This is a genomic window from Streptomyces sp. NBC_00400, assembly GCF_036048035.1.
GTDB lineage: Bacteria > Actinomycetota > Actinomycetes > Streptomycetales > Streptomycetaceae > Streptomyces.
On record NZ_CP107940.1, the window covers coordinates 4,101,106 to 4,156,680 of the forward strand.

Genomic DNA, 55,575 nt, shown 5'->3' on the forward strand with positions numbered 1-55,575 from the left:
CGGGTGTGCGTAGGTCCGGACCGTAGTGGCGAAGGGAGATCTCCTATGTGCGGAACCGCGGGCATGTTCGTGGGCTGTGCGGCGCTGACCCAGTGCCCCAGGCAGCTGCTGCTGCACCGGGTGGCCGCCGACGACGCCCCCGAGCCGCCCCCGGCTCCCGGCGACTACCGCAGCCCGTTCCGCAACTGGCACGAGCGCGCCGCCGTGCGGCAGTCACCGCGCCGGACCCTGCGCGAGGACGAGTCCGGCCGCCACTACTTCCCGCCGGAGCTCGTCCCCCTCACCCAGCACCCGCTGGTGAAGGAGCTGCCCGCGGCGGTGCACGAGGAATTACTCGTCCAACACCTCTACCGCTACCTGGACTTCACGGCACGGCTGGAGTCCCTGGTGGTCAACCGGACGGTGCTGTCCATCGCGCAGGGCTCCGTCGGCGTGGAACTCCCGGACGAGATGCGGTTCGACGCGTACAAGATCTACTGCGACGAGGCGTACCACACGCTGTTCTCCGTCGACCTGGCGCGACAGGTGGAGCAGCGGACCCGGATCGCGCCGCGGCTGCCGCGGCAGCCGTTCTTCCTGGACCGGCTGCACCGGCTGCTCGATGAACTCCCGCCCGCGGACGGCGCGCTGGCCGAGATCCTTTTCGTGGTGGTGTCGGAGACCCTGATCTCCGCGAGCCTCGCCGAGATCCCCGACAGCTCCGAGGTGGTGGCCGCGGTCTCCGGGACCGTACGCGACCACGCCGGTGACGAGGGGCGCCACCACGCGTACTTCGCCATCTTCCTGCGGCACATGTGGGGTCAGCTCTCGCCGGCGGAGCGGCGTGCCGCGGCACGGCTGGTGCCCCGGCTCATCACGACGTTCCTCCACCCGGACCTGCCCGCGATCCGGGAGGAACTGATCCGCTACGGGCTGGGCGAGGACGACGCGCACCGCGTCGTGGCGGAGACCTACCCGCCGGAGATCCTCAGCCAGCACCTTGCCGCCATGTCCCGGCAGACCGTGCGCTACTTCGAGTCCCTGGGCGCATTCGACGACGCGCGGGCGCTCGAGGAACTGCACGTCCACGGGATCAGGAAATGAAAGAGAGATTTCACAGCCCATGAATGAGACGCCAGCCCTCCCGGTCGAGGTGCACTGCCACGGTTTCGGCGAGGTGGACTTCTCGGAGTTCTCCCAGTTGGATCTCGCCCTGCTCGACCGCAGATCCGCCGAGGAAGGCGTGGTGTGCATCCCCACGCTCTATCTCCACCGGTCCGCGCTCGAGCAATTCGAGTGGTTCATGCAGCGGTACGCCGACCTGCGCCGTCACGGCAAGCTGCCGCACATCCCCGGCATCGCGCTGGAGGGGCCGCTGCTCGCCAGCCACGGCGGCACCCCCGAGGCGACCGTCTGGGCCCCCACCCGCCACGAGTGGGAGCGTCTGGCCAGGCTCGGCGACCTCGGGCTGGTCTACACCGTGATGTCGCCCGACGCGTTCACCACCGCCTCGGGCCTGTACGACAACCTCGACGACCGGCACCCGCGGCTCGACTGGATCGTCCCGCAGCTGCTGGCCCACGGGGTGCGGCCCGCGCTGGGGCACTTCACCCGGCAGGATCCCGTCGCCGGCGCCGAACTCGTCCGGGACATCGTCGACCTCGCCTGGCAGAGCGAGTGGACGGGCAGCGGTGCGCGGGTGATCACCGACCACCTGTTCAACGACATGCCGCTGACCATCAAGCACGCCTTCCGCACCTCGGCCGCGCGGGCCAGGCGGGAGAGCACTCTGACCGCGTACGACCTGCCGAACTGGACGCTGGCCGATATGGATCAGATCGCCGGTCCGGTGCCTGCCGCGATCATGAACGAGGCGGCCGCCGGACGGATCGCGGCCTGCATCAACTTCGACGGCGAGCATGTCGACCTGGCCATCGCCGCCCGCGCCGCCGAGCTGATGGGCCACGCCAACACCATGCTGATGACCGACCGCTGCGACTCCGCGCGGATCGGCGGCCAGGCCCTGCACCAGACCGACGACAACGGGCTCTGGTACCAGGACGGCGGCATCGTCGCGGCCGGCTCGCAGCCCCTGGCCCGGCAGACCCGCAACGCCCAGGGGCAGGGAGTGGCCGCCGATCCGCTGTGGCAGCTGGTCGGCGGCACGGCGCACCGCGCCTTCGGGACCCAGGCGGACGGACCGGGGCTGCGGCCCGCCGCCCTGTCCGCGCAGCAGTGAGCGCACTGCCCGCCCGGGCGCCGGCGCTCCCTCGGCACAGCACCCTCACGGCGAACACAGGAGAAAGCGATGCTTGATGAACTGGACCGGCTGACCGTCGACTGGTCGGACCTGCACAAGGCGCGGGCCCAGACGAACGAGATCCTCACGGCCCTCGCCGAGGACAAGCAGACCATGACGCATCTGCTGGAGCGCGCCCGTGAGGAGGAGGACCTTTTCGACAAGTGCGAACACCACAAGCTGCTGGACAAGCTGGTGGTCTACGACGCACTGGACCGTGGGTTCCGTATCCGGGTGCATGTCTCGACGGAGGATCACCGGGACCGTCCGCACGACCACCGTTTCACCTTCACCTCCCTCATCCTGCGTGGTCACTACCGTCACGTGCGCCATCAGTTGGTGGGGCGTCCGGAGGGGGTCCCGGAGGACGCCCAGGACGACTTCGACGCCCAGGACTCCGATCTGCGGGTGATCCCCCGGTTTGTGACCAATGAGGTCGCCGGCAACTGCTACACGCTGCATCACTCGGAGATCCACACCACCTACACCACCCCCAACACCGTCTCCCTCTTCCTGCGCGGTCCCGCGGAGAAGGAGCGCTCGCTGATCACCGAGCGGGAGACCGGCCGGGTGTGGTGGCGGTTCGGTGAGGACAAGGAGAAGGCGGCCCGTAAGGGCAGCAAGCGCATCAGCAAGGCGTATTTCGACGAACTCACCGCGCGGTTGCGGGGAATGGAGGTCCTGTGATGACCAGCGCGACGGCCGACCGCACCCAGGCCGCGGTGTCCTTGATGGAGTCCCTGCCGACGGTGCGCTGGGACGACATCGAGTCCGCGGCGGAGGTCACCGAGCGGATCGCCCGCCGCCTCGGTGACGACCCCGAGCTGCTGGGCACCCTCGTCGAGCGGGTCCGGCGCACTCCGGAGCTGCGGGAGAAGTGTGAGTGCCACGCCCTGGACGACAAGATCGTGCTGTGGGACGACCAGGAGAAGGGCCTGCGGATCAGGCTGCGGCTGGCCAACACCGACCAGTACGAGCGGGTGCACAATCACCGCTACAGCTTCACCGCCTACATCCTGCGCGGCGCCTACCGGCACACCCTCTACGCCACCGACCAGCCGCTGGACGAGAGGGCCGACGTCAACCGTTTCTGGCCGTACTTCGTGCGGGAGGAGGCCGAGGGCCGCTGCATCACGCTCGATCATGAGCAGCTGCACACCACCATCACCGAGCCCGAGACGATCTCGCTGATGATCCAGAGCCCCGCGCGCAAGGACCGGGCCTTCATGATCCGCCGGTCGGACGGTCAGGTGTGGTACCGGCTGGGGGCGGCCGAGGAGAGTGCGGAGCGGCGCCGCGAGGTCCGCATGTCGGATGAGCGGTTCGAGCACTGGGCCGGGCGCCTGCGGGCGATGGGCGTCCTGTGACCGTCCAGGAAGGCGTGCTGCGCTACGGCGACTCGCCGTGGCAGCGGATCGATCTGTACACCCCCGTGCAGGGCCCGGTGCGCAGCGCGGCCGTGATCTTCCACGGCGGGTTCTGGCGGCACGACCGTATCGCCCGCGACCTGGAGCCGCTGGCGGTGGCGCTGGTGCGGCGCGGGTGCGCCACCGCTGCGGTGGAGTACCGCCCGGCCTGGGACGGCGGGCAGTGGCCGGCGGCCGCCGAGGACGCCACCGAGGCGCTGGAGCGGCTGGACGCCGCCGGTGCGCCCTGGCGGGACGCCACGCTGGTCGGGCACTCCGCCGGGGCGCACCTGGCGCTGTCCGCCGTCGCCGGGCGGGGCACCGGCCGGCGCGCGGTCCTGCTGGCACCCGTCGTCGACCTGGCGCACACCGTCGCGACCGGAACCGGCGGGCCGGCCGTCGGGCACTTCCTCGCCGGACACCTGGCGGCCGGCGGCACCGCCGACGAGGCGACACCCCGGCCCTCGCGGGCCGATCTGGCGTCGCTGACCGTCGTCGAGGCGGCCTGCGACCAGGCGGTGCCCGCCGGGCTGACGGAGTACCAGCTCAAGGGGTGGCGCCACGGCGGGCTGGCCGTGGACCACCACACCGTTCCCGGCGCCCGCCATATGCACCTGGTCAATCCGGAACGGGAGGGCTGCGCGGCGGTGCTGGCGCTGCTGGCCGGTGACCCGGCGGCCGCCGAGGGGAGCGCGTCATGACCGAGGCGGCGCGCCGGGCACGGGTGCTCGGCCCGTCCGGGCCCGGGCGCCCGCTGCGGATCGGCGTGCTGGCCTCGGCGACCGGCGGGAACCTGCGCACGCTGCTGTCCTTGCAGCACACCGCGCCGGACCGTTTCCAGGTCTGCCTGGTCGCCTCCCACGGAGCGCGGGTCGCGGCGCTGGACGTGGCGCGCGAGGCCGGCGTGGAGGCGTGGACCGGCGACTTCGATGCGCACTGCGGCTCGGCGTCGCAGGCGGCCGCCGACGGCCCGGACGCCTTACGCCGCTACCGCGAGCGGGCCCGTTCCTGGCACGACGGGCTGCACTCCCGTATGGCGTCCTGGGAAGCGGACAACGGCCCGTTGGACCTGGTGGTCCTGGCCTACCACCGCTGGATCGAGGGGGCGCTGCTGGACCGCTACGCCCACCGGATGATCAACCAGCATCCGGGCGACCTGAGCGTGCTGACGGACGGCGGCAGCCGGGCGCTGACCGGCAAGGACCCGGTCCGGCTCGCCATGAGCCGGGGACACCGCGCGACCCGGACGTCCTGCTTCCTCGTCGACGGGACCCACGACGGCGGCGCCGTGCTGTGCATGGGACCCCCGGTGCCGGCCGGCGGCCGCCGCCCCACCGCCGAGGGCGCCTGGCAGCAGGAACTGCTCCAGAAGGAACGGAGCGACCGCCCCTGCCTGGAGTGGACGGTGCGCGCCTTCGCCGACGGGCGCCTGGCCGTGGACGACGCATGCCACGCCGACGGCAGCCGGGTGGTGCTGGTCGACGGGGAGGTCACCCCGCTCGGAGGAAAGAGACTCGATGACACAGACGACTGACGCGGTATGCCGCTCGGCGGTCGCGGCCGGCGCGCTCGGCGCACTGACGGCCGACCCCGACAAGCGCGAGCTGTACCGCTACGACACCTACGCCCGCGAGGGACTGGACTCCTTCGCCGCCATGGGGGCGCTGGAACGCACCCGGGGCGTGACGTTCGTGGCGCTCAAGCCCGACGCGGTCGCCGGGCGGCGCTGCCGGCAGCTCCTGGACGTGCTCCACGAGGAGGGCTGGTTCCCGCTGGCGGCGACCACGGTGCGCTTTGCGCCGCTGCTGACCCGGGAGCTGTGGCGCTACCAGTTCAACGCCGCCTCGCGGCAGCGCATCGCGGTCGTCGACCACCTGCTCGGCTCGGGCCCCTCGCTCCTGGTGCTGCTGGGCGACGCCCGGCGCCCCGCGTGGATGCCCGCCAGCGTCCGGCTGACGGCCGCCAAGGGCAGCGCGGACCCCGAGGCCGCGCACGGCCGGGATCTGCGGACCCGGATCGGCCGGGTGAACGGCCTGTTCAACTTCATGCACACCGCGGACGACCCGGCCGACGTCGTCCGCGAGCTGCAGCTGTTCTCCTACCAGACCGGCTGGCAGTGGTGCCGCGAGGCGCTGACCTCGCAGGGCCCCGCGCAGCCGCCCGCGCCCGGCAGCGGCCCCGCGCACGACCTGCTGCCCCAGCTGGAGGCCGCCATCCCCCGGCACGACCTGGACCTGGCCCGGTCCCTGCGCCGCCTGGAGCGCGGCACCGGCGCCTGGGCCCAACTGGCCACCACCGCCGCCGCACCCGAGCACATCGGCACCTGGCTGGCGGAACTGGCCCGTACCCCGCTCCCGCACGGCAGCGCCCGCTGGGACGTGCTGTCGGTGCTCACCGGCTGGATCGACTGCAACGAACCGGGTGTGACACCCCTGCTGCCCACGTCGTCGGCCGCCGCCTGGGAGCCCGCCGCACCCGATGAGAACCCGACCGAGAAGGAGGCCGAACGGTGCCTGTCCTGAACACCGGCGCGCAGCGCACGCAAATACCGCCCTTCGCGGGCGCGGGCAACCTGATCTACCGCTCCGCGCAGGTCCCCCGCTTCGTCGGCGGCCAGGGCTGTTTCCTCCGAGCGGCCGACGGGCGACGGTATCTGGACGCCGAGGCCGCCAACGGAACCCTCTCCTGGGGATACGACAGCGAGCTGCTGCGCGAGGCGCTGAACCGCTGCATGGAGCTGCCGGCCCTCCCGTCGTTCTGCGAGTCGGAGCTGCGCCTGGCCGTCCTGGAGCGCATCGAGCGGCTGTGCTCCGAGGCCGTGGGGGTGCCCGGCCGGGTCGAGCTGGACCTGGGCGGCGCACAGGGCATGGAGACCGCGCTGCGCATCGCCTTCAGCAACAACGGGCCCGGCACGGTCGTGGTCTTCGAGGGCGCCTTCCACGGCCGCTCCGGGGTGACCAGCATGCTCAGCAGCAGCCCGCGCTACCGCGAACTGCTGGCCGCCTGGGGCCTGGAGGTCGTACGGCTGCCCAGCCCCGACTGCCTGCGCTGCCCGCACGCCCGGCCCGCCGGCGGCTGCTCCGGCGGGTGCACGCAGGCCGTCGCCCGCTGGGGCTCGGAGCTGAGCGGGGTCGGCGGCCGCCACCACGGCCGCAAGGTCTCCGCCTTCGTCTTCGAATCCGTGCAGAACGTGGGCGGCATGGTGACGCCCGACTCCGCCCTGCTGCGCGCGGCCGTCGACCACGCCCGTGCCCAGGGCGCCGTGGTCATCGCCGACGAGATCTTCACGGGCATGCACCGGGTGGGCCCCCGCTGGGGATTCCAGCGCGCGGGCGTCAGGCCGGACGTCATCGTGACGAGCAAGGCGCTCACCAACGGCGCGGCCGCGCTGAGCGCCGTGTGGGCCCGCGAACCGCTGGCCGACCCCGAGCACTACCCGCCGGGCAGCCACTCCTCCACCTTCGTCGGGATCCCGCACGCGCTCGCCGTGACGGAGACCGTGCTGGACCGCTGGGAGGCGTGGAAGGACGTGGACAAGGACGTCCTCGCCCTGGAGGACGGTCTGCGCACCCGGCTGCGGCAGCTCGCGGACCGGCACCCCCGGCTCATCAGCCGGACCGATGCCATGGGAGCCACCGCGCGGATCGTGATGAGCGGACACCACGCCGCCCGTATCCGGGAGTTGGGCGCTCACGTCCACCCCGACTGCGGCCTGCTCGTGGCCTCGACCGGGATGGCACCGGACGTCCTCAACATCCACCCGCCGCTGGTGACCGGCGAGGCCGAGCTCGACCTGCTCGCCGAAATCCTCGACCTGGCCTTCGGCGCGCTGGACCGGGAGACCGCGGACGGCCCGGGGAACGGCACGCCATGACCGACGACTTCGACCCCCTGATCTGTATGTGCGCCCATGTCAGGGAGAGCGAGATCCTCGCCGCGGCCGGCCGCGGCTGCCGCGACCTGGCGGCCGTGCGCGAGGAGACCTCGGCCAACACCGGCTGCGGCGACTGCGCCGAGGACGTCGAGGAACTTCTGGCGTACGCCGCGCCGTGACCCGCACCCCGACGGCACGCGGTCGGCATGCATGTGTACCCGTCCGCGAAGGAATCCTCTTCAGCAGTGGAGACCCCGACGTTCCCCCTCAGGAGGCAGAAGGAATGAGAGCGAACGAGGCCGGCGAACCGCGCCGCACGGCCCCCGCTACCCAAGCGGGTATCCGATGACGGCGCAGCACGAGGACGCCGGGACGGACGCGGCAGCCCCGTCCGCGCCCACCGGCGCGCCCGCCTCCACCGGCGCGCCCGCCTCCCGCCGCAGGGGCCTGTCCGTCTTCTGGCGCTACTGGACCGCGTCCACGGTCAGCCAGGCCGGTGACGCGGTCACCACCGTCGCCCTGCCGCTGCTGGCCGTGGGGGCGCTGCAGGCCTCGGCGTTCGAGGTGAGCCTGCTGCCGGCCGCCCAGTACGCCGCCTGGATCGCGATCGGCCTGCCGGCCGGCGTCATCGTGCAGCGCCTCCCGCTGCGCGGCACCCAGGTGGTGATGGACCTCCTCAGGGCGGCCGCCATCGTCTCGGTGCCGGTGGCCTACGCGCTGGGCGTCCTGCACCTGGCACAGCTCGTCGTCGTCGCGCTGGTCATCGGCCTGGCGACGGTGGTCTTCGACGTCGGCAACTCGACGTTCCTCCCCACGATCGTCAGCAAGGACGAGCTGACCGCGCGCAACAGCCTCTCCTCCGCCTCCACTTCGGCGACCCAGCTCGGCGGTCCCTCGCTCGGCGGCGTGCTCGTGCAGTTCTGCGGCGCGGCCCTGAGCCTCGTCGTCGACGCCGTCAGCTACCTGGTCTCGGCCCTGCTCCTGTGGAGCCTGCCCAGGGCCGCCCCTCCGGCGGCGCCGGCGGAGCGCGAGTCGACCGTGGCGCTGATCAAGGAGGGCTGGCGTTTCGTGGCCCACCACACGGTGATCCGTCCCTGTGCGGCGGCCGCGACCCTGACCAATTTCATCCTCGGCGGCCTCATGGCGCTGACGCCCGTCTTCCTTGTGCGGACGCTGCACGCCCCCGCGAGCCTCGTCGGCCTCCTGATCGCCGCCGAGGGCCTGGGCAGCCTGATCGGGGCGACGCTCACCACCCGCCTCGTGAACCGGCTGGGCAGCGCCCGCACCCTGGTGTACGGCACGTTCGCCGGGGCGGCGTGCGCCCTCCTGATGCCGCTGGCGCAGGCGGGCCGGGGACTGCTCCTCTTCGCCCTGGGCAGTATGGGATTCGGGGCCGCGGCGGTGGTGATGAGCATCCTCACCCGTACCCACCGGCAGACCGTGACCCCCATCGAACTGCTGCCCCGTGTCATGGCCACCGTGCGCTTCATCTCCTGGGGAGCCATCCCCGTCGGCGCGCTGGTGGCCGGTGCCGCGGCCACGGCACTGGGCAACCGGGGCGCCGTCTGGGTGATGTGCGCGCTGGCCTTCCTGGCGCCGCTGGCCTTGTGGAGCAGCCCCATCCGGCGGATGCGCGACCTGGCCTGACGGCGTCGGCCGGGGCCGGGCACCCCGTGCACGGTGTACGCCAACGGGCCGTGTCCGCCGCCTCGTACGGGGCGGGACACGGCCCGGTGCGGTGCCCGTGGCCGGTGGTCAGGCCGTGGTGCCGCCGCCGTGTTCGTCGGCCTCGGACTGCTTGGCCTGGATCTCCGGGTCGAGCGAGGCGCCCTCGCTGCCGTCGACCGAGCTCAGCCGCTCGCGGTCGCTGACCTCGGTGGGTGCCGGCGGCTCGACCAGCCAGTCCGGGTTGGCCTGCTTGTCCCACCACTTCCAGGCGGCGACCGCGCCGCCGGCCAGGATGCCCAGCACGGCAAGGCGCTTGGCGAGCTTGCCGCACTTGGCCCGCCGGCTGTGCTTCTTCTGGAGCTTGGCGATCTCGGCGGCCGTGACCTGGCCGCGGAGGGCGGCGAGCGCGGCGGTACCACGGGCGAGGGCTTCGTCGCGTACCGGTTCGGCCGCGGCGCGCGCGTGGGTCACGGCGTTCTCCAGCCGCGGCGCCGTGTAATCGGCCGCCTGGCGGGCCGCCTTGCGGGTCCGGCAGGCCGCCCGGGTCGCCGCCGCGTCCACCTTGGGCGGCAGGGTGCCACGGGCGTGCTCGATACGCGGGTGCAGATGGGTGTCGTACTGCGTACGTGCCTGGTGGGCGGCCTCGGCCACCTTGGGAGCCGCTCGCGTCCGGGCCTCGTGAGCGAAGTGCACGGCGGCGTCCTTGGCCGTACCGGCATAAGGAGCTACCACCTCCGCGGCGTGCCGCACGCTGTCCTTGGCCGTACCGGTCGCGGCGCGCACGCTGTCCTTGCGGGTCACGGGATCCTCCTCCTCGGTGGCGTATCCGGGGCTTGGGGGCTGGTCCCCCGTGTCTGCTGTATCGCCTGTCCACCCGTTTGAAGATCATGCCCGCTCATGCGTCGTACGGCATGTGCGAGCGGGCATCCGGGTCATTGCAGACGTTCCGGAGCCTTGTGGACGACAATGCCACGATTTTCCGCTCCGGGCGGTGGAAATCCGTACGAAGAGCGTCAGCGGCGGCGGCCGGACGGTGCGTACGACGCGGCGCGAGGGGCGTGAAGGGGGCGTGGCCGGGCGTGGGCGAAACGCGGCGCGCAGCTGGGCGAGGGGCCGCGGTCGGGCCCTGGGAGGGCCGGTCCGTGCGAGGATCGGGAACCGTCAGCGAAGACTTATGGAAGGTAGATCGTGGCTGAGCAGCTCTACGCCACCCTGAAGACCAACCAGGGCGACATCGAGATTCGGCTCCTGCCGAACCATGCCCCCAAAACGGTCAAGAACTTCGTCGAGCTCGCCAAGGGCGAGCGGGAGTGGACCCACCCGGCGACCGGCAAGAAGTCCACGGACCGGCTGTACGACGGCACCGTCTTCCACCGGGTGATCAGCGGTTTCATGATCCAGGGCGGCGACCCGCTGGGCAACGGCACCGGTGGCCCCGGTTACGAGTTCGGGGACGAGTTCCACCCCGACCTGGCCTTCAACAAGCCGTACCTGCTGGCCATGGCCAACGCCGGTCCCGGCACCAACGGCTCGCAGTTCTTCATCACCGTCGGCGCGACGGCGTGGCTGACCGGCAAGCACACCATCTTCGGTGAGGTCGGCAACGAGGCGAGCAAGAAGGTCGTCGACGCCATCGCCGGCACCCAGACCAACCCGAGCACCGACCGTCCCGTCAAGGACGTCGTCATCGAGTCGGTGGTCGTCGAGACCCGCTGAGCCGCGTCGCGCCCCGGCCGGATCCGGGGAACCATTGCGCCCCGCCCGGTCGTACATCAGGCGGGGCGCGAGGCTCGTCCGGGACGGGCCGGTCAGGGTGACGCGTGGATGCGCCCGGACGGAGAAGAGGACGAGGGACGGATGACCCAGGTGCCAGGCAGCCCGCACACGCCGCAGGACGCGCAGGGCGACGGCGGCCTGCCCGGCTGCTCTCGCCACCCGGACCGCCCGACCGGAGTCCGCTGCACCCGCTGTGAGCAGCCGATATGCCCGGAGTGCATGGTCAGCGCCTCGGTCGGCTTCCAGTGCCCGGCCTGTGTCCGTAGCGGCAGCGGCACCGGCCACCCGCCGGGGGCGACGGCTCCGCGCACCCTCGCGGGCAGCACCCTCGCAGCCGATCCGCGGCTGATCACCAAGATCCTGCTGGGCCTGAACGCCGCGGTCTTCATCGCCGTCTATCTGAGCGGCGGCGAAACGGGCTGGCTGCTCGGCCGTCTCGACCTGGTGGGGCTCGCCGCCGACCCGGGGCAGTTCCGGCTGGTCGGGGTCGCGGAAGGCCAGTGGTACCGCCTGCTGACCGCGATGTTCCTGCACGCGCAGATCGCCCACTTCGCGTTCAACATGCTCTCGCTGTGGTGGCTGGGACCTCCGCTGGAGGCGGCGCTCGGCCGGCTGCGGTTCACCGCGCTCTATCTGCTCGCCGGCCTGGGCGGCAGCGCCCTGTCGTATCTCCTCGCCGCGCAGAACCAGCCCTCGCTGGGTGCGTCCGGCGCGATCTTCGGGCTGCTCGGTGCGACCGCGGTGCTGCTGCGGCGGCTGAATTACGACATGAAGCCGGTGCTGATCCTGCTCGGCCTCAACCTGGTCTTCACGTTCCTGTGGCCGAACATCTCCTGGCAGGCCCATGTCGGCGGCCTGGTGGTGGGCGCCGCGGTGGCGTTCGGGATGGTGCATGCGCCGCGGGACCGCCGGACCCTGGTGCACACCGCGACCTGTGTGGCCGCCCTGCTCGTGATCGTCGCGGTGGTGTGGGTACGGACCCTTCAGCTGCTGGGCTGAGGGGCCCGTACCGTCACGTTGTCCACAGTGCGTGGCCGATCTTGTGCATGCTGTGCGAAACCTCTGTTCCGGCCCGCCTGGCCTGCGTTTCCCCAGTAAGGATGCGGGGAGACGCCGGCCGGGGGAGGGTGCCGCCGATCACACCGGCGTCAACCTCCGGAAGGTTATCCACAGATCTTCTGAAGTTTTCCCCGGCTGTGGATAACCGTGTGGATGGCCTTGGGCAGGGCTTGTGCTACTTCCACTGTGTGGATACGCCGAAGCCCACCGCGATGAAGCCGAAGCCGCACACGATGTTCCAGTTGCCCATGGCGCCGATCGGCAGATCGCCCTCGGACACGTAGAACATCACGATCCACACCAGCCCGATGAGGAACATCGCCAGCATCAGTGGCGCCACCCAACCGCGCCCTGAGTTCATCTTCAGGTTGGTGGTCTTCGCCGGCGGCGGCGAGAAGTCGTCCTTCTTCTTGCGGATCCGTGACTTCGGCACGAGGAACTCTCCTGTCGATGCGCTGCTCCCCCGCTCTCTGCTTGGCGCCGGCGGGCGGTGCCCCCATCCGCGGGGGAGGGTACGAGGGGTGCGCCGGGGCACGGACGCGGTGGGGAGCGGATTCCTTTTCCCGGGCGTCCGTTAGCGTAGTGCTTCCGCGGCGCCGTAAGGAGTAAGGGTACGTTGAGCAATTCCGCTGACTCGCCCCACCGCCCCTCTCTCCCTCGCCTGCGGCCCGTGCGGTTCCTCACCCTCATGGTGTTCGCACTCGCCGGGCTGCTGTTCTGGCTGAGCTTCGACACCGCACGCGGCACCAACCTGCGCTCGGACGACTCGATGCTGCGGCTGTCCGACCTCATCCAGGAGCGCAGCCACAAGAACGGCGCCCAGGACGACCGCAACGCCACCCTGCGTGCGGAGGTCGACGCCCTCGCGCGGCGCGACAACGGCAACTCCAAGGCCGAGGAAGCCAAGGTCAGGGCGCTGGAGAAGAACGCCGGCACCAAGCCGCTGAAGGGCCAGGGCGTGACGGTCACCCTGACCGACGCCCCGCCGAACGCCACCGCCAAGATCCCCGGGGTGCCCCAGCCGCAGCCCAACGACCTGGTCATCCACCAGCAGGACCTGCAGGCCGTGGTGAATGCCCTGTGGCAGGGCGGCGCCAAGGGCATCAGGGTCATGGACCAGCGGCTGATCTCCACCAGCGCGGTGCGCTGCGTCGGCAACACCCTGATCCTCCAGGGCCGGGTCTACTCCCCGCCGTACAAGGTCACCGCCGTCGGCGACCGTGAGGCCCTGACCAACGCGCTGACCGCCTCCCCCGCCATCCAGAACTACCTCCAGTACGTGAACGCCTACGGCCTGGGCTGGAAAGTCGACCAGCACGAAGCGGTGACTCTTCCCGGCTACTCCGGCACAGTGGATCTGCACTACGCACAGCCTGTGAAGCCGTAGCCCGCACGCCGCGGGGCGGCGGGAGGGGCGGGGGCCGGATGACGCTGCGGAGCCGGACGGCGGTGCGGTGGATCGTGCGGACGCTCAGCGAAATCTGCGTCACCGCCGGCGCGCTGATCGTGCTGTTCGTGGTCTATATCCTCTTCTGGACCGGCGTACGGGCCGACAGCGCCATGGACGGCGAGATCGGCAAGCTCCGGCACCAGTGGTCCACGGACCCGGTCACCGGCCCCGGCGGCACACCGGCCCCCGACGGGAAGCCGGCCCCCGGCGGCACGCCCGCCCCCGACGCGGGGGCCCGCCGCTACGCACCGGGCGCTTCCTTCGCCGTGATGTACATCCCGCGCCTGGGCGCCGACTGGGCCAAGCCCGTGCTCGAAGGCACCGCGACCGACGTCCTCCAGCGCGGCCTGGGCCATTACGACCGCACCGCGCACCTCGGGCAGACCGGCAACTTCGCCGTCGCCGGCCACCGCCGCACGTACGGCGACCCCTTCAAGGACTTCCCACGGCTGCGCCCCGGCGACGCCGTGGTGCTGACCGACGGCGCGACCTGGTACACCTACCGCATCGACCGCCGGCCCTATACGACGCTGCCCGGCGACATCGGGGTGATCGACCCCGTACCGCCGAAGTCCGGATTCCACGGCCCCGGCCGCTATCTCACGCTCACGACCTGCGAGCCGGAATGGGGCCACAGCCACCGGCTGATCGCCTGGGGACACCTCGATTCCACCCAACCCGTGGCACAGGGAAGGCCATCGGCTTTGACCGGCTGACCCACCTGTGCCCGCCCTCGCCCCTTACTCTGGTGTCGCAATCGTCATCGGCATCGGCATCGGCAAGGGGACAGCGACAGCATGTACGGCTGGATCTGGCGGCATCTGCCGGGCAACACCTGGGTGAAGGCACTGATTTCCCTGGTGCTCGCGCTGGCGGTCGTTTTCGTACTCTTCCAGTACGTCTTTCCGTGGGCGGAGCCGCTGCTCCCCTTCAATGACGTCACTGTCGACCAAGGGATGGCAGCCGTCCGATGACCGCACGGATTCTCGTCGTCGACAACTACGACAGCTTCGTCTTCAACCTCGTCCAGTACCTCTACCAACTGGGTGCCGAATGCGAGGTGCTGCGCAACGACGAGGTCGAGCCGCGGCATGCGCGGGACGGCTTCGACGGCGTGCTGCTGTCCCCCGGTCCCGGTACCCCCGAGCAGGCCGGCGTCTGCGTCGACATGGTCAAGCACTGCGCGGACACCGGCGTCCCGGTCTTCGGTGTGTGCCTGGGCATGCAGTCGATGGCGGTCGCATACGGCGGCGTGGTGGACCGGGCGCCCGAGCTGCTGCACGGCAAGACCTCGCCCGTCCTCCATGAGGGCGCCGGGGTCTTCGCCGGCCTGCCCTCCCCGTTCACCGCCACCCGCTACCACTCCCTCGCCGTCGAGCCCGATACCGTCCCCGATGAACTGCTCGTCACCTCCTGGACGGAGGCCGAGGAGGTCCCCGGCGGGCGGATCGTGATGGGGCTGCGGCACCGCGAACTCCCGGTCGAGGGTGTGCAGTTCCACCCCGAGTCGGTGCTGACGGAGTGGGGGCACCGGATGCTGGCCAACTGGCTCGTCGAATGCGGCGACGAGGGAGCGGTGGAGCGCTCCACGGGGCTGGCCCCGGTGGTCGGCAAGGCCGGCGCGTGACCGACCTGCGCCCCGGGCGTGAAGGGAGATCCTACGAGCCGGACGGTTCGCAGCGGTCGTACGGGCCGCAGCAGTCGTACGGGCCGGAGGAACCGCAGGGATCACAGGATCCGTACGGGTACCCCGATGCGTTCGAGGCGGCGGTGGAGCAGCTCGACGACCCGCTGAACGATCCGCTGCCGGGCCAGGCGGCCCCACCGGGACCCGCGCCCGCTCCGTACGGGCAGCCGGGCCGGGGGCGACGGCGGGGCAAGGCGGCTCAGGAGGGCGGGAGCCAGGGCTCACCGTGGTTCCGCCCGCATCTGGAGCCGGAGAGGCCGTCCCGGCCGGACGGGCAGGCCCACGGCGCCGAGACGGCCCCCTACGGCCAGGGATCCGGCCCCGGCTACTCCCCCCGCCCCGCGGCGACCGACTCGATATCCCGGCCGTATGCCACACCGGAGACACCGGCACCGCCCGCTCCCGCGCCCGCCGTGCACCCCGATCCTGCCGTCGGCTCCACGCCTGCCGCGCGCCCTGCTCCGGCCGCCGCCACACCATGGCAGGGCGACAACGAGACCATGGCGCTGCGTCAGGCGGAGCAGCCCGACGATGAGGCCGTTTCACGTGAAACGGACACCTCGGTTTCACGTGAAACCGAGACATCGGCATCCACCGCGGCATCCACTTCGGCTTCCGGCGGCCGGGCGGCCCGGCGGAAGGCCGCTCAGGAGGCCGCCAAGCGCGGAGGGCGGCGCGGGCGCCACAGCGGCGCGGCCGCCGCCACAGCAGCGGCTGCGACCGCCTCTGAAGCGACGCCCGCCCCCATGTCCCGGCTGGAGGCCCGGCAGGCCGCGCGCGCCGCCAAGGACAGCCCCAGCCTGATCGCCAGCCGCGCGCTGGGCGAAGTGTTCATCACCCTCGGCGTGCTGATGCTGCTGTTCGTCACCTATCAGCTCTGGTGGACGAATGTGAGGGCCGAAGAGGAGGCGGGCGGCGCTGCCACCAATCTGCAGCACGAGTGGGACAAGGGCGGCGGCGAGAAGAAGAATCTCGTGGACGGTGAGCGCTTCGGGATCATGTACATCCCGAAGCTGGATGTGAAGGCCCCGATAGCCGAGGGCATCGACAAGCACCGTGTGCTGGACCACGGCATGGTCGGTCACTACGACAAGAACAGCGGGATCAAGACGGCGATGCCCTGGGACAAGAAGGGCAACTTCGCAGTGGCGGCGCATCGCAATACGCACGGCGAGCCGTTCCGCTACGTCAACAAACTGACCAAGGGCGACAAGATCGTCGTCGAGACGAAGAGCTCGTACTACACCTACGAGATGGAGAGCATCCTCCCGCAGACGTCTCCGAGCAACACCAGCGTGATCGGCCCCGTGCCGCCCGGTTCGGGATTCACCGGACCCGGCCGCTACATCACCCTGACGACCTGTACCCCGGAGTTCACCAGTACCTATCGGATGATCGTCTGGGGCAAGATGGTCGACGAGCGGCCGCGGAGCAAGGGCAAACCGGATGCGCTCGCCGGCTGAGTGAACACAAGAGGGGTGCTGCGCGGTGACTGCAACCGGAACCGACGAGGAATGCGACCGGTCCGCGCCGCCGCCGCCCGAGCCGCGCCGGGTGCGCAGGGCCATCGCCGCCGCCATCAGCGTCATCGGTGAGCTGCTGATCACGGCCGGAGTGATCCTGGGCCTGTTCGTCGCCTACTCGCTGTGGTGGACCAACGTCCTGGCCGACCGCGCCGCGCACCAGCAGGGCGACCAGGTCCGCAAGCACTGGGCGAGCAACGGCCCCAAGGGCCCGGGGAAGCTGGACACCAAGGACGGCATCGGCTTTCTGCACGTACCGGCGATGGACAACGGCGAGGTCCTGGTCAAGAAGGGCACCGACTCCGAGATCCTGAACGAGGGCGTGGCCGGTTACTACACCAAGCCGGTCAAGTCGGAGCTGCCGGAGGACAAGAAGGGCAACTTCACCCTCGCCGCGCACCGTGACGGCCACGGCGCGAAGTTCCACAACATCGACAAGCTCAAGGACGGCGACCCGATCGTCTTCGAGACGAAGGACACCTGGTACGTCTACAAGGTGTTCGCGACGCTGCCCGAGACCTCGAAGTACAACGTGGACGTCCTCGACGACATCCCGAAGGAATCCGGCAAGCACAAGGCGGGCCGCTTCATCACCCTCACGACCTGCACCCCGGTCTACACCTCGAACTACCGCTTCATCGTCTGGGGCGAGCTGGAACGCACCGAGAAGGTCGACGCGGACCGCACACCCCCGAAGGAACTCCGCTAGCCGGCCCCGGACCGGACCGGACCGGACCGCGCGCCCAAGAACCTGCCCGACGCCCGCGCGGCACCCTGTGTGCGGTGCGGACAACGAAGAAGCCCCGGCACCCTTCCCAGGGTGCCGGGGCTCCGTGCTTCCTCGTCGCGGGGACCGCTAGTGGTTGCCCCCGAAGGCTCCGCCGAAGATGCCGCCACCGCCGTCATTGCCGCCGTTGCCGTTGCCGCCACCGCCGATGGTGGTCAGCGTCACGGTGGTGGTCTTGGGATCGGACGGCGTGTTGGGCTGCGGGTCCTGGCTGATGACGTGGGCGTTGTCGTCCTGCTGACTGCCGCCGGCGAGCTGGATGTTGGTGAAGCCGGCCTGCTGAAGCGCCTTCTTCGCATCCTTCAGGGACTGGCCGACCACACCCGGAACCGGTGTCTGAGCGCCTGCCTTGCCGACCGTGAGGGTCACGGTGGAGTTCACCTTGGCCTCGGTGTTGCCCGTCGGGCTCTGGTCGAGCACCTTGCCGACCTGGTTGGGGTCGGGGGTTTCCTGCTCGCTCTTGGAGACCTGGAAGCCCAGGTCCTGCAGCTGCTTCTGAGCCGCGGCGAAGTCCTGGCCCTTGACGTCAGGGACCGGCTTCTTCGGGCTCGCCGTGGCGATGGACAGCGTGATCTTCGCGTCCTTGGTCCGCTGCGAGTTCGCCTTCGGGTCCTGCTCCGCGACGGTGCCGGGGTCCCGGTCGGAGATCATGGGCTTGCTCTCGACGTTGGTGAAGCCCTTTTCCTTCAGGTCCGAGCGCGCCTGGTCCTCGGTCAGCCCCGTGACACTGGGCACCGAGACCTTCTCCTGGCCAGTGCACAGCGTGACCTTGATGGGGGAGTTCTTGTCGATCTCCCCGCCGGGCTTCGGGTCCTGCTCGGTGACCTGGCCCTTCTTGACGTTGTCACAGGCCTTGCGGCCCGCCTCGGTGACCTTGAAGCTGCCGTTCCTGCCGAACGACTTGGCGTCCTTGAGGGTCTTGCCGACGAGGTTGGGCACCGGCGTCTTGCCGCCCGCATTGCCGCCGGTGAACATCGCCTTGCCGATGAAGATCGCACCGACCAGGACGAGGACGGCAGCCAGCACCAGGAGGATCGTCGAGGTGTTGCTCTTCTTCTGGCCGCCGCCACGGCGCCGGTCGCCGCGGTCGTCGTAGCCGTAGCCCCCGTCGTCCGGGTTCATCGGCGGCAGCATGGAGGTCTGGCCGGCCGGGTCCTGCGGCCGCAGCATGGTGGTCGGCTGGTCCTGGTCGTAGCCGCCCGCGCCCATGCCGGAGCTCGCCGCCACCGGCTGTCCGTCCAGCGCCGCCTCGATGTCGGCCCGCATCTCGTCGGCCGACTGGTAGCGGTAGTCGGGGTCTTTGACCAGCGCCTTCAGGACGATGGCGTCCATCTCCGGCGTGATCTCGGGGTCGAAGTTGCTGGGCTTCTGGGGCTCCTCGCGGACATGCTGATAGGCCACCGCGACCGGTGAGTCACCGACGAACGGCGGCCGGACGGTCAGCAGCTCGTAGAGCAGACAGCCGGTGGAGTACAGGTCGGAGCGGGCATCGACCTGCTCGCCCTTGGCCTGCTCGGGAGAGAGGTACTGCGCCGTGCCGATGACCGCCGCGGTCTGCGTCATCGTCATACCGGCATCACCCATCGCGCGGGCGATGCCGAAGTCCATGACCTTGACCTGGCCGGTGCGCGTCAGCATGACGTTGGCCGGCTTGATGTCGCGGTGGACGATGCCGGCCCGGTGGGAGTACTCCAGCGCCTGGAGGACACCGGTGGTCATCTCCAGCGACCGCTCGGGCAGCAGCTTTCTTCCGGAGTGCAGAAGCTCACGCAGCGTGGAGCCGTCGACGTACTCCATGACGATGTACGGGATCGAGACACCGTCGACGTAGTCCTCGCCGGTGTCGTAGACCGCGACGATCGACGGATGGTTCAGCGAGGCGGCCGACTGGGCCTCACGGCGGAACCGGGCCTGGAAGGACGGGTCACGGGCGAGGTCCACCCGCAGCGTCTTCACAGCTACGGTGCGGCCCAGGCGGGAGTCATGCGCGAGGTACACCTCGGCCATGCCACCGCGGCCGAGCACCGAGCCCAGCTCGTACCGGCCGCCGAGGCGACGCGGCTCTTCCATAAGCTTCTCCAGCCCTCTCCGTCAGTCCCGACCGCACCGGTGTGTGGTCCGGCGGTGTGCTGTCCGGGCATACCGTACCCGGCACGCCCTACCGGACCGGGCCGGAGCCGCAACCTGATACGTGACCGGTATTGGCATGACCCGGGTCACTTCTCGCCTTCGAGTACCGCCTGCATGACGCGCTTCGCGACCGGAGCTGCAAGCTTTCCGCCGGCGATGTCGTCGCGAAGAGTGTCGGATCCCTCAATGACGACCGCGACCGCGACAGGGGTGCCCTTGTCGGTTTTCGCGTAGGAGATGAACCAGGCGTACGGATTGTCCTTGTTGTTCTCGCCGTGCTGCGCGGTACCGGTCTTTCCGCCGACTGTGACGCCGGGGATCTGGGCGTTGGTTCCCGTGCCCTGCTTGACCACGGTCTCCATGATGCTCTGGACCTTCTGGGCGTTCTCCGCGCTGAGCGGCTGGCTCATCTCCTGCGGCGTGTGCTTCTGGATCACATTGAGGTTCGGCGCGACCAGCTGGTCGACCATGTACGGCTTCATCAGCTTGCCGCCGTTGGCGACCGCCGAGGCGACCATGGCCATCTGCAGCGGCGTGGCGCGGTTGGAGGCCTGGCCGATGCCCGCCATGGCGTTCTGCGGCCGGTTGTCCTCGGGGTAGATGCTCTCCGAGGCGCGGACCGGGGTGTTGATCCCCGGGTCGTTGAAGCCGAACTTCTCCGCCTCGGCCTTCATCTTCTTGTTGCCGAGGTCCGCGCTGATCTTGCCGAACACCGTGTTGCAGGACCAGCGCAGCGCCTCACGCAGGGTGGCGTTCTCGCAGGGGATGTTGCCCTCGTTCTTCAGCTCGATGCCCGAGGTGTCGGGGAGCGTGTAGGGCAGCGGCGACCTGGTCTTGGTGTCGACGTCCGTGTAGAGGCCGTTCTGCAGCGCCGCCGAGGCCGTGACGACCTTGAAGGTGGAGCCGGGCGGGTAGGTCTGGCGCAGCGCCCGGTTGAGCATCGGCTCGTCGGCGTCGCTCTTCTTCTGCAGCGCGCCGTACGCCTCGGCGTCCTTGTTGCTCATCCCCGCGAAGGTGGACGGGTCGTACGACGGGGTGCTGGCCAGCGCCAGGATCGCGCCGGTCTCCGGGTTGATCGCGGCGACCGCGCCCTTCTGCTTGCCCAGGCCGTCGTAGGCGGCCTTCTGGGCCTTGGCGTCGAGGGTGGTCACCACGTTGCCGCCCTTCTGCTTGCTGCCGGTGAACATGTCCACCGTGCGGCTGAAGAAGAGCCTGTCGTCGGTGCCGCTGAGGATGCCGTCGTTCAGCTTCTCGAGCTGGTTGGCGTCGAAGGCCTGCGAGGCGTAGCCGGTGACCGGCGCCCACATCTTGCCGTTCTTGTACGTGCGCTTGTACTTGAAGTCGCCGCTGTCGGTGGTCGTGGAGCCGGTGATGGCCTTGCCGTCGACGATGATGTTGCCGCGCGGTGTGCTGTAGCGCTCGATGGCGACCCGGCGGTTGTGCGGGTCGTTCTTGAGCGCGTCACCCTGGACGAACTGCACCCAGTTGACACGGACGAGCAGCGCGAGGACGAGCAGGCCGCAGAAGATCGCGACCCGGCGCAGGGGCTTGTTCACGGGCGGACCACCTGGGTCATCTCGGCGTCGGTGGACGGGGCGGGAGCCGGCGCCGGACGGCGCGCGGTGTCGCTGATCCGGAGCAGGATCGCGACCAGTGCCCAGTTGGCGATCACGGACGAGCCACCCTGGGCGAGGAACGGCATCGTCATACCCGTCAGGGGGATCAGACCCGTCACACCGCCGGCGACGACGAAGACCTGCAGCGCGAAGGCGCCGGACAGGCCGATCGACAGCAGCTTGCCGAACGGGTCGCGGGCGGCCAGCGCCGTGCGGATACCGCGCTCGATCAGCAGGCCGTACAGCAGCAGGATGGCCATCAGCCCGGCGAGCCCGACCTCTTCGCCGACCGTGGCGAGAATGTAGTCACTCTTCGGCGCGATACCCAGGATGAGGCGGGAGTAGCCCTGTCCCAGACCGGAGCCGAGGATGCCGCCGGAGCCGAAGGAGTACATCGCCTGGGCGGTTTCGGTGACACCGCCGTTGGCCAGCTCCAGCGGGTTGAGCCAGTTGTGGACACGCGTCTGGACGTGCGACTCGAACGTCGCCACCGCGACCGCGCCGCCGGCGCTGAGCAGCAGACCGAACACGATCCAGCTGGTGCGCTCGGTGGCCACGTACAGCATCACGACGAACAGGCCGAAGAACAGCAGCGAGGTACCCAGGTCGGTCTCGAAGACCAGGATCATCAGGCTGAGCGCCCAGATGACGAGAATGGGGCCGAGGTCACGGCCGCGGGGGAGGTAGAGCCCCATGAAGCGGCGGCTGGCCAGCGCCAGCGCATCCCGCTTCACCATCAGGTAGCCGGCGAAGAAGATCGCAATGATGATCTTCGCGAACTCACCGGGCTGCAGCGAGCCGAGACCGGGAATCGTGATCCAGATCTTCGCGCCGTTCACACCGGGGAAGAACACCGGCGCGACCAGCAGGACCAGCGCCACCACCATCGAGATGTAGGTGTAGCGCTGCAGGACGCGGTGGTCCTTGAGGAAGATCAGGATGGCGAGGAAGAAAGCGACGCCGAGGGTCGACCACATCAGCTGGTTGGGGGCCATCGCCTTGCCGAGCGAGGGCTCCTGGTCCAGCCGCCAGATGAAGATCAGTCCCAGCCCGTTGAGCAGGGTGCCGATGGGCAGCATCAGCGGGTCCGCGTACGGGGCCCACTTGCGGACGACGAGATGCGCGACGCCGGCCAGCAGGCCCAGGCCCAGGCTGTAGCCCAGCACGCCGGCCGGCACCGAACCGTCCTTCGCCAGTCCGACGTTGATGTACGCGAACACCGGAATCAGCACCGCAAAGACGAGCATCGCCAGCTCGGTGTTGCGGCGGCTCGGGGCTCCGATGGTGCCGATGGTGGTGGTGTTGGTGGTGCTGCTGCTCATGAGATCTACGGCCCCCTAGGCCCTCACTGCTGGGTGCTGCAATTTTTTTCCAGCTGCTTCTGCTCCTCGGAGGGGGCGGCCTGGCTGGTGCTGGGTCCGGGTTTCGGAGTGACGGTCGCCGCCAGCGTGCCGGCCGTGCCGGTGCCGCTGTCGTTGCCCGCCTTGCCGGTGGAACCGGGCTTGGTGCTCGGCGAACCGGACGGGGAAGGCGTACCGGGCTTCGACGGTGTGCCGGCCCGGCCCTTCTTGCCCGGGTGCCGTGCCGCCTCGCGTTCGGCCGCCTCCCGCTGCTCCTTGGTACGGCAGGCATTGGCCTGGTTGTTCAGTTCGGTGACTTTTTCGCCGGCCTGCGTGCGGCTGTCGACCGCGATCGTCTCCTTGACCTGGTTGCGCTGGTACAGCGGCAGGTACTTGAGTTCGATCTCGGGATGGTCCTCGTCCACGTCGTTGAGCTTTATCCACGCGAGGTCCTGGCTGATGCCCCGGTAGAGCGCGACGTGGTCGTCCTTGGCGCCCACGAAGTACTGGGTCTGCGTCCAGTTGTAGCCCGCGTAGCATCCGCCGCCCACGACGGCCAGCGCCAGCGCGATGAACAGCGACCGCTTCAGCCACCGCCCACGCCGGCGCGGCTTGACGAAGTCCTCGTCCATGAACGCGCCGAACGAGCCCTGCGGCGGTCCGCCGACCTCGTGCTCACCGCTGCCGGGCGGCCCGAAGGCACCGCCGGGCGCGGACGGCTGCCCGCCCGGCCGGCCGAGCTCGGCGGCCCGCGCCGCGGGGGTCTGCAGCGTGCTCGGGTCGCTGAGCTGGTGCTGGTTCTCCGCGACGGCGCCGACGATGACCGGGGTGTCGTTGAGCTGGCCGGCCATCGCGTCGTTGCCGTCCACGTCCAGGACGTCGGCGACGATGCAGGTGATGTTGTCGGGTCCGCCACCGCGCAGGGCGAGCTGGATCAGCTCCTGCACGGTCTCGTGCGGCCCGTGGTAGCTGGCGAGCGTCTCTTCCAGCGTCTGGTGGCTGACCACCCCGGACAGTCCGTCCGAGCAGATCAGATACCGGTCGCCGGCCCGCACCTCGCGGATCGACAGATCGGGCTCGACATGATCGCCGCTGCCCAGCGCCCGCATCAGCAGCGACCGCTGCGGATGCGTGGTGGCTTCCTCTTCGGTGATCCGGCCCTCGTCGACCAGCCGCTGCACCCAGGTGTGGTCCTGGGTGATCTGGGTCAGCACGCCGTCGCGCAGCAGATACGCCCGCGAGTCACCGACGTGGACGAGGCCGAGCCGCTGTCCGGTCCACAGCAGGGCGGTCAGGGTCGTGCCCATGCCCTCCAGCTGGGGGTCCTCCTCGACCATCACCCGCAGCTGGTCATTGGCGCGCGTGACGGCCGTGCCCAGCGAGGTGAGGAGGTCGGAGCCGGGGACGTCGTCGTCGAGCTGGACGAGCGTGGAGATCACCTCGGAGGAGGCGACCTCACCGGCGGCCTGGCCGCCCATGCCGTCGGCGATGGCGAGCAGCCGTGGCCCGGCATAGCCGGAGTCCTCGTTGCCCTCGCGGATCATGCCCTTGTGCGATCCGGCGGCGAAGCGCAGTGACAAGCTCATGTGCACCTCACCCGTCGGCTCGGGGTACAGCCGGTCTCGTCGAGCCACACTGCCCACCCTCCGGTCGGGAGCACGCCCGGGTCCGCCGAGTGGACCGTCGCGGCTCGCTCGCTCCGCTCGCTCATTGTCGTACTACTTCCGCAGCTCGATGACGGTCTTGCCGATGCGGATCGGGGCTCCCAGCGGAATCGGTGTCGGGGTCGTCAGTCGGGTCCGGTCCAGGTACGTGCCGTTGGTGGAACCGAGATCCTCGACGATCCACTGGCCGTCACGGTCCGGGTAGATCCTGGCATGCCTGCTGGACGCGTAGTCGTCGTCCAGCACGATCGTGGAGTCGTGCGCACGGCCCAGGGAGATGGTCTGGCCTTGGAGGGCGACGGTGGTGCCGGTCAGCGAGCCCTCGGAGACCACCAGCTTGGTGGGTGCTCCGCGGCGCTGACGGTTGTTGCCGCGACCGCCTTCCTGGCGGCGCTGCTGCTGCGGTGGCGCAGCCTGCCGCTGCGTACGCGCTTCCTGCCCGCCGCGCCGGGCGGCACCGCGCTGTGTGACGCGCGTGCCGAACAAATCACTGCGGATGACCTGAACGGCCACGATGACGAACAGCCACAGTACGGCGAGGAAACCCAACCGCATGACCGTGAGGGTCAGCTCTGACATGCTCCCCGCTTCACCCTTCGGCTTGCCGGTAAACGATGGTGGTACTGCCCACGACAATCCGCGAGCCGTCGCGGAGATTAGCGTGAGTGGTGTGCTGCCCGTCTACCACGATGCCGTTCGTGGAGCCCAGATCCTGGATCGTGGGGGGCGTTCCGACCCGGATCTCACAATGACGCCGGGAGACACCCGGGTCGTCGATCCGTACGTCAGCGTCGGTGCTGCGGCCCAGCACGAGCGTCGGGCGCGAGATCTGGTGGCGGGTGCCGTTGATCTCGATCCAGCGCCTGGTCTGCGCGTGGGGCTGCGGTCCTGCACCGGGCGGTGCCGTACGAGGTACGGGCTGTGCGCCGCCGGGAGGCGGGGACGAAGGCATGGGGGGCGGGCTCACGTGGCCGCCGCCGGGACGGCCGCCGCGGGGCGCCGCGGGGCGCTGCGCGGCCGCCGGGCCCGGCTGGTCCTGGGACGAGCTGGAGGCGAGCGTACGGCTGCGGACGCGGTACAGGCCGGTGTCGAGATCGTCGGCCTTCTCCAGATGGACCTTGATCGAGCCCATGAAGGTGTAGCGCTGCTGCTTGGCGTAGTCGCGGACCATGCTGGAGAGCTCGTCGCCGAGCTGCCCGCTGTAGGGGCTCAGTCGCTCGTAGTCCGGGGTGCTCAGCTCGACGATGAAGTCGTTGGGGACGACCGTGCGGTCGCGGTTCCAGATGGTGGCGTTGTTGTCGCACTCGCGCTGCAGCGCGCCGGCGATCTCAACGGGCTGCACCTCGGACTTGAACACCTTGGCGAAGGTGCCGTTGACGAGACCTTCGAGACGCTGCTCGAAACGCTTCAGTACTCCCACGGGGCACCTCCTTCCTCAGTCTTCGTCGGGGTCGTCCTGATCGAGTCGTCCTGATACTGCTTACTGATCGTATCCACGCGTAGGGAAATCGGCTGGTTCCCCTTTCCCGCCTTGAGGACGAGTGTCGCCCCTCACAGGGTTGCCCGGTGCTTGCTTGCTCCTTGCCCACTGCTCGTGCACTGCGATCGTAGATGTGCCCCGCGGACAGTGTCCCGCAACCGCCGGGCACTGCTGCCGGGCGGGTGCCGGAGTCGGACATGACGCATGCGCCGGCCCTGTCCCGGCCGGCCCGGAGGCGGGCCGGGTGGCCCCGCTCCTGTTGCGGCTACCGCGAGTGTGAACCCTTGGGGCAGTGCTCGGCGAATGTCCGAGGCACGGAGGGGTGCGGCCCGGGTGCTGCCGCAGGGCGGGGACCGGGGAAAAGGCCTGTGAAGGCACCCCTGGCAGCGTGCTAGTGTTCTGGATGTCGGAAGGCGCTCGCACAAGACCCGGACGGAACAGCCCGGATCATGTGAGAACATCAAACGGCAACACCCATGCGCGGGTGGCGGAATAGGCAGACGCGCTGGATTCAGGTTCCAGTGCCCGAAAGGGCGTGGGGGTTCAACTCCCCCCTCGCGCACAGATGAGACCCCCGGTCTCCGGAGAAATCCGGAGACCGGGGGTCTTTCGTTGTGTTCGTCACGTTGTTGGGTATGTCACGGCGGCCTGGCGGCTTGAGGGGTGCGTCACATGCGGGGCTGGTGGGGCCCTCGGGGTTTGGTTCCGTGGCCCTTTGTGGTGCCGGTGTCACGTTGCGTGGTGGGTTGCCCGGGCTGTGCCTTGGGGCGCCGCCGGCGCCGGCCCTCTTCTTCCTCTCCCCGGCCTCAGGTCCTCGTCCTCCGGTCCGTGACGCCCGGTTGTGGCCTTCGGTGTGGTCGTACGGGAAGTACGGGCCAACGAGCCGCACAGGCTGGGGAGTCGGGGAGTCGGGGAGTCGGGCCGGCGTGCGTCGCGTGGTCGGGGCCGGCGTGCGCCGCGTGGTGGGCGCCGTGGTGCGGGCGCCCGCCGCGAAGGGGCTCTTGGAAGGTCTCAGGCGGCGAAGCGGGCGACGAGGGCCTTGGCCTTGGCCGCCGCGTCCTCGTGAGCCTTGTCGCGGGAGGTCTCGTACAGCGGGATGAGCTCGGCCATCGCCGGGTTGCTGGGGGCCATGGTCAGCTCGGGGACGATGAAGTCGACTTCGAGTCCCAGCCCGCCGCCCAGTACGGCCTCCAGGTAGTTCTGGACGTACTCGAAGGGCTCGCGGGGCGTGCCCGGCGCGTACGAACCACCGCGGCTGGCGACGACGGTGACCGGGGTGCCCTTGGCGGACGGCTGCTCGCCCGCGGTGCGGCCCATGAGGATCACCTGGTCGAGCCACGCCTTGAGCGTGGAAGGAATCGTGAAGTTGTACATCGGAGCGCCGATGACGATCGCGTCGGCCTGCTCCAGCTCCTCGGCCAGCTTCACGCGCAGCGCGAAGGCCGTCTGCTGCTCGGGGGTGTGGCCGGCCGGGTCGGAGAAGCCTGCGGAGGCGCCGATGCCGTCGAGGTGCGGCAGCGGGTCGGCGGCCAGGTCGCGGTGGATCACGATGCCGTCGGGGTGCTGTTCCTCCCAGGCCTTGCGGAAGGCCGCGGTGACCGAGCGGGAGGCGGAGCCGCCCTCGGGGGACAGGGAGGAGTCGATGAGCAGAAGCGTGGCCATGGGGATCGGTCCTTCGCTACGTGGCCGGGCGGTGCGCGACCACTGGTTGAATTCCGTACGTAACTATTAATAGCACAGTAGCTTACTTTTCTGCAGTAGCAAACGGGAGGACGGTACCCTGGCTGTATGGCGGATCACGGCGAGGCGGTGTGCAGGCAGGTCGACGACGGTGTGACGCGCGTCTTCGAGCTGTTGGGGAAGCGCTGGACGGGGCTGATCGTCGCCACCCTGATGCCGGCGCCGGTGCACTTCGCCGATCTGCGGCGGGCCATCCCCGGCATCAGTGAGCGCATGCTCTCCGACCGCCTCGTGGAGCTGGCGGCGGCCGGCCTGCTCGTACGCGAGGTGGATCCGGGCCCGCCGCTGCGCGTCTCCTACCGGCTGACGGAGGCCGGTCTCGCAATGGAGCCCGCGCTCAAGGAGCTGGGGCGCTGGGCGGAGACCTATCTCGCCGATGGCGGGCAGTGTCCGGAGCGGTTCCGGAGGTGAGCGGGTCCGGGGGTGAGCGGGTCCGGAGGCGAGCGGGTCCGGGAGTGAGCGGGTCTGCGGGTGGGTGCTTCCGGGTAGGGCTGGAGTGGGGCGCGGGTGGTCGCGTCCGTAGTTGCCCCGCCTCCTTGCCCCGTCCTCTTGTCCCGTCCCGGCCGCTCGTGCCCCGTCCCGGCCGCTGGTCCCCCTATCCCAGTCGTTCCTGGGCGGCGTTGTAGCGCAGCAGGTAGGTGGCGAAGCGGTCGAGGTCGTCCTCGTCCCAGTCGGCCAGGCGCTCCCGGAAGGCCTTGCGGCGGCTGGCGGTGACGTTGGCGAGAACCTGGGCGCCCTTTTCGGTGGGGTGCAGCACCTGGACCCGGTGGTCCTCCGGGTCGACGCGGCGCTCGACGAAGTCGAGCTTCTCCAGTGCGGCGATCTGGCGACTGACCGTGGACTTGTCCAGGAGATAGTGCGCGGCGAGGTCCGTGGCGCGGCATCCGTGCTGGTCATCGAGGTGTGCCAGCAGGGTGTAGGAGACCAGTGACAGCTCGGGGTGCATCCGGGCGGCGGTCGCGCGGGCCCGGCGGGCGAACGCGGTCATCTCCTGCTGGATGGTCTCGACGGAGTCGTCGCGGTGGGTCACGAGTTGCCTTTCGCAGAGGTAGTTGTATAGTACAACGCGTATTGAGAGTTGCATTTACCAACTACTGCTTCCGGTCAGTAGTGGCGACAGCTGATCCGACGAGCTGAGAAGGGCTGCCCATGAGTACGGTCCGGCCTCCCGACCATCGAAGCGAGCAGCACGGCAGCCACCGTTCCGCGCGCTCCTCCCACTCCGCCGGGCTGCGTCATGTCCTGACGCACCTGATCACCCCGCTGCTGATGTGCATCGGGATGGGTCTGGCGTACCTGGGCGCCTTTGCGAACCCCGCACCGCATCACCTTCCCGTCGCGGTCGTCGGATCGGGCCGGAGCGCACAGCTGCTCGCCCAGTCGATCAACGACAAGGCGGACGGTGACCTGGAGGTGCGGACCGTCGCTGACCGGGCTGCGGCGGTCGACGGGCTCAAGCACCAGGAAATCTTCGGTGCGTATGTGATCCATGCGCAGGGTGCGCCGAAGGCTTCGGTGAAGGGCGCGACGAAGCCTTCAGCGAAGGGAGTGGAGAAGGCTTCCGCGAAGGGAGCGAAGGATGGGGCCGGGGCCGGGGCCGGTGCCGGCGGGACGGCTGCGGCTTCGGCTTCGGCGAAGGCGGCGCCCGAGCTGTTGGTGGCGACTGCCGGATCCGACACCAGCGCTTCCGTCGTACAGAAGGTCTTCACCCCGGTCGCGGCGCAGCAAGGCGCTCCCCTGAAGGTCACGGACGTGGTGCCGACGGCCGAGGACGACCCGACGGGACAGGGCATCTTCTTCCTGCTGGTCGCGATCAGCATCGGCTCGTACGCCTCGGTCGCGGTGATCGGCGGTGCCGGGGCGGTGCTGCCGGTCCGGTTGCGGGCTGCGCTGGCGATCGGCACGTCTTTCGTCGTCAGCCTCATCGGGACGGCGTTCGCCGGTCCGGTCTTCCACCTGGTCGACCACGGTCTCAGGGGCCTGTGGGGCATGGCCTGGCTCTACTCCGCCGGCATTCTGCTGATCGGCACCGGCCTGCACACCTTCCTCAAGCGCTGGACCACGCTCGGCGTGATGGCTCTCTTCGTCATGCTCAACTTCACGTCCTCCGGCGGGATTTTCCGTCCGGAGATGCAGAACGGATTCTTCGCGGCGCTGCACTCCTTCTGGAACGGCGCGGGCTTCGTGGAGGGCACCCGCAGCCACGTCTACTTCGACAATGACGGCCTGTCGGGACACGTCTGGACGCTGGGGTGGTGGCTGGTCGCCGGCCTGCTGATGGTCGGGGCGGCGGCGCTGGCCGAGAAGCGGCGGCGTACCGCGGAGGCGGAGGCGGCGGCCAATGCCGCGGCGGTGGCGGCGGCCGCGGTGGCGGCGACGGTGCCGGAGCCGACGCGGAAGCGGGGAAGTCGGACGGCGCGGTCGGCAGGGGGAGCATCAGGGCCGGAGGCGGGCGCTGCGGGCGCGGATGTCGAGGTGGCTGCGGCGGCTGCGGCTGCGGAGGCGAACGTGGATGTGGAGATGGATGTGGAGATGGAGATGGAGATGGAGGAGGCGGTGGGGGTCTAGCGGTTGATTCGGGGTGGGCGGGACGGGCGCCGGGGGCGGAGGTTGATGGATGGGGCGGTGTGCCTGCCTGCCTGCCGCTGCCCACCGTCTGCCGTCTGCCGTCTGCCGTCTGCCGTCTGCCGTCTGGTGCTTGGGGCGCTTGAGGTGCTTGGGGGTCCGGATGTCCCGAGTTCTGAGGCTCCGACGTGCCAAGAGTTCGTCGTTCCGAGAGTTCGTCGTTCCGAGAGTTCGTCGTTCCGGGAGTTCGTCGTTCCGGGAGTTCGACGTCCTCGGCTTCCGATGTCGGGAGATTCAGGGGGCCGGGATTCCGTGGTTCAGGGATCCGTGGTTCGGGATGCTGTGGTTCGGGGATCCGGAGAGTTATCCACAGGCTCTGCAGGGTGTGACCGGATCTCGGTAACGTCATTGCTCGTCGGCAGGCCGGGTTCGCTCGGCGGGCTGATGGACGCAGCGGACAAGGACACAAGAACGCAGGTCGTGAAGGGGGAGGTGGCCCGCTATGCCGCGTGTGCCGTACGTACCGGGGTTTGCGAAGGCGGACGAGCAGGGGACGTCGCCCAAGGCCGCCGGGCGGGCCCTGAGGGAGCGCCTTCCGCGTGCCGAGCAGGCCACGCTGTCGCTCACGGCCGGGCGGCCGGATGCGGTCGCGGCGGTTGAGCAGTCGAACGCCGGCCGACTGGCTGACCTGACATCGATACGGGTCGGCCGGATGGCCGCGAGCCCCTTTGCCTTCCTCCGCGGCTCTGCGGGCCTGATGGCGTATGACCTGACGGGCAGCCCCGTGACCGGCATCGGCGCGCAGATCTGCGGGGACGCCCACGCCGCCAACTTCGGACTCTACGGCGACGCCCGCGGTCAGCTCGTCATCGATCTCAACGACTTCGACGAGACCTTGTACGGGCCGTGGGAGTGGGACGTGAAGCGGCTTGCGACATCGATGGTGCTGGCCGGCCGGGAGGCGGGCGCCGGCGAGGACGACTGCCGCAAGTCGGCGCAGGACGCGGCGGGCGCGTACCGGCACACGATGCGGTTGCTGGCGAAGCTGCCGGTGACCGAGGCGTGGAATGCCATCGCCGACGAGGCGCTGGTGTCGCACGCGGACGCAAAAGATCTCGTGGGGACGCTGGAGCGGGTAGCGGACAAGGCGCGCAAGAACACCAGCGCGCGGTTCGCGGCAAAGGCGACGGAGGAGACGCCGGACGGTGGCCGCCGGTTCGTGGACGCGCAGCCGGTGTTGCGGCGGGTGCCGGATGCGGAAGCGGCCGCCGTGGCCGCATCTCTCAGCGGTTATCTGGAGACGCTTCCCGAGGACCTGCTGCCCCTGATAGCTCGGCACGCGGTACACGACGTGGCTTTCCGAGTGGTCGGCACGGGCAGTGTGGGGCTGCGGTCGTATGTGGTGCTGCTGTTGGACCACCGGGGCGAGCCGCTTGTCCTGCAGGTGAAGGAGGCCCGCGCCTCGGTGCTGGTGCCGTTCGTGGCGAAGGTCGGCTTCCCGGTGCCGCAGGTGGTGCACGAGGGCCGCCGGGTGGTGCTCGGGCAGCGCCGGATGCAGGTGGTCAGCGACATCCTGCTGGGCTGGACGACGGTGGAGGGTGCGGCGGCGCCGGGCGGTGGAGCGCCCGCGGGGAACGGTCGGCGGGAAGGAATGGCCTTCCAGGTCCGCCAGTTCAGAAACCGCAAGGGCAGCGTGGACCCGGCGCAGCTGTCCGGCGACCAGATGGACGACTACGCCCGTATGACCGGTGCTCTTCTGGCCCGAGCCCATGCGCACAGCGCCGACCCACGCCTTCTGGCCGGCTACTGCGGCAAGAACGAGGAACTGGACGAGGCGATCGCAAACTTCGCGGTCATGTACGCGGACCGTACGGAAGCAGACCATGCGGAGCTGGCCACAGCGGTGAAGAACGGTCGGATTGCGGCGGAGACGGGGGTGTAGGGGGAGGCGCTCGGGTTCCCGGCAGGGGGGTGGAGGTCGGCGCGGGGGTGTTTTGGGGCACGGCCGGGTTCGGGGGCCGGAGTAGCGGGGGCCGGAGTAGCGGGGGCAGGAGCCCTGCCCGGGAAAGGGGGCGGTGAGGCGGTGGCCCGCCGGGAGCTGCCGGGACAGGTGTGCGGGGTGTGCGGAGTGTGGGCAGCTCGTGGAAACGGAGCGGTCGGCGGCGCTCCGACCGTCGTGGCGTCGCCATGACGGCCTGCGGACCGTTGATCCGTTGCCACGAGGGCCGGCGTGGCTCAGGCCGGCAGCCTGGTCCGGGGGATGCCTGGGCCGCTTGGTCGGCTGACGAGCAGGCTGCTGATGTTGATCTGGTGGGCAGGCTGCTCAGGGATCCGTTGGCCGGCTGAGGGGGTCGCTGCGGGCTGCCGGGGCTTCCAGGCCTGCCAAGCTCCCGGGTCGGTCGGGGCTCCTGGGGCTTGCCGGGGCTTCTGGGCCTGCTCGGGGCTGCCCGGCCTGTCGGGGCTGCCAGGGCAGATGGGACCTGTCGCGGGTGAGGGGGTGGGTGGGGGTTGGGGGGAGGGGGAGGGCCCCGGTAGGAAGCGAGTGAATGGCCGTGGAGGGCCGGGCCCGGCGTGGGCCGTACGCTGACCGGGTGACGAACTCGCACGCGGAGAACACGCAGGACGGTCAGCACCGACCGGACGTACCGGACGCCACGGCCGCGCCGCAGGCACCGGATGCCCGCGGCGACGGTCGCAGAGCCCAGGTCGGGCAGGACAGCGGCTCGGGAGACCGGACCGGGGCCCCCGAGGCGGTGGATGCCGGCCACGGAGCTCAGGGCGATTCGCCTGCCGCTCAGGCCGGGGCGGGGACCGAGCCGGGCGGCGCTCCTGATGAACAGGCGGCGCAGGACGAGGCGACGCGGCGGCTGGCGAAGGCGGTCCTGGCCGCGGAGCAGGCGCTGATCGAGTTCGAGATCGCGGTGGAGACCTTCCGGGTGGAGGTGGAGAACTTCTCCCGCCTGCACCACCAGCGGCTCGGCCCCATGTACGCGCGGCTGGACGAGCTCGATGCGCAGATCGCCGAGGCTGTGGCGGCGCGTACGGGGGCTCCCGAGGACGTCCGTAAGGCGCAGGAGGCGCGTGCGTCGGTGCTGCCGATGCCGGAAGTCGAGGAGCTGTTCCACGGCTGGATGGGCTCGGACGGGCTGTTCTCCGAGGCGCAGGCGATGCTCACCGAGCAGCCGGTGCAGCCGCCGCAGAAGGTGCGGCCCAGCGAGGAGGCCCGCAAGGTCTACCGCGACCTGGTGCGCAAGGCCCATCCGGACCTGGCGCGGGACGATGCCGAGCGGGCACGGCGCGACGAGTTCATCGCGCGGGTCAACGCAGCGTACGGGCAGGGTAACGAGGCGCTGCTGCGGGAGCTGGCGAAGGAATGGGAGGCCGGTCCCGCGCCGGCCGAGGAACGGCTCAGCGAGAGTGAGGAGCTGTACGCCCGGCTGGAGTGGCTGGCCGAGCGCAAGGAGCTGCTGGCTGCCGCGGCCTCCGAGCTGGAGGAGAGCGCGATCGGGGCGATGATCAAAATGGCGCCGGAGGACCCGGACGCGCTCCTGGACGAGATCGCCGAGAAGCTGCTCGCCGATGTCGCGGAACGCGAGACGTACCTCGCGCAGCTGGTCGGGTAGCGTCGGGACCATGCAATTTGGTTCTGTGCCCACGGTCGATGTCGACGCTCTCGCGTCGGAGCACTTCCTCCTGGACGTGCGTGAGGACGACGAGTGGGAGGCGGGGCACGCCGAGGGCGCGCTGCACATCCCGATGAGCGAATTCGTCGCTCGCTTCGGAGAGTTGACCGAGGCGGCCCCTGCGGACGGCAAGGTGTATGTGCTGTGCCGGGTCGGTGGACGCTCGGCGCAGGTGACGCAGTATCTGGTCCAGCAGGGTGTCGACGCGGTGAATGTCGCGGGTGGCATGCAGGCCTGGGAGGCCGCCGGCCGCCCCGTGTCGGATGGCAAGGGCGGCGCCGGGGTGGTCATCTAGCCGGGAGCCGGGAGCCGGGAGCCGGGAGCCGGGAGCCGGGAGCCGGGAGCCGGGAGCCGGGTTGGGCTGCTCGGTGTCGGAGGCTCATCGGGCGGCTGTCCGCGGTCGGGCGTGCGGTGGCCGCCCAGCGGGGCCTGGACTCGGCGCTGCGCCGGTATATCGGCGGCACGGGCCCGCCGCGGACACTCGCTGTGCCTTCCGCCCTTCTCCCGCCTCAGCTCAGTGGATGTGCTGCGAGCAGGTCGCCCAGGGCCTCCTCATGGGCAGCGGCGGGGCCGAGGGAGAGCTCCAGCTGTTTGGCCCAGGCGTGGTAGCGGTGCAGAGAGTAGTCGGTGTCGGCGCCGAAGCCGCCATGGAGGTGCTGGGCGGTCTGGACGACGCGGCGTACACCCTCCGAGGCCCAGATCTTGGCGACCGCGACATCCCCGGCGGGCGGGAGCGGGCCGGCCGCGTCGGTGGTGATGCGCCAGGCGGCCTGCCAGAGGGTGGCCTCCATGGCGCGCAGGTCGATGAAACGGTCGGCGGCCTGGACGGCGACGGCCTGGAAGGTGGCCACCGGGAATCCGAACTGCTCGCGCTTGCTCGTGTAGTCGCCGGTCATGGCGAGGACGCACTCGCCCAGGCCCAGGGCGAGTGCACAGGTGCCGGTGGTCAGAACGTTGCGCAGCAACTCCCAGGCGTTCGGGTCAGTGATCGTTTCCTGGCCGCTGAGGCGTACACAATCCAGCCGGACCTCGGCAAGGCGCTCTCCGGTGGTGGATATCTGGTCATCGAGTGTGACGCCCGGGTGGGTGCGGGGGACGAGCGCGAGTACGGCGTGGCCTTCGGGGGTGTGGGCGGGGAGCAGGATCCGGTCCGCGGTCCGGGCCCAGGGAACGGCCGTCTGGACCCCGTCGAAGACCCAGTCGGTACCCTCCTGGCGGGCGTCGACGGCGAGTTCGGCCGGTTCGTGCCCGGTGCGCCCGCTGCCGGCGGCGGTCACGACGAGGTCCCCGGCGGCAATCCGGGGCAGCACTTGCGCACCCAACTCGTCGGCTGCGTAACGCTGGAGGGTGAGCGCGGCGGCGCCGGCCTCCAGCAGCGGCACCCGCGCCAGCACCTTGGCCGACTCGCGGAGTACGAGGCAGAGCGCGATCGGGTCGAGGCCCGCGCCGCCGTGCTCGGGCGCGATCGGCAGGCTCAGCAGGTCGGCGTCGGCGAGCTTGCGCCACAGGGCGCGGTCGAAGTCGTCGGCGACCGCACCGGGGGTGAGCGCCGGGCTGGGCACGCCGTCCGGCGCGACTGCCGCGAAGACGGCCCTGGCCGCTTCGACGGCGGCCTGCTGCTCTTCGGTGAAGGTGAAGTCCATTGCACTGTCCTCCCACGCGCCGCCTCGCACTGACGTTGCGTCAAGGTAGAACATGTTGCAGGAATTGGGAATGGCGGAACCGTTGGAAGGGGCGGAAGGGGCAGATCCAGTGGGAGGGGTGGAAGGGGCGGCAGCGGTGGACGGGTGAGGCGGCGGAGGTGTGGGGTGTCGGCCGAGCGCTATGCGGTGGCGTCCGCCCGGACCGGATTCATCAGGTTCATCGGGTTCACCGGTCGAAGTCCAGCTCGACCTTCTCCGTGACCGGGTGGGACTGGCAGGCGAGGACGTACCCCGCGTCGACCTCGTCGGATTCCAGGGCGAAGTTGCGGTCCATGCGGATCTCGCCTGAGACCAGGAAGGCGCGGCAGGTGCCGCAGACGCCGCCCTTGCAGGCGTACGGGGCGTCCGCGCGGTTGCGCAGGACCGCCTCGAGCAGCGACTCGCTGTCGTGGACCGGCCAGGTGCCGGAGCGGCCGTCGAGAGTGGCGGTCACGGTGCTGTGCGCGGGGGTGGCGGCGGCGGGGGCGGCCGGGGCGCCGTTGTCGACGTGGAAGATTTCTTCGTGGATGCGGGTGCGGGGCACGTCGAGGGCGCGGAGGGCGCGTTCGGCGCCCTGGACCAGGCCGTAGGGGCCGCAGAGGTACCAGCCGTCGACGGAGTCGATCTTCAGAAGCGCGGGCAGGAGGGAACGGAGCCGTGCCTCGTCCAGGCGGCCGGAGGGCAGGCCGGCTTGTTGCTCCTCGCGCGAGAGGGTGTGGATGAGCTGGAGGCGCTGGGGATAGCGGTCCTTGAGGTCGGCCACCTCCTCCAGGAACATCGTCGATGCCGCCGTGCGGTCGCTGCGGATGAGGCAGAAGTGGGCGTCCGGCTGCCGTTCGAGCAGGGTGGAGGCGATGGACAGCACGGGGGTGATGCCGCTGCCGCCGACGATGGCAACGAAATGTCCGGGGCGTGGTGCGAGGGTGAACCGGCCGGCCGGGGCCATCACCTCCACCGTGTCGCCGACGGTGAGTTCCTTGAGCGCGTAGGCCGAGAAGACGCCGTCCTCGACGAGGCGGATACCTACTCGCAGTACGGGCTGGTCGGTGGCCGGGGTGCAGATGGAGTACGTACGGCGGATCTCCTGGCCGTCGACCGTTCTGCGCAAGGCGACGTGCTGTCCGGGAGTGTGCCGGAAGGCCGTGCGCAGCGCGGGCGGGACCGCGAAGGTGACGGCCACCGCGTCGTCCGTGAGCCGCTCGATCTCCCGGACCTGGAGCGGGTGGAACATCACAACTCCTTGAAGTGGTCGAAGGGTTCGCGGCAGGACTCACAGCGTCGCAGGGCCTTGCATGCCGTGGAGGAGAACCGGCTCAGCAGGGTGGTGTCGGTCGATCCGCAGTGCGGGCAGCGGAGGGTGAGGTCGACGGGGACCGGGCTGCCGGCCGGTCCCGTGGGGCGCGGGGGTGCGATACCGAATTCCGCGAGCTTGCGGCGGCCCTCGGCGGTGATCGCGTCTGTGGTCCACGGTGGGCTGAGGACCGTGCGGACCTCGACCTCGGGTATCCCGTGGTCGTGCAGCACTCGCTGGATGTCGGCCGACATCGTCTCGATGGCGGGGCAGCCGGTGTAGGTGGGAGTGAGCCGCACCTCGACCCGGCCGGGGCCGGTCAGCTGCACCCCGCGCAGCACTCCCAGTTCGGCGAGGGTGAGCACCGGCAGTTCGGGGTCGGGAACGGAGCCGGCCAGGGCAAGCAGTTCCTCTTCGAGGGCGGTGGTGGTCACCATGCCGCCCCCGGGTGGCTGCGGTGGAGGTGCTGCATCTCGGCGAGCAGCCGTCCGAACGATTCGGTGTGCAGGCCCTGGCGGCCCGCGCCGGCCGTCCAGGCACCGTGCCGGGGGCCTTCGGGGACGGTGAGGGTGGCTTGTTCCAGGGTGGCGGTGATGCGTGCGGTCCAGCTCTCGTGCAGGGCCGGCCAGGGCACCGTTTCCAGTCCCGCCACCGGCTCGAAGAGTTCGCCGGTGAAGCGCCAGAGGGCGTCCAGGGCATGTTGCATCCGGGTGTGGCTCTCGTCGGTGCCGTCGCCCAGGCGCAGCGTCCACTGATGCGCGTGGTCGCGGTGGTAGGCGACCTCCTTGACGGCCTTCGCGGCCAGCGGTGCCAACTCGCTCTCGGTGGTGGCGAGATGGTCGAAGAGCAGCTCCTGGTAGGTGGAGAAGTAGAGCTGGCGGGCGATGGTGTGGGCGAAGTCGCCGTTGGGCTGCTCGACGAGCTGGAGGTTGCGGAACTGCCGCTCCTCGCGCAGATAGGCCAGTTCGTCCTCATCGCCCACGAGGGAGAGCAGCACACGGGCCTGTCCGAGCAGGTCCAGCGCGATGTTGGCCAGTGCGACCTCCTCCTCCAGGACCGGGGCGTGCCCGGCCCACTCGCCCAGGCGGTGGGAGAGGATCAGGGCGTCGTCCCCGAGCGGCAGGGCCGGGGTGGCGGTGACGTTCATCAAAGGTGATGCACCCCGTCCGGGATCTCGTAGAAGGTCGGGTGGCGGTAGGGCTTGTCGCCGGCCGGCTCGAAGAAGCTGTCCTTCTCGTCCGGCGAGGAGGCGGTGACCTGCGCGGAGGGCACCACCCAGAGGGAGACGCCTTCCGAGCGGCGGGTGTAGAGGTCGCGGGCGTTGCGCAGCGCCATCTCGGCGTCCGGTGCGTGCAGGCTGCCGGCGTGGGTGTGGGAGAGTCCGCGGCGGCTGCGGACGAAGACCTCCCACAGGGGCCAGTCGGCGGGCCGGGCGGCCGGCGCCGCGGGGGCTTCGGCAGGGCGTGGTGTCGTCATCGGGTGACCTCCCCGTGCTTGGCCGCGTGTGCGGCGGCTGCCTCGCGCACCCAGGCGCCGTCCTCGTGAGCCTGCCGCCGGCGGCTTATCCGCTGTTCGTTGCAGGGGCCGTTGCCCTTGAGGACCTCGCGGAACTCGGCCCAGTCGATCGGGCCGAAGTCCCAGTGGCCGCGCTCGTCGTTCCACGTCAGATCCGGGTCGGGGAGCGTGAGCCCGAGGGCTTCGGCCTGGGGGACGCAGATGTCCACGAAGCGCTGGCGCAGCTCGTCGTTGGAGTGCCGCTTGATCTTCCAGGCCATGGACTGTGCGGAGTGCGAGGACTCGTCGTCCGGCGGGCCGAACATCATCAGCGAGGGCCACCACCAGCGGTTCACCGCATCCTGCGCCATGGCGTGCTGTGCCTCGGTGCCGCGGCTGAGGGTCAGCAGGAGTTCGTAGCCCTGTCGCTGGTGGAAGGACTCCTCCTTGCAGATTCGGACCATCGCGCGGGCGTAGGGGCCGTACGAACAGCGGCAGAGCGGGACCTGGTTGGTGATCGCCGCGCCGTCCACCAGCCAGCCGACGGCTCCGACATCGGCCCAGGTCAGGGTCGGGTAGTTGAAGATCGAGGAGTACTTCTGGCGGCCGGAGTGCAGCTTGTCGAGCAGTTCGTCGCGGCCGGTGCCCAGGGTCTCGGCGGCGCTGTAGAGATACAGGCCGTGACCGGCTTCGTCCTGCACCTTCGCCATCAGGATCGCCTTGCGGCGCAGGGACGGCGCGCGGGTGATCCAGTTGCCCTCCGGCTGCATGCCGATGATCTCGGAGTGGGCGTGCTGCGCGATCTGGCGCACGAGCGTCGAGCGGTAGGCGTCCGGCATCCAGTCCCGCGGTTCGATGCGTTCGTCCGCGGCCACGGTGGCGTCGAATACGGCCTCGCGTGCCGTTTCCTCCGGCGCGATCGTCGTCATGTGGTGCCCCCTCGCTCCCGACCGACCGATCGTTCGGTTCAATGGTGAGCGGGCGGGCCGCGGGTGTCAAGCCTGTGGATAACCCGGGGGAGGGTGTGCCCGGTGCGGCCGCGTAGGTACGGTTCCGAAGCGGAGTTGACCGCATGGATTCTGGGAACGGGGCGGGAATGCAGTCATACGGGGACGAAACGCGGCCATTGTCCGCGCTCTCGCTGCCCTCGCGGATCGTCATAGGGGTGGCGGCCTGCGCCCTCGCGGTCGTCGTCGCGATTCATCTCGCCATGATGTTCCTGCACGTGGCGCCGTCGAACACGCTCAGCAAGCAGCAGGGCGCCCTGATCAGCGACTACGTCTACCCCGAGTACGAACAGAACTGGAAGCTGTTCGCCCCCAATCCGCTGCAGCAGAACATCGCGGTACAGGTCCGTGCGCAGCTGCGCACCGAGGACGGCGCCCCGCGGACCACCGGCTGGACCGATCTGACCGCCCGCGACGGCCAGGGCATCCTCCACAACCCGCTGCCCAGCCACACCCAGCAGAACCAACTGCGCCGCGGCTGGGAGCTCTTCGTCAATACCCACAACGCGCAGAGCCGTCCCGTCGGCCTGCGCGGTGAGCTGTCCGAGCGCTATATCCGGCGGATCGTGATGCTCCGGATGGACGGCGAGTGGACCAAGGGCGGCGGCCGCGTCGAACAGGTCCAGGTCCGTTCGCAGACGACGGCGGTCCGCCCGCCGCCATGGAGCTCCGAGAAGATCAGCGAGAAGCCCGTGTACCGCGTGCTGCCCTGGTGGCAGGTCACCGCAGACGACCTGCCCAAGGGGGCGAACAGCCAGTGACGTCACCGACGCCCCACCAGCCTCAGCGGACGCCGAGCGACCAGCAGGCCCCGCACACCACGGAGACGGCCGACGTGCCGCGGCAGGCCCAGGCACCACAGACGTCCCCGGAGCCCGACGGCTACCGGGAGACCCGCATCGAGCGCGCCATCGGACGCGGCTTCGGGCTGGTCACCAGCCGTGCGCTGGCCCCGTATCAGACCGCCGTGATCCGGATCGGCTTCTCGGCGACGTGGCTGCTGTTCCTGCTGCGCGAGTGGCCGCACCGCGGGGTGCTCTACGGGCCCGACAGCCCCTGGAACCTGGACATGGCCCGCCGGCTCCTGGACGGCAACCACGCCTTCTCGGTACTCCCCTGGTCCGACAGCCGCGGCTGGTTCGAATGCGTCTACCTCGTGGCCGTCGTGGCCAGCGCGCTGCTGATGCTCGGCTGGCGCACCCGCACCATGTCGGTGCTGTTCATGGTGGGCGTGATCTCGCTGCAGAACCGCAGCATCTTCATAGGCGACGGCGGCGACAACGTCATCCACCTGATGTCGATGTACCTCGTGCTGACCCGGTGCGGGCAGGTCTGGTCGCTGGACGCACGCCGGGCGAAGCGGGCAGCGGCCGCCGCGTACGCCTCCGGTGGGGAGGACTCCGGGAGCGCACCTGCCGCCTCCCGCGATCTGCCCGGCGTCATCCTGTGGGCCGTGCTCGGCCTCGGACTGGCCCTCGCCCAGCTCCAGGGCGGCTACGGCCTCGGCTGGTCCGAGGGCGGCCCGTTCCCGCACATCGGCTGGAGCCTGGCGCTGTGGGGCTTGTGGCTGGCGCACGGTCTGTGGTGGGCGGTGCAGCGCTACGCACCCGGCGAGCCGCGCACCGTCCTGGACACCCTCGCCAAGCTCGCCCACAACGGCGCATTGCTGGTGATCATGGTCGAGGTCTGCCTGATCTACGCCACGGCCGGCTGGTACAAGATCCAGGGCTCACGCTGGCAGGACGGCACCGCGGTCTACTACCCGATGCACCTGGACTACTTCTCCCCCTGGCCGGCGCTGTCCGAGCTGCTGGGCAGCAACGGCGTGATGGTCATGCTGATCACCTACGGGACGGTGATGGTGCAGGTCGCCTTCCCGTTCACGGTCTTCAACCGCCGGCTGAAGAATGTGCTGCTGGTCGCGATGATCTGCGAGCACCTTTCGATCGCGTTCCTGCTCGGCCTGCCGTTCTTCTCGCTCGCGATGATCACCGCGGACGCGGTCTTTCTGCCGACGAACTTCCTGACCTGGGTCTCCGCGCGCCTCTCCGGCCTGCGCGAACGGCTCTTTTCGCGCGGCGGTGCGGACCGGCCGGCCGGCGGGACCGGGGGCGGCGAGCCGGAGGCCCGTCCGGGGCACGGCGACGGTGGCCATACGCTCGTAGGGTGAGCAGCGAGAAAACCGCCCCCGCCGAGGCCCTTCAGTACGACGAGGGGTACGGGCCCCAGATCGGCGTCGGACCGCATCCGGAGCCCTGGCCCCAGGACGACCGCCTGGACCCCGAGCTGCTTGCGCACGGCGACCGCCGCAATGTGGTCGATCACTACCGCTACTGGAGGCGTGAGGCGATCGTCGCCGACCTCGACACCCGCCGCCATGACTTCCATGTGGCGGTCGAGAACTGGGGCCACGACTTCAACATCGGCTCGGTCGTACGGACCGCGAATGCGTTCCTGGCCAAGGAGATCCATATCGTCGGGCAGCGCCGCTGGAACCGCCGCGGCGCGATGGTGACCGACCGCTACCAGCACGTCCGCCACCACCCGGACACCGCGGACCTCACCGCCTGGGCGGTGGCCGAGGAGCTGCCGATCATCGGGATCGACAATCTCCCCGGTTCCGTGCCGCTGGAGACCACCGCGCTGCCGCGGCGCTGTGTGCTGCTGTTCGGCCAGGAGGGGCCGGGGCTGACCGAGGAGGCGCGCCGGCATGCCTCGCTGGTCTGCTCGATCGCGCAGTTCGGCTCGACCCGCTCGATCAACGCGGGGGCCGCGGCCGCCATCGCCATGCATGCCTGGGTCGGCCGCCATGCGCGGATCGAGGGGCCGGACGGCGGCTGACGGGCCCCCGGACACCGCCGGGAGTCCGGCGCGGGGCCCAGGGGACGTCCCGGGGCCCAGGGCCTCGCACCGGGGCACGGGACCCGGCACCCGCACTCGTCATGCCGGCCGTCGCACCTCCACCGTCCGGAAGCGGTTGGCCACGAAGGCGCCGTCACACAGCGCCGCATTGGCCGCCGGGTTGCCGCCCGAGCCATGGAAGTCCGAGAACGCCGCGGTCTGGTTCACATAGACCCCGCCGGTCAGATTCAGTGACAGCTGGGCGCACTCCTCCAGGCAGGCCTCCTCCACCAATTGCTCGACCTCGGCGGAGGTGGTGTATGCGCCGACCGTCATGGCGCCCTTCTCGCGGACCGTGCGCCGCAGCAGATCCACCGCGTCGGCCGCGGAACCGACGGCCACCGCGAAGGACACCGGGCCGAAGCACTCCGAAAGACAGGCCGCCTCGGAGTCCGGCTTGGCGCCGTCCAGCTTGACGATCACCGGGGTGCGGACGGTGGCGCCGGGGAACTCGGGGTTGGATACCTCACGGGAGGCCAGGGCCACCTCGCCGAGCCCGGCCGCCGCGTCGATCCGCTCCTTGACCTGCGGATTGACGATGGCGCCCAGCAGGGCGTTGGCCCGTGCGTCGTCGCCCAGCAGGCCGTTCACCGCGCCCGCCAGGTCGCTGACCACCTCGTCGTACGACTTCGGGCCGGCGTCCGTGGTGATGCCGGCGCGGGGAATCAGCAGATTCTGCGGAGTGGTGCACATCTGGCCGCTGTAGAGCGACAGGGAGAAGGCAAGGTTGCTGAGCATGCCCTTGTAGTCATCGGTGGATTCGATGACGACGGTGTTGACGCCGGCCTTCTCCGTGAAGACCTGCGCCTGCCGGGCGTGCGTCTCCAGCCAGTCGCCGAAGGCGGTCGAGCCGGTGTAGTCGATGATGCGGACCTCGGGGCGGACGGCCAGTGTCTTGGCCAGGCCCTCGTCCGGCCTGTCCACGGCCAGGCACACCAGGTCGGCGGGGAAGCCGGCCTCGGTGAGCACCTCGCGGGCCACCTTGACGGTCAGCGCCAGCGGCAGCACGGCGCGCGGATGCGGCTTGACCAGCACCGGGTTGCCGGTTGCCAGAGAGGCGAACAGGCCCGGATAGCCGTTCCACGTCGGGAAGGTGTTGCAGCCGATCATCAGGGCGACGCCGCGCGGCACGGCCGTGAAGCTCTTGGTCAGCTCGAGCGGGTCGCGCTTGCCCTGCGGCTTGGACCACGGCGCCTGCTCCGGGATGCGGACCTGCTCGGCGTACGCATACGCCACCGCCTCCAGGCCGCGGTCCTGGGCATGCGGGCCGCCCGCCTGGAACGCCATCATGAAGGCCTGGCCGCTGGTGTGCATCACGGCCTGTGCGAACTCATGGGTCCGGGCGCTGATCCGGGCCAGGATCTCCAGACACACCGCCGCGCGCGTCTCGGGGCCGGCATTCCGCCAGGCGGGGAGCGCGGCGCGCATGGCCGGCAGCAGCACGTCCACATCAGGGTGCGGATAGCTGATGTCCAACTTCAGGCCGTACGGCGAGACTTCCTCGCCGGTCCAGTCGTCCGTGCCCGGCTGGTCGAGCTCGAACCGGCGGCCGCGCAGGGCCTCGAAGGCGGCCAGCCCGTCGGGTGCGGCGCTCTCGCCGTACGCCTTCGGGTGCTCGGGGTGCGGGGACCAGTACGCGCGGGTGCGGATCGCCTCCAGCGTCTGGTCGAGGGTCGGGCGGTGCTTCTCGATCAACTGCGCTGCGGTCATTTCGGCGGCCATCGATGACCAACTCCTCGTCGAGCTGGGCGGAGAGTGGATAGGGACTGGGAGCGGACAGGGCAACGGAGTTAGAGTAACCGAACGATCGGTCGGGGCAAGAGGGCCCGGCCGGCCTGTGGAAAAGTCGGTCGGGGAGGATCAGCTGGCATGACGGCTCTCGCAACCAGCAGCACCGTGGCAGTGGTGGGCACCGGCACCATGGGGCAGGGCATCGCGCAGGTGGCGCTGGTCGCCGGCCATCGCGTACGCCTCTATGACACCGCCCCCGGGCGTGCCGGACAAGCCGCCGAGGCGATCGCGGGACGGCTGGACCGGCTGGTCGAAAAAGGCCGGATCACGGCGGACGAGCGGGATGCCGCCCGCGGGCACCTCTCCCCCGCCACCGCCCTCCCGGAGCTGGCCGATGCCGCTCTGGTCATCGAGGCGATCCTGGAGCAACTGCCCGCCAAACAGGAGCTTTTCACCGCCCTGGAGGACATCGTGGCGGCCGACTGCCTGCTGGCCACCAACACCTCCTCGCTGTCCGTGACCGCAGTCGCGGGCCGGCTGCGCCACCCCGGCCGCTGTGTGGGCATGCACTTCTTCAACCCCGCACCGCTGCTCCCCCTGGTCGAGGTGATCAGCGGCTTCGCCACCGACGAGGCCGCCGCCACCACCGCGTACGACACCGCCGTGGCCTGGGGCAAGAAGCCGGTGCGCTGTACGGACACCCCCGGTTTCGTCGTCAACCGCATCGCCCGCCCCTTCTACGCCGAAGCCCTGCGTGCCTACGAGGAGCGGGTCGCCGACCCGGCCACCATCGATGCGGTGCTGCGTGACGGTGCCGGCTTCAAGATGGGGCCGTTCGAACTGACCGACCTCATCGGGCAGGACGTGAACGAGGCGGTCACCCACTCCGTGTGGCAGGCCTTCTTCCAGGACCCGAAGTTCACCCCCTCCCTGGCGCAGCGCCGGCTGGTCGAGTCCGGGCTGCACGGCCGCAAGGCGGGCCGGGGATGGTTCGACTACTCCAAGGGCGCCGGCCGGCCCGAACCGCGGACCGCTGAGCCCTGTCCGGCGCCCGAGTCCGTCGGCCTGCACGCGAAGCTGCCCGGCCCCGCGGTGGTGCTGTGCGAGCTCATCGAGGAGGCGGGCATCAAGGTCACCCGCGACCGGACGCCGGGGGAGCCGGAGGGTTTCCTGCGGCTGCCCGGTGGAGCGCGCCTGGCGCTGACCAACGGCTGTCCGGCGACGTCGAACGTCCACGAGAAGGACATCCGCTTCGACCTCTCCCTCGACTACCGCGCCGCCACCCGTATTGCCCTGGCGGCCTCGGCGACGGTCTCCGGGGCGGACCTCGCCGAGGCGGTCGGGCTGTTCCAGGCGCTGGGCAAGCAGGTCAGCGTGATCGAGGACGTACCGGGGATGATCGTCGCCCGGACGGTCGCGATGATCATCGACTTCGCCGTGGATGCCGCGGCCCGCGGGGTCGCGAGTCCCGAGGACATCGACACGGCCATGCGGCTGGGCGTGAACTACCCCGGCGGCCCCCTGGAGTGGGCCGAGCGGCTCGGTGCCCAGTGGGTGTGGGATCTGCTGGATTCGATGCACCGCCAGAGTGCCGGCGGACGCTATGGACCGTCCTGGGCGCTACGGCGCCGTGCAGACCTCGAGGAATAGGTGCTCTAATCATGACCATGGCCAAGCGCGACACCTATACGCCTGATTCGCTGCTCGCGGTCGCCGTCGAGGTGTTCATCGAGCGCGGCTACGACGGCACGTCCATGGAGCACCTTTCCCAAGCGGCCGGCATCTCGAAGTCCTCGATCTACCACCATGTCCGCAGCAAGGAAGAGCTGCTGCGCCGCGCCATAAGCCGCGCCCTGGACGGGCTGTTCGGTGTGCTGGAGGAGGCGGGCGCGCTTCAGGGGCGGGCGATCGAGCGGCTGGAGCATGTCACCCGGCGTGTGGCCGAGGTGCTGATGGACGAACTCCCGTATGTGACGCTGCTGTTGCGGGTGCGCGGAAATACGGACACCGAGCGGTGGGCCATGGAGCGCCGCCGGGAGTTCGACCACGAGGTCTCCGATCTGCTCAAGCAGGCCGCCGCCGAAGGTGACCTCCGGGACGACGTGGACATCCGGCTGGCCACCCGTCTGCTCTTCGGCATGATCAACTCGATTGTGGAGTGGTACCGGCCGGGGCGGGGCGGTGCGGTGAGCCGTGACGAGGTCGCCGAGGCCGTGGTGCGTACGGCGTTCGCGGGGCTGCGCAAGCCCTGATGCGGGGCTGCGGCGCAGGCCCTGATCTGCGCAGGTCCTGCTCTGTGCCGGTGCCGGCCGCCCCGGGGGTCAGTCCTCCTCGGGGCCGAGGTCGGTCTCCTCGAAGACCAGCAGGGTGCGGGTGCTGAGCACTTCCGGTATCGACTGGATACGGGTGAGGACCAGCTCCCGCAGCTCGCGGTTGTCCTTGGTGTGGACGAGGAGCAGCACATCGAAATCACCACTGACCAGCGCGATGTGGGTGGCCCCCGGCAGCGCCGTGAGCTGCTTGCGCACGGTCCGCCAGGAGTTCTGCACGATCTTCAGCGTGATATATGCGGAAGCGCCCTGACCTGCGCGTTCCTGGTCGACGAGGGCGCTGAAGCCGCGTATCACGCCGTCCTCGATCAGCCGGTTGATCCGCGCGTAGGCGTTGGCGCGCGAGACGTGCACCCGCTCGGCCACGGAGCGTATCGAGGCCCTGCCGTCGGTCTGCAGCATGCGCAGGATGGAGCGGTCGATGGTGTCCAGCGGGCGTGCGGCCGGGGCCGGGGGCGGTGCCTGGGCCGGTGGCGCCGGCGGTGCGGGTGCCGGCGGGGTGGCGGCGGGTGGTGCGGGCGGCTGCCCGTCGGAACTGGCCATCTGTTCGCCCGGCATATGGTCCCGCCTCCCCTTTGTGGACGCCCTGTCTTCATCTCAAGCTGTGGAGAACCGTTTGTCCACAGGCTGAGTGCGCCTGTAGCCAAAATGCATCAACGACCGAACAATCGGTAGGGCAGGGCGTGCCCGCCCTGGCCGATTCCATCCTGCCCATCCGCCGTTCGCCCACCACCCACATGAGGCGCATCGCGCCACCCCTTCGATCCGAGGAGGTGCTCGGCATGACGGTCCTCGAGCAGCCCGGCAGCAGCAGGAAGAAGAGCAGCCCGGCCGGCCCCCCGCCCGCCTGGCGTCCGCGCGTCGATCCCGCGCCCCTCCTGCCCGACGAGGAGCCGTACCGCCTCCTGGGTACGGATGCCGCGGCCCGGCTCGACTCCGGACTGCTGACCCGGCTCTACGCCCAGCTGGTGCGCGGCCGCCGGTACAACGCCCAGGCCACGGCCCTGACCCGGCAGGGACGCCTGGCGGTCTACCCGTCCTCCACGGGCCAGGAAGCCTGCGAGGTCGCCGCGGCGCTGGCGCTCGAAGACCGGGACTGGCTCTTTCCCAGCTATCGCGACACCCTCGCCGCCGTGGCCCGCGGCCTGGACCCCGTGCAGGCGCTGACCCTGCTGCGCGGTGACTGGCACAACGGGTACGACCCGCACGAACACCGCATCGCCCCCCTGTGCACCCCGCTCGCCACCCAGCTCCCGCATGCGGTGGGCCTTGCGCACGCCGCCCGCCTCAAGGGCGACGAAGTGGTGGCGCTGGCCATGGTGGGTGACGGCGGTACCAGCGAGGGCGACTTCCACGAGGCGCTGAATTTCGCGGCGGTCTGGCAGGCGCCGGTGGTCTTCCTCGTCCAGAACAACGGCTTCGCGATCTCCGTGCCGCTCGCCAAGCAGACCGCCGCGCCGTCCCTCGCCCACAAGGCGGTCGGATACGGCATGCCGGGCCGCCTGGTCGACGGCAATGACGCGCCCGCCATGCACGAGGTGCTCACCGAAGCCGTGCAGCGGGCCCGCAGGGGCGGCGGTCCCACCCTGGTCGAGGCCGTCACCTACCGCATCGAGGCGCACACCAACGCCGACGACGCCACCCGCTACCGCAGCGATGCCGAGGTCGAGACCTGGCGGTCGCACGACCCGATAGCCCTTCTGGAGCATGAGCTGGCGGCCCGTGATCTGCTGCCCGACGAATTCGTCGCCGCCACCCGGGACGGCGCCGAGCAACTGGCGGCCGGCCTCCGGGAGCGGATGAACGCCGATCCGGAGCTGGACCCGATGGACCTGTTCACCCACGTATTCGCCGAGCAGACCAGCCAACTGCGCGCCCAGGCGGCGCTGTTGCGCGCCGAGCTGGACGCCGAGGCCAACGGACACACCGAGGACAGCGCGGGCGCCGACGGCTCCGCCGAGGAGGCCAGGCCATGACGACCACCGCCGCACCGGCAACGGCGCGCAAGCCCGCCACCATGGCGCAGGCGCTGACCCGCGCGCTGCGCGACGCCATGGCCGACGACCCGTCCGTCCATGTCATGGGCGAGGACGTCGGCACCCTCGGCGGCGTTTTCCGGGTCACCGACGGCCTCGCCAAGGAGTTCGGCGAGGACCGCTGCACCGACACCGCGCTCGCCGAGGCCGGCATCCTGGGCACCGCCGTCGGCATGGCGATGTACGGGCTGCGACCGGTCGTCGAGATGCAGTTCGACGCCTTCGCCTACCCCGCGTTCGAGCAGCTGATCAGCCATGTCGCCCGGATGCGCAACCGCACCCGCGGCGCGCTGACGATGCCGCTGACCATCCGCATCCCGTACGGCGGCGGCATCGGCGGGGTCGAGCACCACAGCGACTCCTCCGAGGCGTACTACCTCGCCACCCCCGGGCTCCAGGTCGTCACCCCGGCGACCGTCGAGGACGCCTACGGGCTGCTGCGCGCCGCCATCGCCTCCGACGACCCCGTTGTCTTCCTGGAGCCCAAGCGCCTGTACTGGTCCAAGGCCGACTGGTCGCCCGATGCGCCCACCGAGGTCGCGCCACTGGGCCGCGCCGCGGTCCGGCGCCGCGGCAGCAGCGCCACGCTGATCACCTACGGCCCCTCGCTGCCGGTCTGCATGGAGGCCGCCGAGGCCGCCGGTGCCGAGGGCTGGGACCTGGAAGTGGTGGATCTGCGCTCGCTGATGCCGTTCGACGACGACACGGTCTGCGCCTCGGTCCGGCGGACCGGACGGGCCGTGGTCGTCCATGAGTCCAACGGGTTCGGCGGTCCCGGAGGGGAGATCGCCGCACGGATCACCGAGCGCTGCTTCCACCACCTGGAGGCGCCGGTCCTGCGCGTCGCCGGGTTCGACATCCCCTATCCGCCACCCATGCTGGAGCGGCACCATCTGCCCGGCGTGGACCGGATCCTGGACACCGTCGCCCGCCTCCAGTGGGAGTCGGACTGGACCGAGGGACGTGGTGAGTGATGGCCGTGGTCCGCGAATTCACGTTGCCCGACCTGGGGGAAGGCCTCACCGAGGCGACGATCGTGCACTGGCTGGTCGAGGTCGGCGAGGTGGTGGCCATCGACCAGCCGGTGGTGGAGGTCGAGACCGCCAAGGCGATGGTGGAGGTGCCGTGCCCGTACGGGGGCGTGGTGACCGCCCGCCTCGGCGCGGAGGGGGAGGAGGTCCCGGTGGGCGCGCCGCTGGTGACGGTCGCGGTGGGGGCCGTGCCCGATGACCTGGCGGGGGCAGGCCCTGGGGAGGGGCCGGGAGCCGGTGCGGGTGCGGCGGGTGGTGCACCCGATGCGGGGGTTTCGGCGCCGTCTTCCGCCGGTGTCGCCGCTCCGGCCGCGGGGGGCACGGCGGATGCCGGGTCCGGGAATGTGCTCGTCGGGTACGGCACGAGCGCAGCGGCGGCGCGGCGGCGCCGGATCCGGCCGGGGGGCGGGGCAAGCCCCATGGCGGGAGTGCCGCGGGCGCCCGGAGGAGCGGCGGACGGCTCGGCCGGAGCCGGAGCGGCCGATCGTGCGCCCGGCGGCTCAGGGGCGGCCGCTGCCGGGGCGGTGGATGCCGACAGTCGTACGGTGGCCGTCATTTCTCCGCTGGTGCGTCGGATGGCGCGGGAAAACGGGCTGGATCTACGGGAGTTGACGGGGTCCGGGCGTGATGGACTGATTCTCCGTACGGACGTCGAGTGCGCGATCCGGGCGCGGCAGGAGCGGGAGCCCTCGGCGAGGGCCGGGGCGGTCACCTCGGTGAGTGCCAGGGCGGTGAACGGTGCCGCAGGAGTCGTCGGCGCCGGTGCGACAGGCGTGGTGGGGGCCGCGTCCGCCGCCGGAGCCGTGACGGTCCCGGGATCCACGGGAGCCGGCGCCGCGGCGGGCGAGGAGCGGATCCCGCTGAGGGGGATGCTCGGTGCGGCCGCCGAGAAGTTCAGCCGCAGCCGTCGGGAGATCCCGGAGGCGACCTGCTGGGTGGACGCCGATGCCACCGAACTCCTCGCCGTCCGCAGGGCGATGAATGTGGCGGGCGCCCCCAAGGTGTCGCTGCTCGCGCTGCTGGCCCGGATCACCACGGCGGCGCTCGCACGGTTCCCCGAGCTCAATGCCACCGTCGACACCAAGACCCAGGAGATCGTCCGGCTGCCCGCCGTCCATCTGGGCTTCGCGGCGCAGACCGACCGCGGTCTGGTCGTGCCGGTCGTACGGGACGCTCAGGCCCGTACGGTCGAGGAGCTGTCCGCCGAGATCACCCGGCTCACCGAAACCGCCAGGAGCGGCGGACTCTCCCTGGCCGAGCTGACACACGGCACCTTCACCCTCAACAACTACGGGGTCTTCGGCGTCGACGGCTCCACGCCGATCATCAACCACCCCGAAGCGGCGATGCTCGGCGTCGGCCGGATAGCCGCCAAACCCTGGGTGCACGAAGGCGAACTGGCCGTCCGGCAGGTCGTCCAGCTCTCCCTCACCTTCGATCACCGGGTGTGCGACGGCGGCACCGCCGGAGGCTTCCTGCGCCATGTGGCCGACTGTGTGGAACAGCCCGCGCTGCTGCTACGGGGGCTGTGAGCCCGGTGGGGCCGGTGACCTCGGTGTGGCCACTTAGCTCTGGTCGGTGAGCCCGGTGAGCCCGGTGAGCCCGGTGAGCCCGGTGTGGCCGTCGCGTCCGCTGTGGCAGAGCTGACATCTGCCGCAGCGCCGGCACCGGTGTGATCCGTTCACCCCCGGCGATACTCAAGGGGTGAACGCCCCCACCGCCTACGACACCATCGTGCTGGCCGGAGGCGCGGCCCGACGGCTCGGCGGGGCGGACAAGCCCGCCCTGTCCGTCGGCGCGCGCCCCCTCCTGGACCGGGTACTCGCCGCCTGCCCCGATGCCGCGATCACCGTCGTGGTCGGCCCTCACCGCCCGACCACCCGCGTCGTCGTCCGCGCCCTGGAGGATCCGCCGGGCGGCGGTCCGCTCGCCGCGCTGGACGCCGGTCTGCGGCACACCACCGCCCCGACGGTTCTTGTCCTCTCCGCCGATCTCCCGTTCCTGACCACCGCGACCGTGCAGGGCCTGTTGGCAGCGGCGACGGGAACGCCCGGTGCCGCCGGGCCGGGCAACGGCGCTGCAGGGCCGGGCAGCAGTGCCGCCGGTGCGGACAGCGGTGCCCCGCCCTACGGCGACGGGGCGATGCTCCAGGACGCCTCGGGACGGGACCAGCCGCTGGTGGCCGCGTACCGGGCCGCGTCGCTGCGCCGTGAGCTGGCGCGGGTACGGGCCGGACACGGCACTCTGGCCGGGCTGCCGCTGCGTGCCCTGGTGAACGGGCTGCGGCTCGAACGGATCCCGGACGTCACGGCCACGGCATCCTTCGACTGCGACACCTGGGAAGACCTCAGCGCGGCACGCGCCCGTATCAGGGAGCATGGAAACGTGTTGGATGAATGGATCACTGCAGTCAAGGCCGAACTGGGCATCGAGCTCGATGTCGACACGGCGGCGCTTCTCGACCTCGCGCGGGACGCGGCGCACGGTGTGGCCCGGCCGGCCGCACCGCTGACGACCTTCCTGATCGGTTACGCGGCGGGCCGGCAGGGCCGGGACGTCAAAGAGCTGACCGAACGGGCCACCGCACTGGCCAACCGCTGGGCGGCGGAGGCCGAGGAGTCCGCCGGTCCGGTGGAGTCCGGCGGCGGCACGGGTGCCGAAACGAAGCCCGCAGAATGACCGACAGGGGCTTCGGCAAGGAATTCGACGGGGACTTCGAGGGCGATTTCGGCTGGGATTTCGGCAGGGAGCCCGGCGGCACGGTGGGCGGGGCAGGGGGCGCGGCGGTGGACGAGGGACGTGGCGACCCGTTCGAAGAGGCGCTTGCGCTGGCCAACGCCACGGCGCCGCTGCGCGTACGGCACGGGGCCGAGGGCAGCGGGGCCGGGCCCACGACCGGCAGGGTGCCGTATGCCACCCGCGAGGCCGCGGCGGCCAACTCCTCCGCCACCGGGGGCAGCCACGACATCCCCTACACACCGGACGATCCCTTCTCCCTCGATGACCCCATGGCCGCAGGGAACGGTGCCGCACGCTCCTCCGGGCCCTCACGTGCACCCGGCAACGGTGCCTCCCGCACCTCCGGGCCCTCCCGCGCCTCCGGCCCCGTCGGCCCCGAAGACCACGAAGACCCTGCGGACCCCCCGCCTCCCACCGGCCACGGCTCCCGCCCCACCCCGGTCGCCGTCCCTTGGCACACCGCCCGGGACATCGCCGAGCGCGCCGTAGCCGGTCCACCCGAGCCCGCGACCTCGGCGCTCGGCGACGCGCTCGGCCGTACGCTCGCCGCGCCCCTCACCGCGCTCACCGATCTGCCGTCGTTCGACACCTCGGCGATGGACGGCTGGGCGGTGTCCGGCCCCGGCCCCTGGCGTCTCGACCACCCCGCAGGCACATCCGAGGCCGGCCCCCCTCCCGGCATCCTCGCAGGCCACGCCCCTGACCGGGCGCTCCACGACGGACATGCGATCCCGATCGCCACCGGTGCGCGCGTGCCGTCCGGTGCCACCGCCGTGCTGCGCAGTGAGCACGGCGAGGTCCGTGAGCTGAGCGACGGCGGACGGCGGCTGTACGCACCGCAGCCCGCGCCGCCCGGTCAGGACATCCGTCCGCGGGGTCAGGAGTGCCGTCGCGGCGACCAACTGCTGCCCGCCGGCGCCCTGGTGACCCCTGCTGTGCTCGGCCTGGCCGCCGCGGCCGGTTACGACGAGCTCACCGCGTACCGCCGGCCGCGCGCCGAAGTCCTCGTGCTGGGCGATGAGTTGCTGGACCACGGCCTGCCGCAGGAAGGCCGGATCCGGGATGCGCTCGGCCCGATGCTCGCGCCGTGGCTGCATGCCCTGGGCGTCGAAGCGGCCGCGCCACGCCATCTCGCCGATGACCCCGACACGCTGTACGCCGCCGTTGCCGAGTCCACCGCCGACGTGGTGATCACCACTGGCGGCACCGCATCGGGCCCCCTGGACCATGTGCACCCCATCCTGCGCCGGCTGGGCGCCGAGGTGCTGGTCGACGGTGTCGCGGTACGCCCCGGGCACCCCATGGTGCTCGCCCGCCTGGCCCCGCACCGGCATCTCGTCGGCCTGCCCGGCAACCCCCTCGCCGCCGTCTCCGGCCTGGTCACGCTCGCCGAACCGCTGCTCCGTACCCTCGCCGCCCGCCCTCCTGCCGCGCCGTACCGGACGCCGCTGGCCGCCCCGGTCCACGGGCACCCGCGGGACACCCGGCTCGTTCCGGTGGCCTACCGCGAGGACGAACGGCACGGCCTGATGGCGGCGCCGCTGCACTTCCACGGCCCTGCCATGCTGCGGGGAATCGCCGCCGCCGATGCGCTGGCCGTCGTCCCGCCCGGTGGCGCGGAGCGTGGCACCGAGCTCGAACTCCTGGAACTGCCCTGGTCGGCCGGGCCGTCCGCGGGCTGGTCCCCGGGCTCATCGACGGGCTGGACCGCCCCGGGGGACGGGTAGCGGGCACGGGCGCCGAGCCGGCTGCCGGTTCCGTCCGCCGTCACGCCGCTCGCCGCCCGCCGGGCCCGGCCGCCCGGCGGGCCGGCCATCCCGCTCGGCCGCCGCCCCGTTCAGGCCCCCTCTGCCACGCACACCCTCTGCCGTGCGCCCTCGACCGCGCACCGGTGCGGCGCCTACGTCAGCTGCTCGGCACCGCCTGCCGGATGGTGATCACGCGGTCGGTGAGTTCGAGCGTCGCGGCCTGCGGATCGCTGTAGTTCAGCACCCGGTGCCCCCGTACGACCGCCACCACCAGATCACCGAGCTCCCGGGGCGAGCGGCCCGCCTCACTCTTCGTCACCGGTCGCTCGTCGAGATCCAGCCCGCTCCCGTAGGTCAGCAGATCCTCCAGGACCGTGCCGACGTACGGGCTGGCCATGGACATACCGAGCAGCCGCCCCGCCGCGCTGGAACTCGTGATGACCATGTCGGCGCCGCTCTGCTTCAGCAGCGGCACGTTTTCGTCCTCCCGGACCGCCACCACGATCGAGGCATGCGTGTTGAGCTGCCGTGCCGTCAGCGTCACCAGGGCCGCGGTGTCGTCGCGCCGGGTGGCCACGACCACGCGCGCGGCACGCGGCAACTCGGCTCTGGTCAGTGTGCCGGAGCGGGTCGCGTCTCCGTGAACGCCCACGAAGCCGTCACTGCTGGCGGCGTCCACGACGGTCTTCTGCGGGTCGACAACGACGATCTTCTCTTTCGGGACGCCCTGACCGATCAGCGTCTCGATGGTGTGGCGGCCCTTCGTCCCGTACCCGATGACGACGACGTGATCTCGCATGCGGGACCTCCAGCGGTGAATGCGTACCTGGTGCCGGGTGCGCGCGGTGAGGACTTCGAGCGTGGTGCCGACCAAGATGATCAGGAACAGTACGCGGAGCGGTGTGATGACCAGGATGTTGGTCAGCCGTGCACCCTCGCTGACCGGGGTGATGTCGCCGTAACCGGTGGTCGAGAGGGTGACCGTCGCGTAGTAGGCCGCGCCGAGGAAATCGACGTCGCGGTGGGCGCTGTCGCGGTATCCGGCGCGGTCGAACCAGACGATCAGCGTCGTGAGGGCCAGTACGCCGAGCGCCATCACCAGCCGCCGCAGGACCTGTTGGAGGGGCGGCACCATGCCCTGGGCGGGCATGACGATGGAGCGGCCGGCCTCGGTGTCGTCCTTGGCCTCGGTCCGGGTGCGGGACCAGAGGGAGCGGAGGATGGCGGAGCTGCCCGTCCCACGGCGCGGTTGCTGCTGGTCGCTCATCCGGCCGGCGCTCCCCGAGTGGCCTGGACTGAGGCGGTCTGTGAAGGAGACATACCTCCCATGCTCCTTGATTCGGGCACCCTGCGTGCCCGGTCGCGGCGGGAGTCGGCGTGCGGCGGCAGGATGCCGCCGCACCGGCCAAGGTGCGAGCTGTGGTGAGCTGGGGTGGTGATCACGGAGCGTTGATATCGCCGGCAGCGGGGCGGTTGTGGGGTGATGCCGGGGCGCTCACCCGGTGGAGTGGCAAGTCGTACCGGAGAGAAGACAGCCGTGGCCCGGCACCGCCCCGCCAGGCTCGCACCGCACCGCACCGCCCCGCCAGGCCCGCGCCTGGCACCGCCCTCCCCGGGCCGGCTCGGCACTCCGCCCGAGCCGCCCGCCGCCTCGGCCCCGGGGTGCCCCGGTGCGCCGGACGGGAGGAATAACCGCACGTCATCCGGGGGCCGGTGGCCGACCCGGCGGTAGTTGTGGGCCCCCGCACCGTCGCCCTGTGCGCGGACGGCGAGTAGCCTCGCGCCATGCGAGCGATCACTATCCCGGAGCCCGGTGGACCCGAAGCACTTGTCTGGGCGGAGGTGCCCGATCCGCAGCC

At 70.8% G+C, this 55,575-nt stretch carries 53 protein-coding genes and 1 tRNA gene (1 of these 54 only partly in view); 35 read left to right on the top strand and 19 right to left on the bottom strand.

Annotation, left to right across the window (positions count from 1 at the left end; all coding sequences use genetic code 11):
- Nucleotides 1–45: 45 nt before the first annotated feature.
- From OHS81_RS17805 to OHS81_RS17850, 10 genes are all read left to right on the top strand, one after another.
- Nucleotides 46–1,083 carry a diiron oxygenase gene (locus OHS81_RS17805; RefSeq protein ID WP_328385726.1) on the top strand — a complete coding sequence of 346 codons (1,038 nt, stop codon included), beginning with the start codon at nt 46–48 and terminating at the stop codon, nt 1,081–1,083.
- Nucleotides 1,084–1,102: 19 nt separating this feature from the next.
- On the top strand, nt 1,103–2,218 hold the full coding sequence (locus OHS81_RS17810; protein WP_328385727.1) for a hypothetical protein: 1,116 nt from the start codon (nt 1,103–1,105) through the stop codon (nt 2,216–2,218).
- Between the two features lie 69 nt (nt 2,219–2,287).
- Complete coding sequence (locus OHS81_RS17815) at nt 2,288–2,965, top strand: hypothetical protein (RefSeq protein WP_328385728.1); 678 nt, start codon at nt 2,288–2,290, stop codon at nt 2,963–2,965.
- Nucleotides 2,965–3,645 (top strand): hypothetical protein, encoded by a 681-nt coding sequence (locus OHS81_RS17820; protein ID WP_328385729.1) that lies wholly within the window; start codon nt 2,965–2,967, stop codon nt 3,643–3,645. The genes OHS81_RS17815 and OHS81_RS17820 overlap by 1 nt, the downstream gene beginning before the upstream one ends.
- On the top strand, nt 3,642–4,385 hold the full coding sequence (locus OHS81_RS17825; protein WP_328385730.1) for an alpha/beta hydrolase: 744 nt from the start codon (nt 3,642–3,644) through the stop codon (nt 4,383–4,385). The genes OHS81_RS17820 and OHS81_RS17825 overlap by 4 nt, the downstream gene beginning before the upstream one ends.
- The gene (locus tag OHS81_RS17830) at nt 4,382–5,218 is read left to right on the top strand and encodes a hypothetical protein (protein ID WP_328385731.1); all 837 of its coding nucleotides are present in this window, start codon (nt 4,382–4,384) and stop codon (nt 5,216–5,218) included. The genes OHS81_RS17825 and OHS81_RS17830 overlap by 4 nt, the downstream gene beginning before the upstream one ends.
- On the top strand, nt 5,202–6,206 hold the full coding sequence (locus OHS81_RS17835) for a hypothetical protein (protein WP_328385732.1): 1,005 nt from the start codon (nt 5,202–5,204) through the stop codon (nt 6,204–6,206). The genes OHS81_RS17830 and OHS81_RS17835 overlap by 17 nt, the downstream gene beginning before the upstream one ends.
- Complete coding sequence (locus tag OHS81_RS17840) at nt 6,194–7,558, top strand: aminotransferase class III-fold pyridoxal phosphate-dependent enzyme (RefSeq protein WP_328385733.1); 1,365 nt, start codon at nt 6,194–6,196, stop codon at nt 7,556–7,558. Before OHS81_RS17835 ends, OHS81_RS17840 begins: the two co-directional genes overlap by 13 nt.
- Entirely contained in the window at nt 7,555–7,737 is a 183-nt protein-coding gene (locus OHS81_RS17845; RefSeq protein ID WP_328385734.1) for a (2Fe-2S)-binding protein, read from the top strand. The genes OHS81_RS17840 and OHS81_RS17845 overlap by 4 nt, the downstream gene beginning before the upstream one ends.
- A 166-nt stretch (nt 7,738–7,903) precedes the next feature.
- Nucleotides 7,904–9,205 (top strand): MFS transporter, encoded by a 1,302-nt coding sequence (locus OHS81_RS17850; protein ID WP_328385735.1) that lies wholly within the window; start codon nt 7,904–7,906, stop codon nt 9,203–9,205.
- A 108-nt stretch (nt 9,206–9,313) separates the two neighbouring features.
- Here OHS81_RS17850 and OHS81_RS17855 read toward each other — a convergent pair whose 3' ends face one another.
- On the bottom strand, nt 9,314–10,027 hold the full coding sequence (locus tag OHS81_RS17855) for a DUF5324 family protein (RefSeq protein ID WP_328385736.1): 714 nt from the start codon (nt 10,025–10,027) through the stop codon (nt 9,314–9,316).
- A gap of 387 nt (nt 10,028–10,414) precedes the next feature.
- Here OHS81_RS17855 and OHS81_RS17860 point away from each other — a divergent pair, with 387 nt between their 5' ends.
- Together OHS81_RS17860 and OHS81_RS17865 are read left to right on the top strand one after the other, a co-directional pair.
- The gene (locus OHS81_RS17860) at nt 10,415–10,942 is read left to right on the top strand and encodes a peptidylprolyl isomerase (protein ID WP_328385737.1); all 528 of its coding nucleotides are present in this window, start codon (nt 10,415–10,417) and stop codon (nt 10,940–10,942) included.
- 141 nt (nt 10,943–11,083) lie between these two features.
- Nucleotides 11,084–12,001, top strand: coding sequence for a rhomboid family intramembrane serine protease (locus OHS81_RS17865; protein ID WP_328385738.1), 918 nt, complete (start codon nt 11,084–11,086; stop codon nt 11,999–12,001).
- 235 nt (nt 12,002–12,236) lie between these two features.
- On the opposite strand, the gene crgA is transcribed toward OHS81_RS17865, so the two are convergent.
- Nucleotides 12,237–12,494 (bottom strand): cell division protein CrgA, encoded by a 258-nt coding sequence (crgA, locus tag OHS81_RS17870; protein ID WP_328385739.1) that lies wholly within the window; start codon nt 12,492–12,494, stop codon nt 12,237–12,239.
- A gap of 183 nt (nt 12,495–12,677) precedes the next feature.
- On the opposite strand from crgA, the gene OHS81_RS17875 reads away from it, so the two are divergent.
- The 6 genes from OHS81_RS17875 (at nt 12,678) to OHS81_RS17900 (ending at nt 17,430) form a co-directional block, all read left to right on the top strand.
- Nucleotides 12,678–13,448 (top strand): DUF881 domain-containing protein, encoded by a 771-nt coding sequence (locus OHS81_RS17875; RefSeq protein WP_328385740.1) that lies wholly within the window; start codon nt 12,678–12,680, stop codon nt 13,446–13,448.
- A 38-nt stretch (nt 13,449–13,486) separates the two neighbouring features.
- Nucleotides 13,487–14,227, top strand: coding sequence for a class E sortase (locus OHS81_RS17880; protein WP_328385741.1), 741 nt, complete (start codon nt 13,487–13,489; stop codon nt 14,225–14,227).
- 81 nt (nt 14,228–14,308) lie between these two features.
- Nucleotides 14,309–14,485 (top strand): hypothetical protein, encoded by a 177-nt coding sequence (locus OHS81_RS17885; RefSeq protein ID WP_006604449.1) that lies wholly within the window; start codon nt 14,309–14,311, stop codon nt 14,483–14,485.
- Entirely contained in the window at nt 14,482–15,138 is a 657-nt protein-coding gene (locus OHS81_RS17890; protein WP_328385742.1) for an aminodeoxychorismate/anthranilate synthase component II, read from the top strand. Before OHS81_RS17885 ends, OHS81_RS17890 begins: the two co-directional genes overlap by 4 nt.
- Complete coding sequence (locus tag OHS81_RS17895) at nt 15,135–16,661, top strand: class E sortase (RefSeq protein ID WP_328385743.1); 1,527 nt, start codon at nt 15,135–15,137, stop codon at nt 16,659–16,661. The genes OHS81_RS17890 and OHS81_RS17895 overlap by 4 nt, the downstream gene beginning before the upstream one ends.
- 25 nt (nt 16,662–16,686) lie before the next feature.
- Nucleotides 16,687–17,430: a class E sortase gene (locus tag OHS81_RS17900; RefSeq protein ID WP_328385744.1), complete on the top strand. Its 744-nt coding sequence runs from the start codon at nt 16,687–16,689 to the stop codon at nt 17,428–17,430.
- A gap of 147 nt (nt 17,431–17,577) precedes the next feature.
- Here OHS81_RS17900 and pknB read toward each other — a convergent pair whose 3' ends face one another.
- The 6 genes from pknB to OHS81_RS17930 form a co-directional block, all read right to left on the bottom strand.
- Complete coding sequence (gene pknB / locus OHS81_RS17905; RefSeq protein WP_328385745.1) at nt 17,578–19,578, bottom strand: Stk1 family PASTA domain-containing Ser/Thr kinase; 2,001 nt, start codon at nt 19,576–19,578, stop codon at nt 17,578–17,580.
- Nucleotides 19,579–19,724: 146 nt separating this feature from the next.
- Nucleotides 19,725–21,194, bottom strand: coding sequence for a peptidoglycan D,D-transpeptidase FtsI family protein (locus tag OHS81_RS17910; RefSeq protein WP_328385746.1), 1,470 nt, complete (start codon nt 21,192–21,194; stop codon nt 19,725–19,727).
- A complete protein-coding gene (locus OHS81_RS17915; protein ID WP_328385747.1) occupies nt 21,191–22,576 on the bottom strand; it encodes an FtsW/RodA/SpoVE family cell cycle protein in 1,386 nt (461 codons plus the stop codon). Before OHS81_RS17915 ends, OHS81_RS17910 begins: the two co-directional genes overlap by 4 nt.
- Nucleotides 22,577–22,599: 23 nt before the next feature.
- Nucleotides 22,600–24,180 (bottom strand): PP2C family protein-serine/threonine phosphatase, encoded by a 1,581-nt coding sequence (locus OHS81_RS17920; RefSeq protein WP_328391229.1) that lies wholly within the window; start codon nt 24,178–24,180, stop codon nt 22,600–22,602.
- 132 nt (nt 24,181–24,312) lie between these two features.
- The gene (locus tag OHS81_RS17925) at nt 24,313–24,837 is read right to left on the bottom strand and encodes an FHA domain-containing protein FhaB/FipA (protein WP_093492247.1); all 525 of its coding nucleotides are present in this window, start codon (nt 24,835–24,837) and stop codon (nt 24,313–24,315) included.
- 10 nt (nt 24,838–24,847) lie between these two features.
- Nucleotides 24,848–25,678 carry a DUF3662 and FHA domain-containing protein gene (locus OHS81_RS17930; RefSeq protein ID WP_328385748.1) on the bottom strand — a complete coding sequence of 277 codons (831 nt, stop codon included), beginning with the start codon at nt 25,676–25,678 and terminating at the stop codon, nt 24,848–24,850.
- Nucleotides 25,679–26,216: 538 nt separating this feature from the next.
- On the opposite strand from OHS81_RS17930, the gene OHS81_RS17935 reads away from it, so the two are divergent.
- Nucleotides 26,217–26,300 (top strand) — tRNA-Leu (locus OHS81_RS17935).
- A gap of 449 nt (nt 26,301–26,749) precedes the next feature.
- Here OHS81_RS17935 and OHS81_RS17940 read toward each other — a convergent pair.
- Nucleotides 26,750–27,400: an FMN-dependent NADH-azoreductase gene (locus OHS81_RS17940; RefSeq protein ID WP_328385749.1), complete on the bottom strand. Its 651-nt coding sequence runs from the start codon at nt 27,398–27,400 to the stop codon at nt 26,750–26,752.
- Between the two features lie 126 nt (nt 27,401–27,526).
- On the opposite strand from OHS81_RS17940, the gene OHS81_RS17945 reads away from it, so the two are divergent.
- The gene (locus OHS81_RS17945; protein WP_328385750.1) at nt 27,527–27,889 is read left to right on the top strand and encodes a winged helix-turn-helix transcriptional regulator; all 363 of its coding nucleotides are present in this window, start codon (nt 27,527–27,529) and stop codon (nt 27,887–27,889) included.
- Between the two features lie 184 nt (nt 27,890–28,073).
- Here the strand turns inward: OHS81_RS17945 and OHS81_RS17950 are convergent, their stop codons facing one another.
- Nucleotides 28,074–28,508, bottom strand: a complete 435-nt coding sequence (locus OHS81_RS17950; RefSeq protein WP_093492248.1) for a MarR family winged helix-turn-helix transcriptional regulator — start codon at nt 28,506–28,508, stop codon at nt 28,074–28,076.
- A 119-nt stretch (nt 28,509–28,627) separates the two neighbouring features.
- Here OHS81_RS17950 and OHS81_RS17955 point away from each other — a divergent pair, with 119 nt between their 5' ends.
- From OHS81_RS17955 to OHS81_RS17970, 4 genes are all read left to right on the top strand, one after another.
- Nucleotides 28,628–30,046, top strand: coding sequence for an ABC transporter permease (locus OHS81_RS17955; protein WP_443058719.1), 1,419 nt, complete (start codon nt 28,628–28,630; stop codon nt 30,044–30,046).
- Nucleotides 30,047–30,545: 499 nt separating this feature from the next.
- Nucleotides 30,546–31,985, top strand: a complete 1,440-nt coding sequence (locus OHS81_RS17960; RefSeq protein ID WP_328385751.1) for a DUF2252 domain-containing protein — start codon at nt 30,546–30,548, stop codon at nt 31,983–31,985.
- Nucleotides 31,986–32,634: 649 nt separating this feature from the next.
- Entirely contained in the window at nt 32,635–33,666 is a 1,032-nt protein-coding gene (locus OHS81_RS17965; RefSeq protein ID WP_328385752.1) for a J domain-containing protein, read from the top strand.
- A gap of 10 nt (nt 33,667–33,676) precedes the next feature.
- Nucleotides 33,677–34,021, top strand: coding sequence for a rhodanese-like domain-containing protein (locus tag OHS81_RS17970; protein WP_328385753.1), 345 nt, complete (start codon nt 33,677–33,679; stop codon nt 34,019–34,021).
- Nucleotides 34,022–34,235: 214 nt separating this feature from the next.
- Here OHS81_RS17970 and OHS81_RS17975 read toward each other — a convergent pair whose 3' ends face one another.
- From OHS81_RS17975 to paaA, 6 genes are all read right to left on the bottom strand, one after another.
- Nucleotides 34,236–35,369 (bottom strand): acyl-CoA dehydrogenase family protein, encoded by a 1,134-nt coding sequence (locus OHS81_RS17975; protein WP_328385754.1) that lies wholly within the window; start codon nt 35,367–35,369, stop codon nt 34,236–34,238.
- A gap of 226 nt (nt 35,370–35,595) precedes the next feature.
- Nucleotides 35,596–36,639 (bottom strand): 1,2-phenylacetyl-CoA epoxidase subunit PaaE, encoded by a 1,044-nt coding sequence (paaE, locus tag OHS81_RS17980; protein WP_328385755.1) that lies wholly within the window; start codon nt 36,637–36,639, stop codon nt 35,596–35,598.
- Entirely contained in the window at nt 36,639–37,136 is a 498-nt protein-coding gene (gene paaD, locus OHS81_RS17985) for a 1,2-phenylacetyl-CoA epoxidase subunit PaaD (protein ID WP_328385756.1), read from the bottom strand. Before paaD ends, paaE begins: the two co-directional genes overlap by 1 nt.
- Nucleotides 37,130–37,846 carry a 1,2-phenylacetyl-CoA epoxidase subunit PaaC gene (gene paaC / locus OHS81_RS17990; protein WP_328385757.1) on the bottom strand — a complete coding sequence of 239 codons (717 nt, stop codon included), beginning with the start codon at nt 37,844–37,846 and terminating at the stop codon, nt 37,130–37,132. The genes paaD and paaC overlap by 7 nt, the downstream gene beginning before the upstream one ends.
- Nucleotides 37,846–38,175: a 1,2-phenylacetyl-CoA epoxidase subunit PaaB gene (gene paaB / locus OHS81_RS17995; RefSeq protein ID WP_328385758.1), complete on the bottom strand. Its 330-nt coding sequence runs from the start codon at nt 38,173–38,175 to the stop codon at nt 37,846–37,848. The genes paaC and paaB overlap by 1 nt, the downstream gene beginning before the upstream one ends.
- The gene (gene paaA, locus OHS81_RS18000; RefSeq protein ID WP_311623115.1) at nt 38,172–39,122 is read right to left on the bottom strand and encodes a 1,2-phenylacetyl-CoA epoxidase subunit PaaA; all 951 of its coding nucleotides are present in this window, start codon (nt 39,120–39,122) and stop codon (nt 38,172–38,174) included. Before paaA ends, paaB begins: the two co-directional genes overlap by 4 nt.
- 167 nt (nt 39,123–39,289) lie before the next feature.
- Here paaA and OHS81_RS18005 point away from each other — a divergent pair, with 167 nt between their 5' ends.
- Genes OHS81_RS18005 through OHS81_RS18015 form a run of 3 tightly spaced genes read left to right on the top strand, consistent with a single transcriptional unit; the run spans nt 39,290 to nt 42,041 of the window.
- A complete protein-coding gene (locus tag OHS81_RS18005; protein ID WP_328385759.1) occupies nt 39,290–39,961 on the top strand; it encodes a DUF5819 family protein in 672 nt (223 codons plus the stop codon).
- Nucleotides 39,958–41,370, top strand: a complete 1,413-nt coding sequence (locus OHS81_RS18010) for an HTTM domain-containing protein (RefSeq protein ID WP_443058720.1) — start codon at nt 39,958–39,960, stop codon at nt 41,368–41,370. The genes OHS81_RS18005 and OHS81_RS18010 overlap by 4 nt, the downstream gene beginning before the upstream one ends.
- The gene (locus OHS81_RS18015) at nt 41,367–42,041 is read left to right on the top strand and encodes a TrmH family RNA methyltransferase (RefSeq protein WP_328385760.1); all 675 of its coding nucleotides are present in this window, start codon (nt 41,367–41,369) and stop codon (nt 42,039–42,041) included. The genes OHS81_RS18010 and OHS81_RS18015 overlap by 4 nt, the downstream gene beginning before the upstream one ends.
- A gap of 99 nt (nt 42,042–42,140) precedes the next feature.
- On the opposite strand, the gene paaN is transcribed toward OHS81_RS18015, so the two are convergent.
- Nucleotides 42,141–43,823 (bottom strand): phenylacetic acid degradation protein PaaN, encoded by a 1,683-nt coding sequence (gene paaN / locus OHS81_RS18020; RefSeq protein WP_328385761.1) that lies wholly within the window; start codon nt 43,821–43,823, stop codon nt 42,141–42,143.
- Between the two features lie 147 nt (nt 43,824–43,970).
- Between paaN and OHS81_RS18025 the strand changes: the two genes are divergently transcribed.
- The gene (locus tag OHS81_RS18025) at nt 43,971–45,482 is read left to right on the top strand and encodes a 3-hydroxyacyl-CoA dehydrogenase (RefSeq protein WP_328385762.1); all 1,512 of its coding nucleotides are present in this window, start codon (nt 43,971–43,973) and stop codon (nt 45,480–45,482) included.
- Between the two features lie 11 nt (nt 45,483–45,493).
- Complete coding sequence (locus OHS81_RS18030; protein ID WP_328385763.1) at nt 45,494–46,084, top strand: TetR/AcrR family transcriptional regulator; 591 nt, start codon at nt 45,494–45,496, stop codon at nt 46,082–46,084.
- 69 nt (nt 46,085–46,153) lie between these two features.
- Here the strand turns inward: OHS81_RS18030 and OHS81_RS18035 are convergent, their stop codons facing one another.
- Nucleotides 46,154–46,720 (bottom strand): Lrp/AsnC family transcriptional regulator, encoded by a 567-nt coding sequence (locus OHS81_RS18035; RefSeq protein ID WP_328385764.1) that lies wholly within the window; start codon nt 46,718–46,720, stop codon nt 46,154–46,156.
- A gap of 224 nt (nt 46,721–46,944) precedes the next feature.
- Here OHS81_RS18035 and pdhA point away from each other — a divergent pair, with 224 nt between their 5' ends.
- The 5 genes from pdhA to OHS81_RS18060 all read left to right on the top strand — a co-directional run bounded on the left by pdhA (nt 46,945) and on the right by OHS81_RS18060 (nt 53,695).
- Nucleotides 46,945–48,138: a pyruvate dehydrogenase (acetyl-transferring) E1 component subunit alpha gene (gene pdhA, locus OHS81_RS18040; RefSeq protein WP_328385765.1), complete on the top strand. Its 1,194-nt coding sequence runs from the start codon at nt 46,945–46,947 to the stop codon at nt 48,136–48,138.
- On the top strand, nt 48,135–49,172 hold the full coding sequence (locus OHS81_RS18045; protein WP_328385766.1) for an alpha-ketoacid dehydrogenase subunit beta: 1,038 nt from the start codon (nt 48,135–48,137) through the stop codon (nt 49,170–49,172). Before pdhA ends, OHS81_RS18045 begins: the two co-directional genes overlap by 4 nt.
- Nucleotides 49,172–50,761: a dihydrolipoamide acetyltransferase family protein gene (locus OHS81_RS18050; protein ID WP_328385767.1), complete on the top strand. Its 1,590-nt coding sequence runs from the start codon at nt 49,172–49,174 to the stop codon at nt 50,759–50,761. Before OHS81_RS18045 ends, OHS81_RS18050 begins: the two co-directional genes overlap by 1 nt.
- A 172-nt stretch (nt 50,762–50,933) precedes the next feature.
- Complete coding sequence (locus OHS81_RS18055; RefSeq protein ID WP_328385768.1) at nt 50,934–51,908, top strand: DUF6457 domain-containing protein; 975 nt, start codon at nt 50,934–50,936, stop codon at nt 51,906–51,908.
- On the top strand, nt 51,905–53,695 hold the full coding sequence (locus OHS81_RS18060; protein WP_328385769.1) for a molybdopterin molybdotransferase MoeA: 1,791 nt from the start codon (nt 51,905–51,907) through the stop codon (nt 53,693–53,695). Before OHS81_RS18055 ends, OHS81_RS18060 begins: the two co-directional genes overlap by 4 nt.
- Nucleotides 53,696–53,873: 178 nt before the next feature.
- Here OHS81_RS18060 and OHS81_RS18065 read toward each other — a convergent pair whose 3' ends face one another.
- Entirely contained in the window at nt 53,874–54,983 is a 1,110-nt protein-coding gene (locus OHS81_RS18065) for a potassium channel family protein (RefSeq protein WP_328385770.1), read from the bottom strand.
- Between the two features lie 518 nt (nt 54,984–55,501).
- On the opposite strand from OHS81_RS18065, the gene OHS81_RS18070 reads away from it, so the two are divergent.
- Nucleotides 55,502–55,575, top strand: partial view of an NAD(P)H-quinone oxidoreductase gene (locus OHS81_RS18070; RefSeq protein WP_328385771.1) — the start only. It continues 904 nt past the right edge of the window; the window shows 74 of its 978 coding nt (coding positions 1–74); the start codon lies at nt 55,502–55,504; the stop codon falls past the right edge of the window.

What these genes read in the sequence shown, in the direction of transcription:
- OHS81_RS17810 (WP_328385727.1), top strand. Translation starts at nt 1,103, where the DNA reads ATGAATGAGACGCCAGCCCTCCCGGTCGAGGTGCACTGCCACGGTTTC.
- OHS81_RS17820 (WP_328385729.1), top strand. Translation starts at nt 2,965, where the DNA reads ATGACCAGCGCGACGGCCGACCGCACCCAGGCCGCGGTGTCCTTGATG.
- OHS81_RS18025 (WP_328385762.1), top strand. Translation starts at nt 43,971, where the DNA reads ATGACGGCTCTCGCAACCAGCAGCACCGTGGCAGTGGTGGGCACCGGC.
- OHS81_RS17975 (WP_328385754.1), bottom strand. Translation starts at nt 35,369, where the DNA reads ATGGACTTCACCTTCACCGAAGAGCAGCAGGCCGCCGTCGAAGCGGCC.
- OHS81_RS17850 (WP_328385735.1), top strand. Translation starts at nt 7,904, where the DNA reads ATGACGGCGCAGCACGAGGACGCCGGGACGGACGCGGCAGCCCCGTCC.
- paaA (WP_311623115.1), bottom strand. Translation starts at nt 39,122, where the DNA reads ATGACGACGATCGCGCCGGAGGAAACGGCACGCGAGGCCGTATTCGAC.
- paaD (WP_328385756.1), bottom strand. Translation starts at nt 37,136, where the DNA reads ATGGTGACCACCACCGCCCTCGAAGAGGAACTGCTTGCCCTGGCCGGC.
- paaB (WP_328385758.1), bottom strand. Translation starts at nt 38,175, where the DNA reads ATGACGACACCACGCCCTGCCGAAGCCCCCGCGGCGCCGGCCGCCCGG.
- paaN (WP_328385761.1), bottom strand. Translation starts at nt 43,823, where the DNA reads ATGGCCGCCGAAATGACCGCAGCGCAGTTGATCGAGAAGCACCGCCCG.
- OHS81_RS17885 (WP_006604449.1), top strand. Translation starts at nt 14,309, where the DNA reads ATGTACGGCTGGATCTGGCGGCATCTGCCGGGCAACACCTGGGTGAAG.
- OHS81_RS17945 (WP_328385750.1), top strand. Translation starts at nt 27,527, where the DNA reads ATGGCGGATCACGGCGAGGCGGTGTGCAGGCAGGTCGACGACGGTGTG.
- pdhA (WP_328385765.1), top strand. Translation starts at nt 46,945, where the DNA reads ATGACGGTCCTCGAGCAGCCCGGCAGCAGCAGGAAGAAGAGCAGCCCG.
- OHS81_RS17955 (WP_443058719.1), top strand. Translation starts at nt 28,628, where the DNA reads ATGAGTACGGTCCGGCCTCCCGACCATCGAAGCGAGCAGCACGGCAGC.
- OHS81_RS18065 (WP_328385770.1), bottom strand. Translation starts at nt 54,983, where the DNA reads ATGAGCGACCAGCAGCAACCGCGCCGTGGGACGGGCAGCTCCGCCATC.
- paaE (WP_328385755.1), bottom strand. Translation starts at nt 36,639, where the DNA reads ATGTTCCACCCGCTCCAGGTCCGGGAGATCGAGCGGCTCACGGACGAC.
- paaC (WP_328385757.1), bottom strand. Translation starts at nt 37,846, where the DNA reads ATGAACGTCACCGCCACCCCGGCCCTGCCGCTCGGGGACGACGCCCTG.
- OHS81_RS17830 (WP_328385731.1), top strand. Translation starts at nt 4,382, where the DNA reads ATGACCGAGGCGGCGCGCCGGGCACGGGTGCTCGGCCCGTCCGGGCCC.
- OHS81_RS17890 (WP_328385742.1), top strand. Translation starts at nt 14,482, where the DNA reads ATGACCGCACGGATTCTCGTCGTCGACAACTACGACAGCTTCGTCTTC.
- OHS81_RS17815 (WP_328385728.1), top strand. Translation starts at nt 2,288, where the DNA reads ATGCTTGATGAACTGGACCGGCTGACCGTCGACTGGTCGGACCTGCAC.
- OHS81_RS17915 (WP_328385747.1), bottom strand. Translation starts at nt 22,576, where the DNA reads ATGAGCAGCAGCACCACCAACACCACCACCATCGGCACCATCGGAGCC.
- OHS81_RS17925 (WP_093492247.1), bottom strand. Translation starts at nt 24,837, where the DNA reads ATGTCAGAGCTGACCCTCACGGTCATGCGGTTGGGTTTCCTCGCCGTA.
- OHS81_RS18050 (WP_328385767.1), top strand. Translation starts at nt 49,172, where the DNA reads ATGGCCGTGGTCCGCGAATTCACGTTGCCCGACCTGGGGGAAGGCCTC.
- pknB (WP_328385745.1), bottom strand. Translation starts at nt 19,578, where the DNA reads ATGGAAGAGCCGCGTCGCCTCGGCGGCCGGTACGAGCTGGGCTCGGTG.
- OHS81_RS18045 (WP_328385766.1), top strand. Translation starts at nt 48,135, where the DNA reads ATGACGACCACCGCCGCACCGGCAACGGCGCGCAAGCCCGCCACCATG.
- OHS81_RS17880 (WP_328385741.1), top strand. Translation starts at nt 13,487, where the DNA reads ATGACGCTGCGGAGCCGGACGGCGGTGCGGTGGATCGTGCGGACGCTC.
- OHS81_RS18035 (WP_328385764.1), bottom strand. Translation starts at nt 46,720, where the DNA reads ATGCCGGGCGAACAGATGGCCAGTTCCGACGGGCAGCCGCCCGCACCA.
- OHS81_RS18030 (WP_328385763.1), top strand. Translation starts at nt 45,494, where the DNA reads ATGACCATGGCCAAGCGCGACACCTATACGCCTGATTCGCTGCTCGCG.
- OHS81_RS18005 (WP_328385759.1), top strand. Translation starts at nt 39,290, where the DNA reads ATGCAGTCATACGGGGACGAAACGCGGCCATTGTCCGCGCTCTCGCTG.
- OHS81_RS18060 (WP_328385769.1), top strand. Translation starts at nt 51,905, where the DNA reads ATGACCGACAGGGGCTTCGGCAAGGAATTCGACGGGGACTTCGAGGGC.
- OHS81_RS17920 (WP_328391229.1), bottom strand. Translation starts at nt 24,180, where the DNA reads ATGAGCTTGTCACTGCGCTTCGCCGCCGGATCGCACAAGGGCATGATC.
- OHS81_RS17970 (WP_328385753.1), top strand. Translation starts at nt 33,677, where the DNA reads ATGCAATTTGGTTCTGTGCCCACGGTCGATGTCGACGCTCTCGCGTCG.
- OHS81_RS17865 (WP_328385738.1), top strand. Translation starts at nt 11,084, where the DNA reads ATGACCCAGGTGCCAGGCAGCCCGCACACGCCGCAGGACGCGCAGGGC.
- OHS81_RS17845 (WP_328385734.1), top strand. Translation starts at nt 7,555, where the DNA reads ATGACCGACGACTTCGACCCCCTGATCTGTATGTGCGCCCATGTCAGG.
- OHS81_RS17805 (WP_328385726.1), top strand. Translation starts at nt 46, where the DNA reads ATGTGCGGAACCGCGGGCATGTTCGTGGGCTGTGCGGCGCTGACCCAG.
- OHS81_RS17940 (WP_328385749.1), bottom strand. Translation starts at nt 27,400, where the DNA reads ATGGCCACGCTTCTGCTCATCGACTCCTCCCTGTCCCCCGAGGGCGGC.
- OHS81_RS17960 (WP_328385751.1), top strand. Translation starts at nt 30,546, where the DNA reads ATGCCGCGTGTGCCGTACGTACCGGGGTTTGCGAAGGCGGACGAGCAG.
- OHS81_RS17835 (WP_328385732.1), top strand. Translation starts at nt 5,202, where the DNA reads ATGACACAGACGACTGACGCGGTATGCCGCTCGGCGGTCGCGGCCGGC.